Source organism: Nocardioides sp. NPDC058538 (assembly GCF_042719275.1).
Classification (GTDB): domain Bacteria; phylum Actinomycetota; class Actinomycetes; order Propionibacteriales; family Nocardioidaceae; genus Nocardioides.
Genome location: NZ_JBHXNY010000002.1, coordinates 224,898 through 265,440 on the forward strand (window position 1 = coordinate 224,898; position 40,543 = coordinate 265,440).

35 protein-coding genes and 1 pseudogene are annotated in these 40,543 nt (G+C 67.2%); 16 read left to right on the forward strand and 20 right to left on the reverse strand.

From position 1 onward, the window contains the following. The first annotated feature begins 100 nt into the window (after nt 1–100). Together ACFWQC_RS03065 and ACFWQC_RS03070 are read left to right on the forward strand one after the other, a co-directional pair. A complete protein-coding gene (locus tag ACFWQC_RS03065; RefSeq protein WP_378672895.1) occupies nt 101–229 on the forward strand; it encodes a hypothetical protein in 129 nt (42 codons plus the stop codon). Nucleotides 230–250: 21 nt separating this feature from the next. Beyond that, nucleotides 251–613: a hypothetical protein gene (locus ACFWQC_RS03070; RefSeq protein WP_378672897.1), complete on the forward strand. Its 363-nt coding sequence runs from the start codon at nt 251–253 to the stop codon at nt 611–613. Between the two features lie 29 nt (nt 614–642). On the opposite strand, the gene ACFWQC_RS03075 is transcribed toward ACFWQC_RS03070, so the two are convergent. The 11 genes from ACFWQC_RS03075 to ACFWQC_RS03125 form a co-directional block, all read right to left on the reverse strand. Next, nucleotides 643–1,050 (reverse strand): hypothetical protein, encoded by a 408-nt coding sequence (locus ACFWQC_RS03075; protein ID WP_378672899.1) that lies wholly within the window; start codon nt 1,048–1,050, stop codon nt 643–645. Between the two features lie 84 nt (nt 1,051–1,134). Further along, nucleotides 1,135–2,283, reverse strand: a complete 1,149-nt coding sequence (locus ACFWQC_RS03080; protein ID WP_378672901.1) for a hypothetical protein — start codon at nt 2,281–2,283, stop codon at nt 1,135–1,137. Between the two features lie 13 nt (nt 2,284–2,296). Next, on the reverse strand, nt 2,297–2,737 hold the full coding sequence (locus tag ACFWQC_RS03085; RefSeq protein WP_378672903.1) for a hypothetical protein: 441 nt from the start codon (nt 2,735–2,737) through the stop codon (nt 2,297–2,299). A gap of 541 nt (nt 2,738–3,278) precedes the next feature. Next, nucleotides 3,279–3,509 carry a hypothetical protein gene (locus ACFWQC_RS03090; protein ID WP_378672906.1) on the reverse strand — a complete coding sequence of 77 codons (231 nt, stop codon included), beginning with the start codon at nt 3,507–3,509 and terminating at the stop codon, nt 3,279–3,281. Nucleotides 3,510–3,656: 147 nt separating this feature from the next. Beyond that, nucleotides 3,657–4,661, reverse strand: a complete 1,005-nt coding sequence (locus ACFWQC_RS03095; RefSeq protein ID WP_378672909.1) for a ParB N-terminal domain-containing protein — start codon at nt 4,659–4,661, stop codon at nt 3,657–3,659. After that, nucleotides 4,651–5,508 carry a hypothetical protein gene (locus tag ACFWQC_RS03100; RefSeq protein WP_378672912.1) on the reverse strand — a complete coding sequence of 286 codons (858 nt, stop codon included), beginning with the start codon at nt 5,506–5,508 and terminating at the stop codon, nt 4,651–4,653. Before ACFWQC_RS03100 ends, ACFWQC_RS03095 begins: the two co-directional genes overlap by 11 nt. Next, on the reverse strand, nt 5,505–5,858 hold the full coding sequence (locus tag ACFWQC_RS03105) for a hypothetical protein (protein WP_378672915.1): 354 nt from the start codon (nt 5,856–5,858) through the stop codon (nt 5,505–5,507). The genes ACFWQC_RS03100 and ACFWQC_RS03105 overlap by 4 nt, the downstream gene beginning before the upstream one ends. Then, nucleotides 5,855–6,760 (reverse strand): bifunctional DNA primase/polymerase, encoded by a 906-nt coding sequence (locus ACFWQC_RS03110; RefSeq protein WP_378672918.1) that lies wholly within the window; start codon nt 6,758–6,760, stop codon nt 5,855–5,857. The genes ACFWQC_RS03105 and ACFWQC_RS03110 overlap by 4 nt, the downstream gene beginning before the upstream one ends. 501 nt (nt 6,761–7,261) lie before the next feature. After that, nucleotides 7,262–8,224: an alpha/beta hydrolase gene (locus ACFWQC_RS03115; protein ID WP_378672921.1), complete on the reverse strand. Its 963-nt coding sequence runs from the start codon at nt 8,222–8,224 to the stop codon at nt 7,262–7,264. Between the two features lie 39 nt (nt 8,225–8,263). After that, entirely contained in the window at nt 8,264–9,856 is a 1,593-nt protein-coding gene (locus tag ACFWQC_RS03120) for an LVIVD repeat-containing protein (protein WP_378672924.1), read from the reverse strand. Nucleotides 9,857–9,879: 23 nt separating this feature from the next. Continuing rightward, complete coding sequence (locus ACFWQC_RS03125) at nt 9,880–11,268, reverse strand: alpha/beta hydrolase (protein WP_378672927.1); 1,389 nt, start codon at nt 11,266–11,268, stop codon at nt 9,880–9,882. 163 nt (nt 11,269–11,431) lie between these two features. On the opposite strand from ACFWQC_RS03125, the gene ACFWQC_RS03130 reads away from it, so the two are divergent. Genes ACFWQC_RS03130 through ACFWQC_RS03160 form a run of 7 tightly spaced genes read left to right on the forward strand, consistent with a single transcriptional unit; the run spans nt 11,432 to nt 20,348 of the window. Further along, nucleotides 11,432–13,009: an ABC transporter substrate-binding protein gene (locus ACFWQC_RS03130; protein WP_378672929.1), complete on the forward strand. Its 1,578-nt coding sequence runs from the start codon at nt 11,432–11,434 to the stop codon at nt 13,007–13,009. Between the two features lie 9 nt (nt 13,010–13,018). Then, nucleotides 13,019–13,957 carry an ABC transporter permease gene (locus ACFWQC_RS03135; RefSeq protein WP_378672931.1) on the forward strand — a complete coding sequence of 313 codons (939 nt, stop codon included), beginning with the start codon at nt 13,019–13,021 and terminating at the stop codon, nt 13,955–13,957. Then, nucleotides 13,954–15,933, forward strand: a complete 1,980-nt coding sequence (locus tag ACFWQC_RS03140; protein WP_378672934.1) for a dipeptide/oligopeptide/nickel ABC transporter permease/ATP-binding protein — start codon at nt 13,954–13,956, stop codon at nt 15,931–15,933. Before ACFWQC_RS03135 ends, ACFWQC_RS03140 begins: the two co-directional genes overlap by 4 nt. Then, entirely contained in the window at nt 15,930–17,012 is a 1,083-nt protein-coding gene (locus ACFWQC_RS03145) for an oligopeptide/dipeptide ABC transporter ATP-binding protein (RefSeq protein WP_378672937.1), read from the forward strand. Before ACFWQC_RS03140 ends, ACFWQC_RS03145 begins: the two co-directional genes overlap by 4 nt. Continuing rightward, the gene (locus ACFWQC_RS03150) at nt 17,012–18,226 is read left to right on the forward strand and encodes a serine hydrolase domain-containing protein (RefSeq protein WP_378672940.1); all 1,215 of its coding nucleotides are present in this window, start codon (nt 17,012–17,014) and stop codon (nt 18,224–18,226) included. The genes ACFWQC_RS03145 and ACFWQC_RS03150 overlap by 1 nt, the downstream gene beginning before the upstream one ends. Next, on the forward strand, nt 18,219–19,199 hold the full coding sequence (locus tag ACFWQC_RS03155) for a family 43 glycosylhydrolase (protein ID WP_378672943.1): 981 nt from the start codon (nt 18,219–18,221) through the stop codon (nt 19,197–19,199). Before ACFWQC_RS03150 ends, ACFWQC_RS03155 begins: the two co-directional genes overlap by 8 nt. 54 nt (nt 19,200–19,253) lie before the next feature. Next, the gene (locus ACFWQC_RS03160) at nt 19,254–20,348 is read left to right on the forward strand and encodes a LacI family DNA-binding transcriptional regulator (RefSeq protein ID WP_378672946.1); all 1,095 of its coding nucleotides are present in this window, start codon (nt 19,254–19,256) and stop codon (nt 20,346–20,348) included. A gap of 211 nt (nt 20,349–20,559) precedes the next feature. Here ACFWQC_RS03160 and ACFWQC_RS03165 read toward each other — a convergent pair whose 3' ends face one another. Further along, on the reverse strand, nt 20,560–21,174 hold the full coding sequence (locus ACFWQC_RS03165; RefSeq protein ID WP_378672949.1) for a MarR family winged helix-turn-helix transcriptional regulator: 615 nt from the start codon (nt 21,172–21,174) through the stop codon (nt 20,560–20,562). Nucleotides 21,175–21,376: 202 nt separating this feature from the next. Here ACFWQC_RS03165 and ACFWQC_RS03170 point away from each other — a divergent pair, with 202 nt between their 5' ends. From ACFWQC_RS03170 to ACFWQC_RS03180, 3 genes are all read left to right on the forward strand, one after another. Beyond that, a complete protein-coding gene (locus ACFWQC_RS03170; protein ID WP_378672952.1) occupies nt 21,377–22,591 on the forward strand; it encodes an MFS transporter in 1,215 nt (404 codons plus the stop codon). Continuing rightward, on the forward strand, nt 22,588–25,092 hold the full coding sequence (locus ACFWQC_RS03175; RefSeq protein ID WP_378672955.1) for a glycoside hydrolase family 78 protein: 2,505 nt from the start codon (nt 22,588–22,590) through the stop codon (nt 25,090–25,092). Before ACFWQC_RS03170 ends, ACFWQC_RS03175 begins: the two co-directional genes overlap by 4 nt. Nucleotides 25,093–25,156: 64 nt before the next feature. After that, a complete protein-coding gene (locus ACFWQC_RS03180; protein WP_378672958.1) occupies nt 25,157–27,409 on the forward strand; it encodes a glycoside hydrolase family 3 C-terminal domain-containing protein in 2,253 nt (750 codons plus the stop codon). A 43-nt stretch (nt 27,410–27,452) separates the two neighbouring features. Here the strand turns inward: ACFWQC_RS03180 and ACFWQC_RS03185 are convergent, their stop codons facing one another. From ACFWQC_RS03185 to ACFWQC_RS03210, 6 genes are all read right to left on the reverse strand, one after another. After that, on the reverse strand, nt 27,453–27,644 hold the full coding sequence (locus tag ACFWQC_RS03185) for a 4-hydroxyphenylacetate 3-hydroxylase C-terminal domain-containing protein (RefSeq protein WP_378672961.1): 192 nt from the start codon (nt 27,642–27,644) through the stop codon (nt 27,453–27,455). Nucleotides 27,645–27,654: 10 nt separating this feature from the next. After that, on the reverse strand, nt 27,655–29,196 hold the full coding sequence (locus ACFWQC_RS03190) for an aldehyde dehydrogenase family protein (protein ID WP_378672964.1): 1,542 nt from the start codon (nt 29,194–29,196) through the stop codon (nt 27,655–27,657). Then, the gene (locus ACFWQC_RS03195; protein ID WP_378672967.1) at nt 29,193–30,737 is read right to left on the reverse strand and encodes a GMC family oxidoreductase; all 1,545 of its coding nucleotides are present in this window, start codon (nt 30,735–30,737) and stop codon (nt 29,193–29,195) included. Before ACFWQC_RS03195 ends, ACFWQC_RS03190 begins: the two co-directional genes overlap by 4 nt. Further along, a complete protein-coding gene (locus ACFWQC_RS03200) occupies nt 30,734–31,246 on the reverse strand; it encodes an SRPBCC family protein (RefSeq protein WP_378672970.1) in 513 nt (170 codons plus the stop codon). Before ACFWQC_RS03200 ends, ACFWQC_RS03195 begins: the two co-directional genes overlap by 4 nt. Nucleotides 31,247–31,284: 38 nt before the next feature. Next, a complete protein-coding gene (locus ACFWQC_RS03205; protein ID WP_378672973.1) occupies nt 31,285–32,808 on the reverse strand; it encodes an AMP-binding protein in 1,524 nt (507 codons plus the stop codon). A 64-nt stretch (nt 32,809–32,872) separates the two neighbouring features. Then, nucleotides 32,873–33,844 (reverse strand): NADPH:quinone oxidoreductase family protein, encoded by a 972-nt coding sequence (locus ACFWQC_RS03210; protein WP_378672976.1) that lies wholly within the window; start codon nt 33,842–33,844, stop codon nt 32,873–32,875. Between the two features lie 86 nt (nt 33,845–33,930). On the opposite strand from ACFWQC_RS03210, the gene ACFWQC_RS03215 reads away from it, so the two are divergent. Both ACFWQC_RS03215 and ACFWQC_RS03220 read left to right on the forward strand, forming a co-directional pair. Beyond that, complete coding sequence (locus ACFWQC_RS03215) at nt 33,931–34,539, forward strand: TetR family transcriptional regulator (RefSeq protein WP_378672979.1); 609 nt, start codon at nt 33,931–33,933, stop codon at nt 34,537–34,539. A gap of 351 nt (nt 34,540–34,890) precedes the next feature. Beyond that, on the forward strand, nt 34,891–38,556 hold the full coding sequence (locus tag ACFWQC_RS03220) for a glycosyl hydrolase (RefSeq protein WP_378672982.1): 3,666 nt from the start codon (nt 34,891–34,893) through the stop codon (nt 38,554–38,556). 316 nt (nt 38,557–38,872) lie between these two features. On the opposite strand, the gene ACFWQC_RS03225 is transcribed toward ACFWQC_RS03220, so the two are convergent. Both ACFWQC_RS03225 and ACFWQC_RS03230 read right to left on the reverse strand, forming a co-directional pair. Next, nucleotides 38,873–39,283 carry a hypothetical protein gene (locus ACFWQC_RS03225; protein ID WP_378673084.1) on the reverse strand — a complete coding sequence of 137 codons (411 nt, stop codon included), beginning with the start codon at nt 39,281–39,283 and terminating at the stop codon, nt 38,873–38,875. 12 nt (nt 39,284–39,295) lie between these two features. Beyond that, nucleotides 39,296–39,376, reverse strand: a pseudogene (locus ACFWQC_RS03230) (TetR family transcriptional regulator); the annotation flags it as partial. Nucleotides 39,377–39,393: 17 nt separating this feature from the next. On the opposite strand from ACFWQC_RS03230, the gene ACFWQC_RS03235 reads away from it, so the two are divergent. Together ACFWQC_RS03235 and ACFWQC_RS03240 are read left to right on the forward strand one after the other, a co-directional pair. Then, nucleotides 39,394–39,816, forward strand: coding sequence for a hypothetical protein (locus ACFWQC_RS03235; protein WP_378672985.1), 423 nt, complete (start codon nt 39,394–39,396; stop codon nt 39,814–39,816). Nucleotides 39,817–39,830: 14 nt separating this feature from the next. After that, nucleotides 39,831–40,406, forward strand: a complete 576-nt coding sequence (locus ACFWQC_RS03240) for an alpha-L-rhamnosidase C-terminal domain-containing protein (RefSeq protein WP_378672988.1) — start codon at nt 39,831–39,833, stop codon at nt 40,404–40,406. The last annotated feature ends 137 nt before the right edge of the window (nt 40,407–40,543 follow it).

Sequence of the window (40,543 nt, forward strand, 5' to 3'; positions counted from 1 at the left end):
CTCGCAGCGCAGTTCGATGTGTTTGAGCTGATGCACTATGTGCGCTTCCACTACGAGTTCGAGCAAGGCGAACACGAAGTCAATGAGGAGTGCTCAGCCGGTGGTTGTCCTTCCGCGACGCTGGCTGGAGGACGCCGACGGCTACTACCTGAACCGGAAGAAGGTCCCGCCGGGCAACGGTTGGGAGGTCGTGAACGGTGCCCTCCAAGCGGCCACAATCTACGAGTAGTGAAGGCGACCGGGTGATGACGTGGACCGGGTGATCGATCTCGACTTGGCGGCTGTCGTGTTGGTCGAGCGTCTCGCCGGGCGACCGGACCTTCAGCCGAGCCCGATCACCTGGAATGGCTTCGAGGCGGCGTTCGACGAACCCTTCAAGACGAGGCGCGATGAGGTTGTTGATCCGTACTCGGTCGGCGTTGCGATTCGTCGAGGCGAGGAGGAAGGGCTACGCGTCCTTTATGCCGGCAGCTGGACCGACATGGAGTATTGGAGCGGAGATGTGGCCGACGATGTCGACCTCCGCGTTCCTGGGTGGGACGACTGGCTAGATCTGCCGCGCTTCGATGCCGTCATGGCTGAGTTTCTCTCACTGTTCCGCGTCATTACGTGACGTTGGTGCTCGCTTCGATGGCGGCGGGGTCAGCCGTGATGCCCGGTTGGCTGATCTTCCTCGACGGCCTCACTGAACCGCCCTCTGGCAGTCATCAGGCTAAGGGCGCGTTGGGCTGCTGGCTGGATTCGCTCTGGCCAGCCAGAGGCGATGAAGTCGACGTCGGTGACATCCCGCGGCGTCTGTCGGCACGCTTCCTTGAGGAGTCCGTGCACCTCGTCCAGGCATGCAACTTCGTCGGGCATGAAGGTCGACCACTCGCGCCAGCGCCAAGGGATGTCATCGTCGATGAAGTCGAAGAACTGGTTGACGTACTCGCCGACGCCGACGATGCGGACGCCTTCGTCGCCTTCGCTGAGAGTCTCGAGCGACTCCATCGCACGGTTGCGCATCCGCTGCTCGACCAGCCGCTCGCTGGGTTCATCGGGTTCCCGCACACTGAAACCGTATCCGGCCTGGCACTCGGAGAGGGCGGTAACAGAGCGGCGAGGCCGGTTCCACGCTTGCATCTGATGCAACTTCTAATTCGAACGCGCGGTGAAGTGGCAGTGGTCGTAGTGGCCACCGGTGACCGAGGCGGGGTCGTGCATGCCGCCTCCTCCGTAGGGTCGCCAGCCCTCGTCGGCACGGGCGAGCGACCAGATCCGGCCTTGCCAGATGAGATATTCGACGCCCAGCTTCTGCGCGTTCGCCTGGAGCCAGTTGGTGACCTGCTGGCCGAGAGCGAGTGCGTTCCCAGTGGCGGGTACGCCGATGGGGTTGCCGAAGGTGCCGTCGCATGCTCGGCCGAGCGGGTGCTCTGACTGGGTGCCGGGGCGGGGTGACCAGCACGACCAAGAGGCCGCTGGGAAACGCTGTCGGACCAGGGCGAGCACGTACGCCGTCCGTGCCGTGATCTGCCCGCTGCTGGTGGGGTCGTCGACGAGCTGCCCACCGACCCCCGCCGGTGGCGCCGCTTCGGTGGCGGCGCATCCGAACGAGTTGACCGGATCCTCGGTGGCGAGACCTTCACGATCCGGGGCGGGGTGGTCGGCGGTGAGGGCGTCGATGACGGTGTTCGCGACGGGCTCGAACCGGGTGTATCGGTCGGGGTAGGCGGATACCTCGACGGCTTGTGCCGCTTCGCCGGGCGGGAGTTGTTGCCAGCTGGGGATGTCGAGCAGGCCTCGGGGTGAGCCGTGGTTGGGGCCGTTGGGCCCGCCGAAGAACGCACGTGCCTGGTAGTCGTGGTTCATGAGTTCAGCGACGGTGCCCCACCCGGTTGAGGGGCGCATCTGGAAGAGGCCGAGAGAGTCGTGGTCGCCGCCGTTGCCGTCGTTGGGGAGGTTTGCGGACTCGGGGTGAGCGCTGGGGTTGGCGAGCATTCGCAGGCTGGATTCGGTCAGCGCGGCCATGAGGGCGATGCGTACGCCTGCTCTTCCCACTCCCGGCGTGCGTGCGCCGATCTCGATGATCGCCGCGGCATGGGTGAGTTGGGTCCGGTCTAGCCTGATCGTGGTCCCGTCGCTCGCTCGGGCGTTGAGGCCTCCTGGCACGTCGCCGAGCGCGACGCTGTCGCCGCAAACACTGGGCGATGCCGCCACCAGGGTGACCATCGCGATCCCGGACAGACAGCCCGCGGGGGCGACGAGGACGAGCGCGATGAGGATCGCCACTGCTGCCTGCCGCATGGCTCGGTCCCGGTTAGTGCAGCGGGTTGTTGAGCTGAGACAAGCGTAGGAGGCGACAGATGTCGTACGACGGGCGGCAGGTCATGAAGATCGTGAACGAGACCCCGTCGACGGTCTGCGCGGCCTTGCCTTCCCAGATGCCGGCGCGCCGGCGGAGGCCGGTGATCGTGTACGCTGTGGTGCCAGCGGCGAGCTTCGCGGTCTCGCCGTTGAACTCGGCACTCTCCCACCCGTCGGGCACCTCGTAGGAGTTGATGTCGATCCATTGGCGGGTGCGGTAGGTCTTGAGGTCAGCCCAGGACTCGGCGGAGGGCAGGTAGGTGCTTAGGTCGGTGACCAGGCCTGGAGCCTCCTCGCCCGTCGGGTCCGCGACCTCGAGCAGACGATTGGTGTAGTCCTCCAGCGGGGTGGGGTCGGTGGTGTCCCATTCGAACAGCGTCTGAGCAACCGACACGACGAACGCCTCGGGGTTGCTTGTCCTGGCGACCGATCTCGGCGACTTCGTCGCCGACAGACTCCCTGAGGTTTCCGGAGTCGCGGCCCTACTCGCCGGCGTGGGTGGAGTTGCGGTCTTCGTCGAGCCGCCGGTGAGCGCCACAGCGGCGCCAACTGCGGTCAACGCTGCAATGAGGCAACTGGCGATGATCACGGTCTTGGTCCGGGTGAACTTGGGGTCGCTGCGGACGAGCATTGATCTCTCCTGGCTGGTCGGATCGTCGATCAGCAGGTGCGCGCATCTGACCGCGCAGGCGTTGGTTGCTCGATAGCTTCATCGGCGGTGCGAACCGTGGGGATCGATCTGTCCGCCCAGCCGAAGAAGACGGGTGTCGCTGTCGTCGAGTGGACCGTCCGCTGATGGTGTCGGCAGAGAGGATCGGCATCGGCGCAATGCGATGCGCGTTGTTTCTCGCCGAACTCACTGCTCGCGGCGACTGTGGACAGGACTGGTCGAACCAGGGCCCTGGTCGAGGTCTTGCCGACGGACTTGCTGGAGCTCAGGTTCCCTCGTGTATGAAGGCGAGCACTCGAGGCAGGACGTAGCAGAATTCGCCGCCTCCCCAGGTGTCCACCAGTCCGCCGGCTCGCTCCATTGCGGTCCAGAATGGCTCAGACGATCGGATGAGGTCTTTGGCGGTCGCCCGATCGATCTCAAGCATTGAGGTCAGCGCGCCCACAAGGTCCTCTACGGAATCCGCGGGCATCTCGTTCAACACGTCGCCGGTCATGCGGCCGACGATAGCGGTGCGTGCGGTGGACGCGCGGTGCAACAACGGCTGAAAGTTGAGCCGGTTGCAGGAGACCACGGCTCAGGTTTCACGTGTCGTGGAGACGCGGCGCGAGGTCGCGTATGGAGAGGCGAACCGCAGCACGGCTCAAGCGGGGGCGTTGGCTCGCTCTTGGCGAGTCGCCTCGATCCGATCGCGGAACGCGACCGACTCATCGATGACCCGGTTGAAGCGGGCGTACTCCTCGTCGGTGAGGTCGCGGGCGAGTCGGTCGAGGTCGTAGTGCTCCGTCCAGCCTTCAAGCTCGGTCCAGGTAAGGAGGAAGGAGCGGAGAGTGCGGTAGCGCGGAGGAGCGGACTCGTGGCCGGGAGGCTTGGCTGGCTTCGGTGCGTGGAGGCCGCGGCGGGCTTTGGACTGTTTGACGCGCTGCATAGCCTCGGTGGCCAGGCGGGCGAGGTCGTCGGTCTCGGGGGTGGTCTGGGCGGCGAGCTCGATCGCGGCCTGGACCTTGCGGTAGGCGGGCTCGACCGGACCGCCCTCTTCCACGGCGGCGAGCTCATTGGTGGCCAGTTCGCGGACCGTGGGCGGTTGGAAGGGGTCGTTGGCGACGGCTTGGAGGAACCGAATGTGGTCGAGACGTTGGAACGACCCGCTGCCGGTCACCGTCTGGGCAGCCTGGTAGCGAGTCTCGCGGGAGTATCGCGGTGCCGATGAGTCATCGGCACCGTTCTCTCCCGCCGAAGTCGCCTCCCCAGGCACGCCGACACCGTCATCGGCCCCGAAGCGGCTGGCCTCTTGGCGGCGGCGGTTCTCCTCGGCGTACAAGTCCTTCAACTCGGCGTAGAGGTTGGCCTGCTCAATCTGGGTCAGTGGCTTGTGAAGTTTGTTCTCGTCTTGCTGGGCGAGGAGCTCGGTGAGGCGGTCGGAGATGCCGGAGCGGATCCAGACCTTGATGGTGCGGTGGCCGAGGTGTCGTACGGCCTCGAGGCGGCGGCGTCCGCAGACGAGTACGCCGTCCGGGGTGATGGTGATCGGCTGCAGCAACCCGATCTGCTCGATCGAGTCGGCGAGCTCGGCGATGTCGCCGAGATCCGTGCGGTGTTGGATGCCGACAGTGATTTCGTCCAGGGCGCGTTCGGTCTCAGGCGACATGGGCGAGCACCCTCTCGACCCGGTCGTAGGAGTCGACGCTGGGAGTAGTGGCGGTGATGGCGCGTACGAGGTCGTCCTCGGCGAGCAGATTGGTCAGGGTCTCGCCGAGCAGGAGACGCCACCAGATCCCGTGGCCATAACTCGTGTGCTCGTAGTCGGGGTGCGGATTGCCGAGGACCGTGGTCAGCAGGGTCGACCAGGTCGGCTGCGGCAGGTCGAGGATCTGCAACGCAGGCAGGTCCTTTCGGAGCGTCTCGTGGGCGGTGACTCGATTGCCCGAGTCCATGAGCCGCGAGGAGACGTAGCTGATCGCATGCTGGGTTACGTGCATAGGCCAGCCGAGCGCCGTGAAGAGCTGTGTGGTCATCTCGAACGCCTCGTCGGTGGTGATGATCGGCTCTCGAGTGTCCATGGCCGGCTCGTCGCGCTGGTCGACTTCGGCAGGCACCTGGAAGGCGGGGTGGTAGTCGAGCACGGAGATCTCATGATCGCCGAAGCGTTCGGCGTCGTGGTGGGTGGAGACCTCGCGGCGACGGGCGGATTGGTTGGAGCAGAGCAGACCGTTGGCCCGCTCTTCATAGATGAGGGAGATCTGAACGGCACGGGTGGTGGCTGCCCAGGGATCGTAGGCGGCACGGACGGCGTCGGTGCGGAGAACCGTGAAGGCAGCGTACGCGGCGTCTTGAGGGGTCAGACCGTGCTTGTGCGCCAAACTGGCGTACTTGTCCGCGGCATACTCCAACAGGGCCGCCGCATCAGGGTCCTGGCGCCAGGCGCCTTCGCCGGCGTAGTGGAGCTCGGTCAGCAGCATCCGTAGACCGGACGAGGTGGTGAAGTCGAGGCTCATAGCGAGAGTCCACTCGGACGGATGTGGGTGATCGAGGGCGGCTCGGGGTCCGCGATCGCAGTCCTCGTCACCGGCGCCTTGAGTGCCTTCGGGCTGGTGGCGCGGCTGGCGCGGCGTACGAGGTCGGCCTTGAGGTCGAGGCCGCGGCCGAGGACATGCCCGCCGAGCATCGTCGGCAGGTCGCTAGGGCGAACCCAGGCGATGCCGTTCCTGGCGGGCGATGTCGTCACCTGATTCGTGGAGGGGTCGCGGTGGGTGGCGAGCGGATCCAGCGTCGCTGGCTCTGGCGGTGTTGTCGCATCGGGCATGCGGCGGTCGGTGTCTCGGGAGTAACCGTCGTCGGTGTTCATATCACTAACCCCTGGTTCCGGTCGGTCGAGTTGGTGCCCGGGGACGGGCCGAGCCGCGTGGCGGTCCGGTAGGCCGACCTGATCGTCTTGAACGCCTCGACGTCGGGCAGACCCGCAGACGAGGCGGCATCACCCAGGATGCGGCTGGTCTGAGCGAAGTCGTGCCCGGCTTCGGCCATCCGGCAGGCGGCCCAGAACAGGCCACCATTGCGAGCGCCCTCCGGGCGCCTGGCTACCCAGGCGGCCAAGCGCTCGGGTGAGGATCCGGCGGCAGGCAGAGTCGCGGGAAGGTGACGCGGGGGAGCCGGTGGCGCGAGATGCTGGTTGAGTGCGACCGAGTCGACGGTCCCGGGCCGGCGGCCGAACCCGATCAACGAGTACGGCCGCCTGGTCCCCGCGCTGGTCTCGACGATGGAGGGCGGGGCGACGACGTAGCCGCCGTCACCACGGAAGTCGACGTGCCTGCTCGGCAGCGACCAGTTGCGCTGCTCGACCCCTGGCGTGGCGGCGAAGTAGGCATGCATCCCGCCCGACGGCGTACGCACCATCCAGGCCCAACGCTGGGTCAGCCCGGTCTCCATCTCGGTCGAGAATGCACGGAACCCGTCGCCGGTGCGGTGCACGTCCACGTCGACGACCACCAGTCCGGAGGCTGAGCCGGTGGGGATCCCGATGTTGGCCTCGGGCATCTTCTTCCACCAGCGGCGTACCTGCTGGAGGTCAGTGGTGGCGTTGTGGAACCCGTGAGCCGTTAGCGGCTGCTTGCCGCGGCGTACGCACGGGAAGACCGGGATGCCGGCCCGTGCCAGGGTCGCTGCAGCGGTCGGCAGGTGGCCGGCCTTGGCGGCATTCTTGATCGCGCTCGTCGCCCAGCGCGAGGGGCGTTGCGTCGAGAGATCCATGCCTTGATGGTGCCCGCTGGAGATTGCCCACTTGGTTGCCTCCTCGTGATGCTCCTCCCGGCCGAAATGGGGAGAGCACCCCATGTTTTTCCAGGTCAGCGTCATGCTCCCCAACACTCTAGGGAAAAGACTGCTGGCGCGCCCCTACTCGGTGTTATGCCTTGTGGAAGGTCACTCGTTTCCCCGAGCTGATCAGGAGCCACACACGTTGGGTAGCCAGATCAGCACGTTCGCCGTTCGTGCGCCAGGTCTCATCAGCGATTGCGCTACTCGGTCGAACCTCGATGGGCGCCAGGACGTGTGGAGAAACTCGCCGACGCCGACCACTTTGTATCCCTACCTGTTCCTAGCTGACGACCGGCGGCCGGCTGTCATCGCGCTTCGATTGTTTGAGCGTGACACCTAGTGGTCGCGACCTACGCGTGAGGAAGCCCGGGCAATTGGCCCGGGCTTCTTTGCGTGTTCCGTGTTTACTCCTATCCGTGCTGTGCGTCTGTGCCCTCAAGAATTCCGCTGGTGCGCGTTATGTAGGACGCTGAGCATCTCGGATCGCCAGGCTTGGGCGGACTCCATCACTTTGGTGAAGGCGGCGGAGCCATGGATATGACCGGCCTGGAGAGAGAAGGTCGCCTCGACTCCGGCACCGCGCAGACGCTCGACGTAGCGTTCGCCGTCGTCGCACAGCGGGTCGCATTCGGCCGAAAGGACATAGGCCGGTGGCAGGCCGGTGAGGTCGTGCCCGCGGAGGGGGGAGGCGTACGGGTGGTGGACGTCGGTGGCGGGGTCGGGGAGGTAGAGGGGGACGAGCTTCTCGATCTCTGTACGCTCGAGGCCGTAGCCGGTGGCGTAGGTCGCCATCGACGTCGACGGCTGGCTGAGGTCGAGGTCGAGGGCGGGGACCTCGAGTAGTTGCAGGACGGGAGCCGGACCACCCTCGTCGCGTAGCTTGAGGCAGAGGGCCGCGGCGAGATTGGCGCCGGCCGACTGTCCGCCGATGGTGATCAGGTCCGCCCTTCCGCCGAGCTCGCCTGCGTGCTCGACGACCCAGAGCATGGCCGCCTGGCAGTCGAGCAGGGGAGTCGGGAACTGGTGTTCCGGTGCCTTGCGGTAGTTCACCGCGACGACGACGCAAGCCGCGCCGGCGCTGCGCTCTCGGCACGCGGCGTCGATGAAGTCGAGGTGGATGTCGCCGGCCACCCAGCCACCACCATGCAGGAAGAGATGGATGGGGAGGTCGCCCTCCTCGGTCGGCCGGTAGACGTGCAACTCGATGGTGCCACCGTCGACGGGGATCTTGACCGACCGCTTCTCGCTCACCTCGGGGCCCGGTTCGCCGAGCTGGCCCATCAAAGCGTTGCTGGCGGCGTTCCCCTGATCGCGCCAGGCTGCGAAACCGTCCGCAGCGGGGAGCTCGGCGGAGGGGAGCTGCGCGAGCAGCGGTTCCAGGAATGGGTCGATTGGCACTGGGTCTCCTTGATGAGTTGGTGGGTGATTCAGTGTGATTCAGGATGTGGGAGCCCGGTATCGGGGAGCGGCGGGCGCCGGTTCTCCGATACCGTCGAAGTTCGCCGTCGGACACGACGACATCGGGTTGTAGTGAGAGAAGTAATAGTCGTCGTACTCGGGGCACGGGTCGCTGCCATCAAATGGCCAGACGTCGTTCTCGAAGCGGAGCGCGTAGAAGCCGGAGATGTCGTGGGCGAACCAGATCTCTCCCCGCTCGGCGCGCACGACCGGTCGGGCGGCGGTGCCGAGGGCGCCGTTCACGCCGGGGTTGAAGTAGGCGAGCTCCACGGGGTGCTTCGGGTCGCGGATGTCGAGGACGCGCAGTCCGGCGCCGAACCAGGAGCAGACCAGGATGGTCGGGTCGTAGAGCCGGTCGGGTGCGCAGTGGTGGACGCTGTAGCCGAGCCCGTTGGCGGCACCCTCTCCGGTGACCTCGGCACAGTGCTGCGGGAGTGCCGACTCGAGCAGTGCCGAGGAGACCAGCCGGGGGTGGCTCTCGTCGGCTAGGTCGAAGATCCGTGGATAGCCGAAGGTGGCCCAGTTGTCCCCGGCTCGGCTGCAGTCGGCGGACCCCGAGCGCTCGCCGTACTGGATCAGGTAGGGATGCCCGTCGTACGTGACCCGGTAGGCGCCTTGGCACCACTGGTTGTCACCGAGGGTGACCTCGGCCAGGACACGGGGCTGCGGGCTGGACGCACGCTCCGCGATCGCGGTGGTGTCGAGGACCGTGAGTGCGTCCTTCGGTGGCGCGTCCTGCTGACAGGCGTAGGACCGGGTGCCGTCCTCGGTCGTGGCGCCGCCGTGGGTCTGGGTGTTGAACGTCCACGACGACAGCGTCCTGGGGTTCGCTGGATCGCTGACATCGACGGGAAAGAGAGTCGGGGTCATCCCGGCGCCCTCGTGGGTGCGCGTGGTGCTGACGTAGTAGGTGTTCCCGTCCGGGGAGAACCATCCCTCGTGTCCTTTCCCGGGCAGGATCGGCGCAGTGGACAGCAGCCGCGGACGACGGCAGTCCCCGGAGATGTCGTAGATGTCGACGTACGGCTTGTACTCGCCGGCCGCCGCCAGCAGACCGCGCTTGGCGTTCACCCGCAGGGACTCCCAGGGGTCGAGCATCGCCGGTGTCGCCAGGGTGTCGGTGGGCCGGGGGTTCGCTGGGTCGGAGACGTCGAGCACCTGTACGCCTCCGGCGCCGAGCTGCCGGGCCACGTAGGCGCAGTCCTGGTAGACGTCGAAGCTCGCCGCAGACGTGGTCGGGAACCGTCCGACCGACCGGAGGTTGCAGGTGTAGCCCTGTGCGGCGCGGCCGGAGAGAAGATCCTCTTTCGGCACGCGACCCTGCATACCTGTCTCCGGGCGGTCGCCGGGCTGGCAGGGACGCTGGGGGACAGCGGTCCGCTCGGGGAAGACGGTCGGCTGCGAGGTGACCAGGGCCGTGTCGTCAGACATCACCGGGGCGCACAGGGCGACGGCCACGGGGGTGACGCCGAGGGCGACGGTGAGGAGCAGGTGCAGCCGCCTGCGCCACCGACTGGCTGGGACGGTCGCTCGATGCGTACGGGACTGTGGTGTGGAGTCTGATGTCAGCATGGTCTCTCCTGGGAGATCGGTGGTCACGGGTGGAAGACGACCCGTTTCGTGACCATCGGCTGGTCGGCGCCCGGGGTGAACTGCTGGGCGTGGTGCGGGGTGCCCAGCCGGACGGTGAACTGCAGTCGGCCTTGCGGATCCGCGGTGACGGCGCGGCGGGTGTCGCCGACCTCGACGATCACGGTGCTGCCAGGAAGGAAGTACGCCGGCGTGCGGACCGTGGTGGACCCGGACCCGGTCAGCGCCAGGCCGCTGCGGCCGACGCCGTGGAGGTCGAGGAACTCCAGCGCTCGCAGCGGGTCGGCGCCGAACCGCCAGCCGCCGATCTCGAACCGGGGCTGGATCGACCGGTAGTCGAAGGACGAGCGGGGTGTCGGATTCTCGAAGGCACGCAGGATGCCCGGCAGGGAGTCACTGATCTGCTGCTGGGCCGCCGCCGGAGAATGGCAACCCCAGTCGTACGCCCGCCAGGTGTGCTCGATGCCGAGCTGGGTCATGCGGCGGTGCATGTTCGTGGACTCGGGCTGGATGATGCCCGCTTCCACCGCGCAGAATGCCGGGGTCACCGGGTCCTGCTCGCGGGCCGGATCAAGCACGCCGTTGCCGGTTCGGATCTGTACGGCGACACCCCTCAGGTTCGGGGCCAGGTCCAGCGGGTTGTGGCCGCGCCAGCGGACCTCCTGGGTCGCTCGGGGGCCGTAGACCGAGTCGGGCGGGGCAAGGTCGATCAGCGGGCTGATGGAGTGGGCGAGCGCCCCGGTGGGGAAGTTGGTGTCGACGGCGCCCATGATGCTCACTGCGGCGGCGAACCGGTCGGGGTGGCGGGCGCCGATCATGAGGGCGCCGTAGCCGCCCATCGACTCGCCCATCACGGCGCGCTGCGAGCGTCTCGGGAGCGTCCGGAACGTCTGATCGATCAGGGGGATGAGTTCGCGGGTCACGAAGGTCTCGTAGCGCGGCGGGCCGAAGGAGCCTTGGTTGAACCAGTCGCTCCAGTAGCCGGCGTTGCCCTCAGGCGAGACGACGATGGCCGGGAAGTCCTCGGTGAGCTCTTCGCCCCGGTAGGCGGTCCGGAACCAGGTCTCGTCACCGTTGGTGCCGGCGAGGTAGTAGGTCACCGGCCAGCGCCGGTCCGGGTGCTCTGCGTAGCCTCGCGGCAGGGTCACCTCGACGGGGGCGGTGCCTGTGCCGAACGACGAGGTCGCCACGGTGAGCCGCATCGTCCGCTCAGTGAGCCACTCGCGGGACACGATGTGCGGCTCGCTCTGATGGGCGACGGTCCGCAAGGAGGGCGCGGTCAGACCGGCCGGGTCCGCCGACATGACGGACGAGATCGGCCCGCTCGCCGCGACACCGGCGAGCAGTGTCAGCGTCGCGAGCAGCCCGGGTAGGCGGGGGAGACGGAAGGGCATAGCATCCTCCTTGCTAGAACGATCTAGCACTGGAGTATGGCTCCCGTCACATCCGGTGTCAACGAGGTCGGTGATTTTGCCTGACGGTTCCGAAGGGCCCCTTGACAGTCGGTTGTGACGGCGCGCACACTCCTGCTATATCGTTCTAGCAAGGGAAGGTGTCATGACTCCAAGACTTCGAAGTGGCCGGACGAGCCGGGTCCGCGCGGTGCTCGCCGGTGCTGTGGTGCTCGCGCTGAGCACCCCGCTGGTCGCCTGCAGCACCGCGAACACCGCTGGTGGCGGATCGGGCGAGGGAGGCACGCTCACGTTCGGTGCGCTCGCGGCCCCGCCGACACTGAACCCGGCGACCGGCGATCCCGCCTATAACCCGCTCTATCAGTGGGCCTACGAGCCCCTCGTGGTGCTGGAGCCTGACGGGTCCTTCTCTCCGGGCCTGGCCACGGAGTTCGGCTATACGGACGACGAGAACAAGATCTACGAGCTGACCTTGCGAGAAGGGGTGAAGTTCAGCGACGGCGCCCCGCTCGACGCCGAGGCTGTCAAGACCTACCTGGAGTACCTGAAGAAGCAGTCGAGCAGTCCTGGACTGCTCGTCCAGTCGATCGACTCGATCGAGGTGCTCACCGAGAACTCACTGCGGATCAGCCTGAACCGCAGCGACCCGGGGCTGAGCTTCTACTTCGCACAGGCGTTCGGCGCCGGCGACATCGCCAGCCCGAAGGCCGTGGCCAAGCCGGCGTCGTTGAACACCGGCACTGCCGGGGCAGGGCCCTACATGATCGATCCCGAGCAGACCGTGGCGAACGAGCGCTACACCTACGTGCCGAACCCGCACTACTACGACCCGGAAGCCGTTCACTACGACAAGGTCGTGGTGCAGATCGTCGCGAACGCTTCGTCGATGGTCCAGGCGATGCGGGCCGGCGAGATCCAGGCGGCCCAGGGGGACGCGACCACGCTCGAGGCCGCCGCCGGGGCTGGCCTGGAGGTGGTATCCGCGCCGCAGGCGCTGACCGGCCTCAACCTCATGGACCGGGATGGGAAGGCGAGCAAGGCGCTCGCCGATTCGCAGGTTCGACGTGCACTGAACCTTGCGGTCGACCGGGAGGCCATCGCGAAGGGTCTTTACGGTGATGCCGATCTGGCGCTGTCGCAGTACGCGCTGCCCGGCACGCCGGGCTACGACGCCGCGCTCGACGACGAGGTGGCGTACGACCCGGCCGAGGCGAAGCGCCTCCTGGCTGCCGCTGGCTACCCGGACGGGTTCACGATCTCGGCTGTGACGGCGCCCCTGGCCGGACTCGACAAGATGACGCAGGCGATCGCCGGCGATCTCGCCGAGGTCGGGGTCACCCTCGAGGTCACGAGCAAGCCGACGGCGAACGACTACTTCACCGCCATGACCTCCGGCGACCACCCGACCGCGGCACTCGGGTATGGCCTCTACAACGCGAACTCACTCTATGGAGGCTTCGTCGCCGAGCAGGGACCGTTCAACCCGTTCCACCACAAGGACGGCCAGCTCGACAAGCTCTACGCCGAGTACTTCGCCACGCCCACGGACCAGGCCGACGCGCTGGAGAAGAAGATCAATGCGCGGCTCGTCGATCAGGGCTGGTCGATTCCGGTCGTCGGTGCTCCGCTCGCCTGGTACGTCGCCGACGGGTACGCCGGGCTGGAGGCCACCACCCAGAACGCTGCCGTCCCGCGCCTGACCGAACTCCACCCCGAAGGCTGAGGCGGACTCATGGGAAAGCTGGTTCTGCGTCGACTGGCGATGTCGGTGCCGCTCATGCTCGTCGTCTCCGCGGTGACTTTCGTGCTCATCACGTTCCTTCCCGGCGATGCCGCCCGCGTGGTCGCCGGCAGGAACGCCACCGAGGTGCAGGTCGAGCAGCTCCGTGGCGAGCTGGGACTGGACCGCCCCGTCTGGGAGCAGTACGCCGACTGGCTCGGTGGGGCGCTTCATGGCGACCTGGGCACCTCGCTGGTGAACCAGCAACCAGTCGCGGCCCAGCTCACCGGCCGTCTCGAGCCGACCCTGGCTCTCATCATCGGCTCGGTCGTCATCGCGACACTGCTGGGCCTCGTCTTCGGCATCCTCGGCGCGCGGGGTGGGGTGATCGGCCGGATCGTCGACGGCATCTCGGTCCTGGGCATCGCAATCCCGGCCTTCTGGCTGGGGTTGGTGCTCGTGGTCATCTTCGCCGTCCGGCTCAGCTGGCTCCCGCCTTTGGGGTACGTTCCCTTCCTGGAGTCTCCGTCCCAGTGGTTCCAGCACCTCATCCTGCCGATGGTGACCCTTGGTGTTCCGGCCACCGCGGCGGTCGCGAAGCAGACCCGCGACGCCATCTCGGACGCGCTGGCGCGCCCTTTCGTACGCACGCTGCGTGCTGCCGGGGTCTCCGAGCGGGCGATCCTGCTGCGCCATGCACTGAAGAACGCGGCGGTCCCGGTCCTGACGGTCGTCGGGCTCGCGATGATCGGTGCGCTCTCGGGGGCGATCGCCATCGAGACGATCTTCGCGTTCCCTGGCTTGGGTGGCACTGCCGTCCAGGCCACGGCCTCGAGCGACCTGCCCCTGATCCAGGGTGTCGTCGTCTACCTGACGGCCATCGTCATCGTCGTGAACCTCGCCGTGGACGTCGCCTACGGCTACTTCAACCCGAAGGTCAAAGTCGGATGAGCACCCTCGAACCCAACTCCACCCAACCCCCGCCCGCACACCGTCTCACGCGAGTTCGAAGGGGCATCGCGGTCCTCGCCCGACGGCCGCTGGCCGCCCTGTCGGTGGCCTACCTCGTGGTGCTTGCCGTGTGCGCCTTGCTGGCGCCCTGGTTCGCCCCGTACGATCCGCATGCCCAAGATGTGGTCAACGCCCTGCAGGGTCCCTCCGGCGAGCACTGGCTCGGGACGGACACGCTCGGCCGGGACGTCTTGAGCCGGATGCTGTACGGCATCGCGCCGACCTTCGGCGGCGCCGTCGAGGCGCTTCTGGTGTTCCTCGTCCTGGGAGTGCCGCTCGGTGTCCTCGCCGGCTACCTCGCCGGGCGGACCGATGCGGTGGTCAATCGGATCGCCGAGTTCGTACTCTCCATTCCTCCGATCATCGTGGTCCTGGTCGTTCTCGTCGTCTTCGAGGGCAGTACGACGGCGGCGATGCTGTGCCTGGGCCTGCTGAGCGCCCCCGGACTGGTCAGAGTCGTACGGGCAGCGGCCGCGGCGGTCCGCGAGGAGCTGTTCGTCACCGCGGCCCGGGTATCAGGCGTCCCGGCCTTCACCATCATGGCGAGTCACATCCTGCGCCGGGTCCGGGGCCCGATCCTGGTCCAAGGCTCCCTTTTTCTCGGCATCGCGCTGGCGTTCCAGGCGGCCCTCGCGTTCCTCGGACTGACCTCGAGCGGCGGCACGCCCACCTGGGGTTCCATCGTGGGCGAGGCAGCCGGGGTCATCGCGCAGAGCTCCTGGCTGTTGATCCCTCCTGGCCTGGCGATCACGCTCGCGGTCCTGGCGTTCGGCTTCCTCGGCGACCTGGCCCGGGATCTGTCGGCCGACGGCGACGAGGTCTTGGTCCGCCCAAGGCGAGACGCCCGCCGGTCCCGGCCGGCCTCGGCGCGTGACCTTGTCCGCGCGGAGGTCGCGGGCGACGCGCTGCTGCAGGTGGACGGGCTCACCGTCGAGACCACCGACGGCACCTCGCTGATCACCGACGTCGGCTTCGGCGTTCAGCCTGGCGAGACGGTCGGCCTGGTGGGGGAGTCGGGGTGTGGCAAGAGCGTGACCGCTCTGTCTGTGCTGGGTCTCCTGCCGACCACCCTTCACCTTGCCGCCGGCTCGGTCGTCTTCGACGACGTCGACCTCGTCGAGGGAGGAAAGCGGGCGTACGCCGCTGTGCGCGGCTCCGGGATCGCCTACATCTCCCAGGACCCGATGGCGGCCCTCGACCCTACGCACACCGTGGGCAGCCACCTGGACGAGGTCATCGCGCTGCACGAGCGGCTCGATCGGGCCGCGCGCCGGGCGCGCGCCATCGAGCTCCTCGAGCAGGTCCGGATCGCCGATCCGGAGCGTGTCCTCGGGACGTACCCCCACCAGATCTCCGGCGGCATGGCCCAGCGGATCAGCATCGCGATCGCACTCGCCGGCAGGCCCCGGCTGCTCGTGGCCGACGAACCCACGACGGCCCTCGACGTCACCGTGCAGTCGGAGATCCTCGCGCTGCTGCGGGAGCTCCGCCGTGAGGTGGGGCTGGCGATCCTGCTGATCACCCACGACTGGGGCGTGGTGGCCGACACCTGCGACCGCGTGGTGGTCATGTATGCCGGCGAGATCGTGGAGACCGCGGACGCCGGACGGCTGTTCGCCCGCCCATCCCACCCGTACACGTCCGCACTGCTTGCCGCGGACGTGTCGCGCGACCTCGACAGCCCGCGGCTCCCGACCCTGCCCGGTCGAGTCCCGTCTCCTGCCGCCCGACCTGTCGGCTGCCGCTTCGCGGACCGCTGTGAGCTGGCCGTCGAGGCCTGCCGAGCCGAGCCCGTTCCACTGATCGCCACGGCCGAAGACGCGCGAAGCCGGTGCCTCCGGACCGACCAGCTGATGGGCCGTCAACCGGCAGCGGCCGGAGCGGGACGGCAACTGACACACAAGGAGCTGACATGACCAGCGAATCCTCGGTCCTCACCGACGACGTCCTGAGCGCGGAGCACATCAGCATCGGCTTCCGCCGACGCCGCCGCGCGCCCGTGTTCCAAGCCCTCGACGACGTCAGCCTCACCGTCGCACGCGGACGGACGGTCGGACTCGTGGGGGAGTCCGGATCAGGGAAGTCGACGTTCGCCAAGGCCGTGCTGGGCCTCCTCCCCGTCGACCGGGGCCGGATCACGGTGGCCGGACACGACGTCGACGGAAAGCATCCCGACCACCGCCGGCTGGCCCGACACGTACAGGCCGTGTTCCAGGATCCCGGCGGCTCCTTGAACCCGTCCTACACGGTCGGTCGGAGCATCGCAGAGCCGCTGCTTGCCCAGGCCGGGATGAGTCGCTCCGAGGTGCTGCCCGCGGTCACCCAGGCGCTGGAACGCGTGGGTCTCGAGCCGGATGCGGCGCAGCGGCTGCCCCGCCACTTCTCCGGCGGACAACGACAGCGGATCTGTATCGCACGCGCTCTCGTGGTGGCGCCGGAGCTGGTTGTCTGCGACGAGGCGGTGAGTGCACTGGACCTGTCTGTGCAGGCCCAGGTGCTCAACCTGCTGATGGACCTGCAGGACGAGACAGGACTCTCCTATCTGTTCATCTCCCACGACATGAACGTCGTCCGCCGTCTCTGCGACGACGTGACCGTTCTCTACCGGGGGCAGGTCATGGAGCAGGGTCCGACGCGGAGCGTCACCTCGGCTCCGGCTCATCCCTACACCCGCTCCCTCCTGCTGGCCTCCCCGGTCGCAGATCCGACCGCGCAGGCCGAGCGTCGGGCAGCCGCTGGACGCGTGCCCGCGGTGGCGGCCGAGACGGCTACCGAGGCTGGGACCCGCTGCCCGTTCGCCGCCCGCTGTCCCGTGGCGACCGAGGTCTGCCGCGTCGAGCGGCCACCGCTGCGGGAGGTGCCGGGCGGCGTCTCGGTGGCATGCCACCGCTATCCCGAATGGCAGCACGAGATCCCGCCGGTCCCGTCCGGCGACGCTCATCCGACCGGTGTCCGGGACGCCGGCGTCCACCTCAACAACAAGGAGATCAACTGATGCCACAGCTCGTGTCCGGCCGCTACGAGCCTGACTTCCTACCGGTCGTCGAGGCCTTCGACGACCACCTCCGATCGACCCCGTACGGCGGCGCATCGCTCAGCGTCTACCACGGCGGCAAGCCCGTGATCGACGTCTGGGGTGGCCTCGCCGACGCAGGCGCCGGTGGCGCATGGGAGGAGGAGACCAGCGCGGTCCTGTTCTCCTGCAGCAAGAGCGTGTCGGCCATCGTGGTGCTGTGGCTGGCTGAGCATGGCCTGATCGACATCGACGCACCTGTCGCCGTCTACTGGCCGGAGTTCGCTGCTCACGGCAAGGTGGACGTGACGGTTCGTGAGCTGATGGCGCACCGGGCCGGCGTACCTCTGGTCGACGCGCCACTGACGCGTACGGACGTTCTGGCCGACACCGCCTTCGCCGACGCGATGGCAGCCCAGAAACCGCTCTGGAGGCCTGGCACGGCACACGCCTATCATGCGGTCTCGGTCGGTGCGGGCCTTGGTGAGATCGTCCGACGGGTGACTGGCCGTTCACTCGGGACGGTCCTCGCGGAGGAGCTCGCCGACCCGCTCGGCCTCGATCTGTGGATCGGCGTCCCCGAGCGGGAGCTATCTCGGATCGCCACCGTGCTGCCGCCGGACCCGACCCGTGTCTCTGCCGAGATGGCAGCGATGATCCGCGCGATGCTCGCCGAGGACGACCGGGCCTGGCGGACACTGACCGTCAACGGCACCCTGTCGATCCCGTTGGCCGGCGTGTCCTTGGAGAACGCCTACAACGACCCCGACGTCCGCGCGGCGGAGCTACCGGCCGCGAACGGTGTCGGCACCGCCCGTAGCCTGGCCAAACTGCACGCTGCCCTGGTGGGACCGGTCGATGATCGCGGGGTCGGCGCCTCGCGGCTGCTCAGCGAGGAGACGCTGACCGCGGCGACGAAGCCGATGAGCCAAGGCGCCCCGGCCTTCGGGCCGCCCGCGGACTCCTACCCGGCATGGGGGTCGGGATTCATGGTCCCGTGGGAACAGCGCCCGATGCTGACCGAGGCCAGCTTCGGCCACGACGGTGCCGCCGGCGGACTCTGCTTCGCCGATCCGCGGCACCAGGTCGGGTTCACTTTTCTGCCCAGTGTGATGGGCAGCGCCGCGCCCGACACCCGGGTGAACACCGTCGTCCACGAGCTGCGCCGGTGCCTCGGCGTACAGGACGGTGATTGACATCCTCGCGCTCGACACCCACTGGGTCTGGGACAGCTGGTACGCCAGGCACCAAGGACGCCATCACGCCTTCTTCCTGCACGCTCCTCGCTCGCTCGGGGACCCCCACGCACGCCATCACCATGCCGCCGTCGGTCACGCCACCTCCGACGACCTCACCTCATGGACATTGCACGAGCCCGCCCTCGGTCCTCGTAACACACCGGCCTGGGACGACCTGGCCACCTGGACCGGATGCGTCATCCAGGCCCCGGACGGACGCTGGCTGATGTTCTACACGGGTATCAGCCGGGCGGAGAACGGCAGCGTGCAACGGATCGGCATCGCCGTCTCCGACGACCTCCACACCTGGGAACGGGTCGGCGACGGCCCGGTCCTCGCCGCCGATCCACGCTGGTACGAAGCCGACCCCGAGAAAACCTTCGACGGCGTCGCCTGGCGGGACCCCTGGGTCTTCCCGGGCGAAGACGGGCGCTGGCACATGCTCGTGACCGCCTCGGCCCGAGGCTGGCCGGCCACCACCGGCGGCGTGATCGGCCACGCGGTCAGCGACGACCTGGTCACCTGGGAGGCCCAGCCACCCTTGACCACGCCGGGCACCCAACGATGTCTGGAGGTCCCCCAGATCGTGCGTGTGGACGGGCAGCACCTGCTGCTGTTCTCCGCGCCGCGGGTCGAGACCGAGGGTAGCGAGAAGCTGCTGGGCGACATCTGGTGCGCCCGGGCTGACAGCCCACTCGGCCCCTTCCGCCTCGACACCGCCTGGAAGGCGGAGGACTCCGGTCTGTACGCCGGTAGGTTGGTCGAGAGGGGCCCCGACGACCTGGTCCTGATGGGGTTCGTCAACGTCCGGGACGGCGGGTTCGCCGGGGTGATCGACGACCCTCGGCCCTTCGATCCGGCGACATTGGTGGCAGTCTCGTCTGTCCCGACCGCATTGGCGAGCAACGAGAGTCGGGATATAGCGTTCTAGCACTGGCGTCGGGCGACGCCCCGACTCGGTCACGGAGACGTCGAGAGGATCCTGATGACGAACGGTGGAGAGATGCCCCCTTCCGAGGCGGGCCCGCGGGCGCGGAAACCCAGGCGCGCGGCGGATCGACCGAAGCGGCGCGCTCGGGTCACGCTGGCCGACGTCGCAGCCGAGGCGGGCGTGTCCGTCGGGGCGGCGGGCTTCGTCATCAGCGGACGCGACGACATGCGGATCTCGGCCACAACCCAAGAGCGCGTCCGGGAAGCGGCCAGGAAACTGAACTACCGTCCCAACCGGGCCGCCCAGGCGCTGCGTACGGGCAAGACCGGCACGGTCGGGTTCGTCTCCGACACCATCGGGTCGACCCCGTTCGGTGGCGCTGCGATACGGGGGGCCCTCGACGTCGCCCGCGAGCGGCACAAGACCCTGTTCGCCGCGGAGACCCTCGGTGACGAGTCGATCGAACGTGAGGTGATCGAGAACCTCCGCACCCGCGATGTCGACGGCCTCGTCTACGCCTCGATGGTGACCCGCGAGGCCACCCTGCCCGCAACTGTCCAGGACACCCCCACCGTGCTGATGAACACCATCGTGCCTGGGAGCCGGACGACGACCTTCGTCCCCGACGACCACCAGGGCGGCCACGACGCGGCACGGACCCTGATCGAGCTCGGACATCGCGACATCCTGGTCCTCGGAGAGTACGCCGACTCTCTCGACCGGCCCTACGCCCTCGACGTCCGGCTGGGAGGTATATGGGAGGCATTCGAAGAGGCGGCGTTGACGCATCGCCCCATGGTTCAGGAGGTGAACGGACCGGATCCAGAGGACGGACGCCGAGCCATGGCCGACTATCTGGCCGACAATGGGAACCCGGAGGCCGTGATCGCACTCAACGATCGGCTTGCCTTCGGCGCGTTGCAGACACTCGGCGACCGGGTACGGCCCGGCGTGGACTTCTCGGTCATCTCCTTCGACAACAGCGACCTGGCCCACTGGCTCGTGCCTGCACTCGCATCGCTTCAGCTGCCCTACTACGAGATGGGACGCCGAGCGATGACCAGCCTGCTGGACGGCGACCTCGAGAGTGGACTCACGATGCTCCCCATGACACTCGCCCGCCACGACTCATTGCGCCCCATGGGCTGAGCTGTCGAATTGATGCCAGTGGGTCCGGACCCGAGATCGTCGATTTCTGCTCGGGTAGCACGGACGTCCGCGCTGCACACAGGGCTGGGGTCGGAGGCTTGGCCGTGGCGAGGGTCGCTCGGGACACCGTTGCAACACTGGTTCAGTGGTGTGCGGAACGGGTATTGGCGCTCAACGCGCTGCGATGGCAATCTGCGGCGTCTTTGTCGAGCTAAACGGCAGAAGCGTGTGGAGGCTCCGGCACCTCTTTGAGTTCGTCAGCCAAGCGCTTCGGTCGCGGTAGCCGAACGCCGGACGTTTTCTCGATCGTGTGGTCCAGGCGGTCGTCCAGGTCTGCCACCAGCCGCACCACCAGTGCTTCGAGTTGTTCGAAGTCGCGATCAATCCAGTCGTCGAAGATGATCTCGTAGACTCCGCTGGAGACGGCGACGATGCGCTGCGCGACTTCCCTTCCTGCGGGGGTGAGGCCGATCCTGCTCTGTCGGCCGTCGTCGGGGTCGGGCATGCGACCCACCAGACCGGCGACCTCGAGTCGACGAACGATCTTGCTCACGTTGGACCGGCCGGTGCCGATCGCGTCAGCCATGTCGGTTGGTCGTGCGGTGGTGCGGTAGATCAGCTGGTTCACCAGCAAGAAGGCAGGCATGTCCCCGGGGAGGGGGAAATCGCTCTGCGCGAGTATCGCTTCCCGTACTGCGGTGGAGTTCATCGACGTGACGAGTGCTTGCAGAGCAATGGAGAAGTCGGCGCCGCGGCCGTTGAGGAGGGGCGCCGAGCTTGCTTCCACTTCTCGTAGATCGACGCTTTCTCGGGGTCTCCTGGCCATAGGAACAGTATGCCGGAGGGAATCCACAGAGGTCATTGTCGTGACGACAATCACGATGTACAGTGCCGGAGGCGCGATTGATTCGTTTCAATTGCGTGGACCCCGGTGGCTGAAGCCCACCATCTTCAAAAGGAGAAGGCTTGTGTCTCAGCTCCAGTCGGCTCGCAGAACTCGCCCTTGGTGGACTGCCGCCGTATCAGGGATGGCGTCCTACATCGACGCAGCCGCCATCGTCAGCTTCGGAACCGCCATGGTCCTCTACCAGGAGGCCATCGGACTCACCTCGGGCCAAATCGGCCTCGCCTCTGGCGGGCTCACGCTCGGCATCGCTTGCGGTGCCATCGTCGGTGGACGCCTGGGCGACCGATTCGGTCGTCGACCGATCTTCACCATCACGATGGTGCTCATCGTCGGCGCGGCAGCAGCACTGGCCCTTGCCGGCTCATTCCCGGTGATCGTCGTCGCGGCGCTCGTGCTGGGCTTCGCCACAGGCGCGGACCTGCCCGTGTCATTGTCCACGATCTCGGAGGCTGCATCCGATGAGAACCGGGGTCGGTTGATCGGATTCACCCAACTCCTGTGGGCCGTCGGCATCATCGTCTGCGCGTTCTTGAGCGCCGGCGTCGCGAGCCTGGGCCGCTTCGGCGCGCAGATCCTGTTCCTGCACATCGCCGTTGTTGCCCTCGTCGTCCTGATCGGTCGGCTGACCATCCCCGAGTCGGCCACATGGCTCATCGCGCGAGACGAGCGCCGCCAAGGGATCCAGACCGTCCGGGCGGGCAGGGCATCGGTCATGGACCTGATGCGTGGCTCGTACCGGGCCCCGTTTCTCGGCCTTCTCGGTTTCTACGCGCTCACGAACCTGGTTGCCAACACCGGAGGTCAGTTCGGCTCCTACCTACTGGTGAACGTCGGCGGCGTCGACCTCCAGACCGCGACCTTGATCGGCCTGCCCTTCATTCCGCTGGGCGTGGTGGGTGCCCTGTGGTTCATGAAGATCGCCGATTCTCCGAAGCGGCTCACCTACTTCGCGGTGGGCTCCATCTGCTGGGTGGTCGCCCAACTGGTGTACGTGGTCTTTGGAATCAGCCTCGTCACAGCGATCATCGCTGGGCTCATCGGGCTCGTGGGCACCACGTTCGCGTCCGAGGGGATCATGAAGATCTGGACGCAGGAGCAGTTCCCTACTCTGCTGCGCACCACCGCTCAGGGCGCGATCATCACGGTAGCTCGCCTGTCTGCCGCGCTGTTGGCGACCGTGACGCCGCTTCTCGTGGCGTTCAGCCCACGCCTCTTCTACCTGTTCCTTGCCGTGGTTCTCGCGATCGGCTGTGGAGTCGGCTGGAAGGTGTTCCGCACCCGCGACCAACATGACGAGTTCAACACCGAGGCCCAGAAAGAGGCGGTGGCAGCATGAGCACCGACACATCGACACGTATGCCAGACGGGTCCGCAGGTGGGTTCATTGCCGCTCCGGATGGCCAGGACAATCCGGCTCCCTACTTTCGGCGCGAGTTCACCGCCGATGCGGGGCTCATCGGCGCCACGCTCTATGTGACCGCGCTCGGGATCGTCGAGCCATATCTGAACGGCACTCGTGTCGGTGACGAGATGCTTTCGCCCGGCTGGACCTCTTACCGCCACCGGGTGACGGTGACGACCCTTGACGTGACAGCGACCGTCCACCCAGGGGCGAACGCCATCGGCGCGATCGTCGGCGAGGGCTGGGCGGTCGGACGGCTCGGTTGGGAGTGGCAGCGTCACGTCTATGCTGATCGGCCCGCGTTGTTCCTTCAGATCGAGCTGGACTACGGCGACCGGGTCGTGATCATCGGTACGGACGAGAGCTTCCGAGTCGGCACCGGTGCGGTGCTGGCCAACAGCATCTACGACGGCGAGACGTACGACGCACGTCTTGAACCGCACGGATGGAGCGAGGCTGGTTTCGATGATGGCAGGTGGTCTGCCGCCCAGCCGATCGACTGGGACCTGAACACCCTGCAGGCCCCGATCGCTCCTCCGATCCGCCGCATCGAGGAACTCGTCCCGGTAGCGACATTCACCAGCCTGTCCGGGAAGACCATCGTGGACTTCGGCCAGAACATCTCGGGTTGGGTGCGTCTCAACGTCAGCGGTGAGTCGGGTCGAGAGATCACCATCCGCCACGCGGAGATCCTCACTCCCGACAGAGAGCTGGAGACAGAGACGAACCGCACGGCGGAGGCCACCGACCGGTATATCTTGCGGGGCGGCGGACCCGAGACGTGGGAACCACGGTTCACCTTCCACGGATTCCGCTACGCACAGATCGACGGGTGGCTCGGCGACCTCACATCCGACGCGATCACTGCCATCGTCGTCCACAGCGACATGGAGCGTACGGGATGGTTCGAGACATCCAACGAGCTCGTCACGAAGCTCCACTCGAACGTGGTTTGGTCGATGCGGGACAACTTCGTCGGCGTGCCCACCGACTGCCCGCAGCGTGACGAGCGATTGGGCTGGACCGGCGACATCAACGCGTTCGCACCGACAGCCGCCTACCTCTACGACGTTCGCGGCGTACTCGGCTCGTGGCTGAAGGACCTCCGGGTCGAACAGTCGGAGAAGGGGCACGTGCCTTGGGTGGTGCCGGACGCACTGTCTCAACCGTCTTCGCCGACCGCACTATGGAGCGACGTCGCCGTCAGCCTTCCATGGACGCTTTACCAGGAGTACGGCGACCTCGACATTCTCCGGGCGAGCTACGACTCGATGACCACCCACATTCGCCAGGTGGCCGCGCTGCTCGATGACGCAGATCTGTGGAGCTCCGGCTTCCAGTTCGGCGACTGGCTCGATCCCGACGCTCCCGCGGCCAATCCTGCCGCAGCGAAGACCGACCGTCACCTGGTCGCCTCCGCATTCCTGTGCAAGACGACTCGGGAGATGACCGCTACCGCGCGGCTGCTGGGCCACCATCTCGATGCCGCTGAGTTCAGCGCTCTCGCGACCCGGGTGCACAGTGCCTTCCGCCGCGAGTACGTCACCGCCTCCGGCCGCCTCGTCACCGAGTCGGCCACGGCGTACGCCCTCGCGATCACCTTCGACATCCTGGACACCGACCAGCTGCAGAAGGCGGGTGATCGACTCTCGGAGATCGTCTCGCAGCGCGGGTACCGCATCTCGACCGGGTTCGCCGGAACTCCTCTCGTCACCGACGCATTGAGCATCACCGGACACATCGACACCGCCTACCGTCTTCTCCTGGAGGAGGAGTGTCCCTCGTTCCTCTACCCGGTGAAGATGGGCGCCACCACCATCTGGGAGCGATGGGACTCGGTGCTTCCCGACGGCACCGTCAACGCCACCGGGATGACCTCCCTGAACCACTACGCCTTGGGCGCCGTTGCGGACTGGTTGCATCGGGTCGTCGGCGGTCTGGCGCGGATCGAGCCCGGATACGAGCGCGTCCGCATCGCGCCGAAGCCAGGAGGCGGACTCACCTGGGCTCGCGCCGCGCACGACACCGTTCGAGGACGAATCGAGGTGTCCTGGAAGATCGAGGGAGGAGAGGTGTCGCTCGAAGTCACCGTTCCCAGCGGCGTCGAAGCCGAGATCGTGCTTCCGCTGAAGTCGGACAACGCAGAGCACACCGCCGGCGAGGGATCGCACTCGTGGCGATATCCGGCGCCCGCCGGTTACGGGGCCACCGCCCAAGTGACGATGGACTCGCCCATCAGGGACCTTACAAAGGACTGGAGAGTCTGGGGAGCGGTCTCCGAGGTGCTGCAGCGCTACTTCCCAGGTCTTCCGCTCGACCCGTCGGCGCCCGAGGCCGCGGCCATGTCACTGAATGCCGTGCTCCAGTACGTCCCGGGGGTCTCGCCCGAGCTGGAGAACGACCTCGCCGACGCACTGGCCTCGACGGCCACCTGACAGAACCGAACGCTTGATCCCGTCACACGAATACGCTGACGTCACGTCGGCAAGAGGAGTTCCCATGCACGCGCTGGTCGCAGAGATGACACTCGAGGAGAAGGCAGGACTCGTTTCCGGAGCCGCGTTCTGGACCACACGTCCGGTCGAGCGGCTCGGCATCCCTACGGTCACCATGACGGATGGCCCGCACGGGGTCCGGATGCAACGCGAGGCCGCCGACCACGTTGGCCTGAACGCCAGCGAGCCGGCCACGTGCTTTCCCACAGCGAGCTCAACCGGATCGACTTGGAACCCCGAGCTGATCGCCGAGATGGGGGTGGCCCTGGCACGCGAGAGTCGGTCTCTCGGTGTCGACCTGCTGCTCGGGCCGGGTGTGAACATCAAACGATCTCCACTGTGCGGTCGCAACTTCGAGTACTTCTCCGAGGACCCGTTCCACGCAGGCGTGATGGGCGCAGCGTTCGTGCGCGGTGTGCAGTCGCAGGGTGTGGGCACATCGGTGAAGCACTTCGCCGCGAACAACCAGGAGACCGACCGGATGCGGGTCGATGCACAGGTCGACGAGCGCACGCTCCGTGAGATCTACTTCCCGGCCTTCGAACGCACCGTCCGTGAATCCGCTCCCGCCACGGTGATGTGCTCCTACAACAGGGTGAACGGCACTCACGCGTCGCAGAACTCCTGGCTGCTCACCGACGTCCTGCGCAACGACTGGGAGTTCGGCGGGTATGTCGTCTCCGACTGGGGTGCCGTTGTGGATCCCGTCGCCGCTGTCGCTGCCGGCCTCGATCTGGAGATGCCGAGCACGAGTGATCGCAGCCCCGGCGCGATCATCGCGGCAGTCGCCTCGGGCACGCTGCCCGAGTCTGCGCTGGACGACGCGGTGTCGCGCATCCTCACCGTGCACGATCGACTTCTCGTCGATCGCGAGCCTGCGCAGCCCGTCGACCCCGACGCCCACCACGCACTTGCGCGTCGGCTCGCCGCGGAAGGCGCGGTGCTACTGGCCAACGAGCAGGACATCCTTCCTCTATCCGCCGCGGACGGAGGGTCGATCGCGGTCATCGGGGAGTTCGCGCAGACCCCTCGCTATCAGGGAGCCGGGAGCTCACACGTCAGTCCCACACGCCTCGATGACGCGCTGACGGCGATCCGTGAAGCGACCAGCAGGACGGTCGACTTCGCAGCCGGATTCACGTTCGACGGCGCCGGTGACGACGCCCTCCACGAAGAAGCCGTCGCGCTCGCGGGACGGTCGAGTGTGGTCGTGATGTTCCTCGGCCTCCCGGCGAAGGATGAATCGGAAGGCTTTGACCGTACGCACCTCCTGATTCCGCAGACACAGCGAACGCTGCTCGCCGCCATTGCACGCGTCAACCCCAACATCGTCGTCGTCCTGAGCAACGGCGGGATCGTGAGTCTTGACGGGATCATCGGCACCGCGCCCGCCGTTCTCGAGATGTGGCTGGCCGGTCAGGCGTCGGGAGCCGCGGCCGCCGACCTCGTCTTCGGTGCCGCCCAGCCTGGAGGTCGTCTCGCAGAGACGATTCCGCTGGCTCTGACCCACACGCCCGCGTACGTGAACTGGCCGGGCGAGAACGGAGTCGTTCGATACGGCGAGGGGCTCTACGTCGGGTATCGCTGGTACGACAAGACCGGGCAAGGGGTCGCAGTCCCGTTCGGCTACGGCCTCAGCTACACCACGTTCGAGCACGCCGACATGACGGTGGCGGTGCCCGACGCCACCACGCCGTATGCAGTTGTCGACGTCACGGTGCGGAACACCGGCAACCGCGGAGGCGCCGAAGTCGTCCAGGTCTACGTCACAGATGAAGAGGCATCCGTCGGTCGTCCGGAGCGAGAGCTGAAGGGCTTCGTCAAGGTGTGGTTGGCCCCGGGGGAGCAACAGGTCGTTCGCATCGAGCTCGACGAAAGAGCGTTCGCTTTCTGGTCTCCCTCCGGCTGGAGGGTGGAACCTGGAGCATTCACCATCCATGCGGGCCAGCACTCCCGGCGGCTTCCGCTCACCGAAACCGTCACGCTCGACGTTCCCGCGCCACCTGCCACGCTTGACCTGGACTCGACCCTCGCGGAATGGGTGACGCACCCGGTCGGCATGCATGTGCTGCAGGAGGCGATGACGGAGATCGGCCAGCAAGCCGACGCACTCACCAACGAGGAGTTTCTGCCTCTCTTCGGCTCCATGCCTCTCCGCACGATCCTCGGGTTCGCGCAACAGTCGAACGCCGCGGTGTTCGACGTCGACGAAGCACTCACAGGTCTTCTCGCGGCCGTCAGATCCGCGACTGACTAGATCTCGCGCGTGAGCGAGGGGCCAGACCAGCGAGGTATCGCTCCTACGCCACCGCGCACGAGGCATCGAAGGACCTCAGAATCTGCAGCTTCTCCGCCTCGAACGAGCCTTCGGCATGGGTAGCGAGCACGCGCTGGTAGCCGCCGTAGTCGCGTGCAGTCAGATCGGCGACGAAGTTCGCCAGACGAAGGCGTTCCTCGCCGCCGATAGCAGCGGCGTAGTACTTCTCGAGCACGACGCGTACGTCAGGGGCGGGTCATTCCTCTGCCCCCGTACGAGACGCTGCGCAAGCGTCCGAGTGATCGGCGCAGCTGGCGTAGCTGCGCGCTGTTGATGCGCTTCTTGCTGCTCGTATAGGGCGGGTTGAGCAACCCGCCCAAGCTGAAGGGAAGTCTCGAGAAGGCGATGGCGCGGAGGTGGGAGAAGGTGTCGAACCCGTAGCGGCCGTGGTAGTAGCCGGTTCCGCTGCGGCCGACGCCACCGAAGGGGAGGTCGGGGCTGAGCAGGTTTGCGGCGAAGTCGTTGGCGTTCACCGAGCCGCTGCGGGTGCGCGCGACCAGACTGGCGAACGTCTTGTTGCGCCTGCCGAACCAGTAGAGGGTCAGCGGACTGTCTTCGGTGTTGATGTGGTCGATGGGCTCGTCGAGCTCGTCGTAGGCGTAGACTGTGAGGACGGGTCCAAAGACTTCTTCCTGCGCCACGCGCATCGACGGTGTGACACCGGTGAGGAGTGTTGGCGGGACCTTCCGACTTGCGCGGTCCGGCAGCCCCTCGGTCTCAGGGACATGGGATCGCCCGATGGCACCCTGGGCAACCGCGTCCTCGATGAGCGCGACGACGCGGTTGTAGTTGCGGTCGTCGATGAGCGAGGTGAACTCGTCATTGTGGGTGATGCTCGGATAGCGGGAGCGCCACTCGTCGAGAACCGTCTCGGTGAACCGTTCAGCCTGGTGCCGTGGGACGTAGACGTAGTCGGGGCACAGGCAGACCTGCCCGCCGTTGACCATGCGCGCGGCCGCCACGCGACGGGCTGCGGTCTCGATGTCGGCGGAGCGGTCGACGACGACGGGGTTCTTGCCGCCGAGCTCGAGCGTGGTCGGGACCAGATTGCGCCCGGCCGCTTCGGCTACCAGCGCGCCCACCTGTGGTGAGCCGGTGAAGAAGAGATGGTCGAAGCGCAGACCGGCGAAGTCCGCGCCGTCACCGTGGACCTCGGTGATCACCGCCAGCTCCTCGACGTCGAAGTAGTCGCCGGCGAGGCGCGCGAACGCGGCGGTGGTTCGACCCGTGATCTCAGAGGGGCGGATCATCACCCGGTTCCCGGCGGCGAAGGCGGCGCCGGCGGGCAGGACCACGAGGTTCAACGGGAAGTTCCAGGGGCCGAGCACTCCGACTACACCCTTCGGGACAGGGTGGACCTCTCCGCGGAAGACGGGTCGGGTGAGCGGGTTTCCGGTGCGTCGGGGACGCATCCACTCGGCGACGTGAGATCGATCGTGCGAGAGCGACTTGGCGGTGACGACGAGGTCGGTGGACAGGGAGAGGTCGAAGGCCCGACTCCCGAAGTCGGCGCGAAGCGCTTCGGCCAGTTCATCGACGTTGTCCACGAGCAGCTGTTGAAGGCGTGCGATCCGATCCTGACGTACGGCAGCGCTCGGAATGCCGTCACGAAGGACGGCGGCTCGTTGCAGGTCGAGGATCTCCTGCAGACCCAGGTCCTGGGCGTCGCGGTGCAGCGGTCGAGGCGGGGCGACTCGTCTGGAGGAGGAGGCTTCCGTGGTGGTCATGGGCGGGAATCTCCTTGGTGGTTCGTCGAGGAGGGAAGCCCGTGGAGAATCAGATCGGCCGCTCTGTGCGCGATCATCATCGTGGGGGCGTTCGGATTGCCGGAGGTGAGTGTCGGCATCACGGAGGCGTCCACGACCCGGAGACCTTCGAGACCGCGGAGACGCAGCTCCGGGTCCACCACGGCCAGGTCGTCCTCGCCCATCCGACAGGTGCCAACCGCGTGGTAGATGCTCGTCTCGACCGTGCGCAGCCAGTCTCGGTCTCGGGGGCCATCGCCGTTCAGGCTCGCGCCGGTGAGGGCGCTCAGATCCTTGGACCGAACGAGGTCGCCGACTGTCTGTGCCCCCCCGAGGAGCTTGCGGACGTCGCTCTCGTTGCCCAGTCGCGAATGTTGTACCTCTGGTCGTCCGTCCCGGAGCCGCACACGGCCGCGCGCTTCGGGATGGAGCAATGCGCAGAAGATGGTGTACGCATCTTCGCGTTCCAGGGTTGCGCGGCCTCTGACCGCGTCGAGGGTGTAATGGCTCGGTGTGATCGCGATCTGGAAGTCGTCGGTGAAGAGCTGGGCCTCGAAGGGTGCCGACGTCAGCGCGCCGGTTCCGGTGGCCAGATATTGACCGACCGCTTTTGCGGCCCGGACCGGCCCCAGGGTGTTCAGGGTGGGAACACGCGACTCCCACTGCTGTGACACCAGCAGGTGATCCTGGAAGTTCTCGCCCACGCCTGGCATGTCCAACGTCGAACCGCCGGGCCCGATCCCAGAGCGCATCAGGAGCGCCGGGCTGCCGATAGCGCCGGCGCTGAGGATCACCTCCTCGCGGGCACGCAGGATCTGACCACCCGCCTCGACGCCGACAACTCGTCGTCCTTCGATGATGAGTCGCGTAGCGACGGTCCCGGTCAGGATGCGGACGCGTCGATCGCGGGGGAGGCCGCGCAGGAAGCCGCGAGCTGAGGAGAGTCGCCGTCCCCGCTGCTGGTTCATCTGGGCGTGAGCCGCCCCGAGCTGGGTCTCGCCGTTCTGGTCAGGGTTGAGCCGGTGGCCTGCCTGCACAGCGGACTCGATGAAGGCGTCATCGAGCTCATGATCGTGCCCACACCATTCGACGGAGATCGGACCCGTCGCACCGCGGTACTCATCCGCGCCGCCGACCCAGGTCTCGAGCGACTTGAAGTGCGGGAGGACGTCCTTGTAGGACCAGCCGGTGGCGCCGCCAGCCGCCCACCCGTCGTAGTCGGAGGCGCGCCCGCGGACGTAGACCATGGCGTTGATGGAGCCGCTGCCGCCGATGATCCGTCCACCCGCGAACGCGCTTGCGGCGCCGGTCTTGCTGTCGTCCGGCGCCGTCGGATAGCGCCAGTTGGCGGTGCGGAAGGTGCTGATGATTCCGACGGGCACCGACACGTCAGGACGACGGTCGCTGCCGCCGGCCTCGATGAGCACGACGGACGCATCAGCCGATGCCAACCGGCCGGCGACGATTGCACCTGCCGAACCGCCGCCGACGACGATGTAGTCGGCCTCCTGCGGGCGGTTCATTCGGTCTCCCGAGGAGCGGGCGAGTCTGTTCCGGAACCGGTGTCGTGCTCAGCCTCGATGATGGTTCGCAGCCTGCGCAACGACGAGTCCAAGTTGCCCTTCAGGTCAGTGCGACGGTCCTTGACCCGCAGGGCGACCCGCTCGAAGAGGAGCGCCAGGAACGGGAGATCCATGCACATCTCGATTTCCTCGATCACCTGGCAACCGTCCGGATGAGGCTCGAGTCGATAGGTCCACCGCGTGAAGTCACGGCCGACCAGGCCGACGACGAATCCGAACTCTCTGCCGGGATCGGCCGCGACGATGCGAGCCGTCGTGGTCCATCGTCCGGAGCGACGCCGGTTGTGACCACGGAAGCGTACGTCGTCCAACCGCTCGACGCGGATGCACTCCGGGCTCCACTCGGGGATGCGGCGTACGTCTGAGATCACGTCGTAGGCGCGCTGAGGATCTGCGCGTACGACAGCGGATGCCGCGACCGTCTCGCCTTGCTTCAATGCCTTGTTCATGTCGGGTCCTCTTCTGCCGCGGGCTCGGGTCGGGGTCGTCAGGCCAGTGCGCCGCGGAGCTGGCGCTTGAGCACCTTCCCGACGCCCGAGACGGGAAGTGCCTCGACCACCGACAGGCCGCGCGGGCACTTATACCCGGCGATCCGGTCCCGACAGTGGGCGTCGAGCTCGGCGAGGTCGAGGTGGGCGCCGTCGTGGAGCACCACGACCGCGTGGACACGTTCACCCCAGACCTCGTCCGGGGTGCCGATGATCGCGCACTGGGATACGGCCGGATGGCTTGCGACGACGTTCTCGACCTCGACCGAGTAGACGTTCTCGCCGCCGCTGACGATCATGTCCTTGACCCGGTCGACGACATACAGATACCCGGCGTCGTCGATCCAGCCCGCGTCTCCCGTGCGGAGCCAACCGCCGCGCATGACCTCGGCGGTCTCCGACGGCCGGCGCCAGTACTCGCTCATCAGTCCCTCACCGCGTACCAGGATCTCTCCGACCCTTGCGTCGTTGACGTCGTGGCCGGTGTTCGGGTCCACGATCTTGATCTCACAGTGCACCCCTGCTCGGCCGGCCGAGGTGGTGAGCTCGGGGTCGGCGTGGTCTTCGGGCTGGAGGGCGGTGACCGTGGCTGCCATCTCGGTCATTCCGTAGATCTGGAGGAACTTCACCTCGGGCAGCCGGGAGCGGGCCATCGCGAGGGTGACCTGCGAGATGCTGGACCCGCCGTACACGATGGTACGAAGCGAGTCGAGCTCGAAGTTGGCGGACTCCGGATGGGTGAGCAGCACGTGCAGCATCGTCGGGACCAGGACGGCACGTCGAACCTGATGCTTGTCGATCACCCGCATCACCTCGACGGGGTCGAAAGCCGCGGTGATCACCTGGGTCGCGCCGATCTGCGTGCCGGTGAACCAGGCTGAGAACTGCGCGAGATGGAACAGGGGCGCGGTGACCAGGCAGGCGTCTTCCTGCTCGAACGGCGCGGTTGCCAGTGCGCCGAGAGCTGCCCCGGTCAGCGCTCGGTTGGACAGGACCACACCGCGGGAACGGCCCGTGGTGCCGCCGGTATAGAAGATGCCCATCGGCTGCTCACCGCTGCGGTGGGCGTCTGCGATCGGCGCCTCGTTCACCGCGAGCTCGGACACGGAGGCGCTGGCGTCCGGGTTTGCGGTCTCACCGGCATGGATGAGGTGAGCGATGCTCGGCACATGTGCCTTGATCGCCGTCCCGGCTGACGCGAAGTGGTCATCGACGATCAGCACAGAGACCTCGGCCTCGACCAGCGAGTCCACGATCTCTGCCACGGTCCACCGTGTGTTGACCGGGACCACGATGCCGTCGGCCCAACCGATGGCGAGCACGACCTGCAGGTAGGTGTCGGAGTTCACCGCCAGGATCGCCACCCGGCCTTCGGGCTCGAGACCCAAGCCCTTGAGACCGCCTGCGATCCGGCTGACTCGGTCCTGCATCTCCCGGTAGGTGTGGGTGCGGTCTCGGAAGATGCTGTAGATGCGGTCGGGATGCTGTTGCACACCACGGTGCAGTGAACGGGTGAGAGACATGGCTTCCTCGCTGGTGACGGCGGATGGATACTTCAGTTCTGACGTGGCAGGGCGAGCTCGGCGCTCATCCCATCTCCATGACGGCGATGCCGTGCTTGGCTCGCCCGGCGACGTGTCTGAGTGCCTCGACGCCCTGTTCCAGATCGAACCGCGCCGTGATCGGAGGGCGGACGCGGCCGGATGCGATCAGCCGCTCCAATGCGTCCCGGTTCGCGTGTGCGGCGAGGCTCTCCTCGCGTTCGAAGGACGCGATCTCGTAGCCCAACACCTTCGAGCCCTTGAGCAGGGGTAGGTTCAGAGGGATACGCGCCGGGGCGCCACTGGCGAACCCGACGACCACGAACCGTCCGCCATAGCCGACGGCGCGCAACGCCGGCTCCGAGAGCTCGCCGCCGACCATGTCGAGGACGACGTCGACCCCGCCCGGACACAGTGTCTTGAGGCGGTCCTTGAAATCCGGTGTCGCGGTCAGGATGACCTCGTCCGCGCCGATCTCGGAGGTGAAGTCGAGCTTGTCCGTCGTGGAGGCGCAGGCGATGACGCGTGCCCCGAGCGCCTTGGCGATCATCACCGCAGCACTGCCCACTGCTCCGGAGGCACCAAGAACCACGACGCTCTCGCCTGCTTGGACACGAGCGGCGGAGACCAGGGCGTCGTAGGCGGTCCGATAGGGGGCACCGGTCAGGCACGCGAGATCCGCAGGTAGGTCGTCCGGCGTGGGTCGCAGCTGCGTCTCCAGGAGTGCGACCCGCTGGGCGAATCCCCCGACGAAGGCCATGCCGTGGACTCGATCACCAATCTGAAACCGGGAGACGCCCGCGCCGACCTCGACGACCTCGCCCGCGATGTTGTTGCCGGGCGTGAACGGGGTAGGGACCTGGATCTGATACTTCCCCGTCGCGATCAGCGTGTCGGCGAAGTCGACCGTGGCGGCTTGCACGCTGACGACGACCTGGCCCGGGCCGGCCCGCGGGGCCGGTGTATCGACCACCGCGAGATCATCGAAGCCGCGACCCTTGCACACGAGAGCTCGCATCTTCCGCCTTTCGATGTCGGAATGGCACTTGGTGCCACGTTAGCACTCGGTTTCGGATCTGTCGTCGATCTGGCTAGGGTCGTTCCATGACACCGAAGGCGGGCACGCTCCAACAGCGGATGAAGGAGCAAGCACGGCGTGAGGTCGCCACGACCGCGATGGCCCTCTTCGTCGACAACGGCTTCGACGCCACCACGGTCGACCAGATCTGCGCCGCCACAGGCATGTCTCGCCGCAGCTTCTTCCGTTACTTCAAGGGCAAGGAAGCCCTCGTCGTGTCCCTGCTGGACGGACTCGCGGAGGCCGGCTCCAAGGTCTTCATCGCACGGCCGGCCGACGAGGATGTCTGGACCGCTCTTCGGCACTGCATGGATCCCTTCGTCGACTGGAGCGAGGAGAACCGCGCTCGTGCCCTCGAGATCATCCGGCTCGTCGAGGAGACTCCGGGCCTGCGCGCGGCGTATCTGGCAACGGTCGATCAGTGGCGCGCAAGCCTCGCCATCCTGATCTCGCGTCGCCTCGGTCTCTCCGACGAGCACCGGCTGTACGCGTCGGTTGTCTCGGCCGCCAGCATGGGCGCGTTCGTCGCGGGCGGCCGTGAATGGCAGTCGGACGGGGGAGAGGCGGCCTTGGCCGACGTCTTCGATCGGGCGTTCGCCGCGATGTCCCCGAACAGCCTCGACATCCCTGGCTGACACGCTTGGTGTAGACGCTCGTGACTCGACCGGCATCCGTTCTGCAAAGGACGTGGCCGGATCTGGACATGACCACGGTTGCCCTATTGCCTGCGATGTGACGGTCGTCATAGCGTAGGAGCCTCGGCATACTGAATCGTTTCACTTGCCTGATCGATGAAAGAGGCTCGGATGAGCGTTCGACGACCGTTTCGCTTCGTGACCCCGCTGGTCGCGGCTGGCGCGCTGTTGGGAGCCGGTTTGACCGCTCCGTTTGCCTCCTCTGCGCTGCCCCCGGAAGCGCCTTCGGTGCAGTCGGTGAAGTCGACGCAGACGCCTGGTCTCACGGCTCGGACCTTTGCGGACCCGCCGATGGCCGTGCGGCCCAAGTACCGATGGTGGATGCCACGTGCGGGAACAGATCCGCAGGAGCTCTCCGACGAGATCCGCGCTATGAAGGCGGCTGGTGCCGGTGGTGCCGAGATCTCACCCTTCCTCAACCCCGGCGGAGCCCAGGGGACCGGCCAGGGTCTTATCCAGAGCGGCTGGATGAGCGAGGCGTGGAAGGACAGGCTCGCGACGATGTACGCGACCGCTGCCGAGGAAGACTTCGTCCTCGATGACACCATGTCGGGGCTCGGCTCAGACGCAGTCAGTGTGCCGACGCCCGGTGGTCTCAACGCTGAGTCCGGCAGCAAACGGCTCGTCTCCGGCTACACGATCCTGGCTGACAGTGCGGCGTTCGACGGCGCGGTGCCGCCGACGATGGACGTCTCGATGACCACGGCGCTGTGCGCCCCAGCCTCCGCCGGGGACAAGCGCATTCAGCCGGTCATCACCCGTGCCCTCAGCGCCGGCGACACGATCACCATCGGGACCGGCCAGTCTGCCCAGACCACCACGGTCACCTCAGTCGGTGACGGCACCTGGGGTTGTGGCCGCACCGTCGCAGCCGCGAAGTCCGGTGAAAGCCGTATCTTCGTCAGCGCGCTCGCCGGCGGCGCGGGCCAGGACGGCCCGGGCGCCGTGTACTCCCCGTTCAACCCGGGCCAGGTCATCACCATCGGCTCCGGCGACGCGGCAGAGAAGGTCACCGTCCGCAGTATCGGCCGCGCCCCGGCTTCGGGAGCCAGCAGAGTCAGCCAGTCCGCCACCGAGGGCGCGACCACCGCCGTCCTCGCCAACGCCTCCAGCTTCGCCGCGGGCCGCTACGCACTCCTCGGTGCGCCAGACAAAGGCCAGATCGTGAAGGTCACCGCGAAGGGCGTCGACGGAGTCGCGAACCAGATCTCCTTCGAGCCCGCTCTCACCAGCGCGGTGACCGCAGGAACCAGCGCCCGCGACATCGGCGAGGGAGTCAACGTCACTCCGCTGACCAAGAACCACCGACCCACCGAAGACGTGGTGGTCGACGGGCCGCAAGGGGACGGGATCGGCATCGCCGACCCGCTCACGGCTGACCGGGGTCTGACGACTCCCGTCAGCGCCAAGGCTGACAAGACCCTCACGGCAGCCCTGGCCTACCGGTGCGTGGCAACGTGCGCCGAGGCCCCCAAGAAGATCCTTGCCTCCTCCGTCGTGGACCTCACCGCCGACGCTGCCGACGGTGCCATCGATGACACGTCATGGCGTACCAGCGGCACGTGGGTCGTCTACGTCCAGCAGATGGTCAACGACGGTCCGTTCATGAAGGGTTCCTTCTCGCCGTACGGCTTCGACTATGCGGTCGACCATCTCAGCTCTACCGGCGCCGATGCCCTCATCGAGCACTGGGACGAGGAGGTCCTGACGCCCCAGTTGCGCGCCTCGATCAGGAAGAACAAGGGCGGCCTGCAGACCCTCTTCGAGGACTCCCTCGAGATGCCCTTCACCCCGAAGTGGACCTCAGACTTCCTCGACGAGTGGCAGGCCCGCCGGGGCTATGACCTGACGCCCTATCTACCGGCACTGTCCGGCACAACCGTCGCAGCGCGACCCACCTCAGGCCCGTACGACGGCTACTTCACCGGATACCCCATCGAGCCGGGCAACCAGTTCGACATCGTCGGCGCAGACGTCGAACGGATCCGGGAGGACTACCGACAGACGTGGTCCGACCTGTTCGCCGACAGATTCGTCTCCAAGATCCAGCAATGGGCAGCCAAGAACGGGCTCGGCGGACGCTTCCAGGCCTACGGCAGCTTCCCCATCGACACATCCGAGCTCTCTGGCCTCGTGTCGATCCCTGAGGCCGAGGCACTGGGATTCAATGACGACGTCAACACCTACTCCATCGTGGCCAGCGGCGCCCACATGTCCGGCACCGACACCGTTTCCAACGAGTGCTGCGCATCCGGTGGCCAGACGTACCGGGCCCAGCTGACCGACCCGACCTCGCCCATGCGGCAGATTCTCCAGTCCTATGCCGGCGGTGTGAACCAAACCATCTGGCATGGATTCGACTACAAGACCTCGCCCGTCGCCGCCTGGCCGGGCTACCACGCGTGGAGCCCCGAGGGCGGCACCAGCTCCTTCTCGGAGGCATTCGGCCCCCGGATGCCGGTATGGGGTGCCGGCGGCGTCAAGGACATCAACGACGCTGTGGCTCGTCTCAGCCTCGTCCTCCGTCAGGGCAAACCGCGCTACGATCTGGCCGTCGTCAATCAGAGCTTCGGTGCCGGTATCTTCCAGGGCCCCGAAGCCCCCGGCATCAAGGCAGATGGTCCGCTGAACATAGCTGGTCTCACCACCGAGTTCCTCAGCCCCGCCTACCTGACCTCCGATTCGCTGCGACTCTGGGACGGACATCGACTTTTCCCGGATCGCTCGGCGTACCAGGCCTTGGTGCTAAACAACCAGGCGACCATCAGGCCGGACGCGATCCGCCGGATCGCGGACCTGGTCGAGGATGGGCTGCCGCTCCTGGTCATCGGGGACCTGCCCGCGCGGTCCCCGGGACACGACCCCGCCGGATCGCAGGATCGCACCGTCAAGCGTGCCTCTGCCCGGATCGCGGCCGCCATCTCTGAGGGTGACAACGCCGTCCAGGTGGTCGACGAGGCAGCTGCCCCGGCGGCCCTGGCCGAGATCGGCGTGACTCCGACCGCGGGCAAGGACACACCCAGCACCACGCTCAATGTCCGCCGCTCGGCGCCGGGGGTCGACTACTACTACCTCTATAACAACAGCGACGCCGAGGTGAGCGACACCTGGACCCTCCGGGGTGCCGGCCGCCCCTACGTGCTCGATCAGTGGAAGGGCACGATCGCCCCGCTGGGGGAGTACGAGGTCGGCGGGGGCGAGGATGCCGGCACAGTTGAGGTGCCAGTGACGATCGGTGCTCGTGATGCCACCGTCATCGCAATCAGCAAGAAGAACCTCAGCGGCGGACCTTCTCCAAAGAACCATGTGACCGACACTGACGCCGACAAAGTGGATGTGGCGGAGGACGGGACGGTGACGCTCCGCTCCGCGACGAATCGCGCCCTCACCGCGACACTGGCCGACGGGGGGAAGTCCGCGGCCGAGATCAGCAACGTCCCGCAGCCGCAGATGCTGAGCGACTGGACCCTGAGTCTGGAGTCCTGGGAGCCCGGCACCGACAAGTCAGCACCAGGGCACGCCAGCACCACCGTCAAGGTCGATAAGGGGACCTTCGACGTCAAAGCCCGCGATGACGGCAAGCTCCCAGGATGGCGCGACCTCGTCAGCAACGGCTCACTGGACCAGATCTCCGGAATCGGCGCCTACACCGCGACCGTCAAGCTCCCGGCGAACGGCTGGACCGGCGGATACGGCGCCTATCTCGATCTCGGCAACACCAACGACTCCGCCAGGCTGACCGTCAACGGCAAGCCGGTGCCGGTCAATCAGCAAGACCGCTCCCACATCGACCTGGGCCCCTACCTCAAGGGCGGAACCAACCAGATCCAGGTGATCGTTGCCTCGACGCTCAACAACGCGGCCAACGGCACAAACCTGCAGGACTACGGATTGCTGGGGCCAGTCGTGCTCCGCCCCTATGGAGAGGTACCCGCGATCGGCCGGCGGCGCCCTTGAACGTTTCAGTGCGTACGCCGTCGCCTTCCCGGCCCAGGATCGGACGTCGGCGGTCGCGATCATAGCCCGGCGGGACTACCTTTGCGGTTTGACCGTGGAGCACCGGACCGATCCGCCAGGCGTGGGCGAGGGGTCGGCCCCCGGGCCGGGCTAGCAGAGGAGACTTCGGCGCGCAGTCAGCGCCAGACTGCTTATCAAGTCCTGGTGGCCGCCGACCCAGGAGGCTCACGCCAGTGGTGAACTGGTGCCTTCGATGAGTTGGGCGCCGATCTCGCGGTGGCCTTCGACCTCCGGTGCGTCCCAGAGTCTGCTCGGTTCAGTCGGCACCCAGCATGCGCATCGCGAACCCTGCGTACTCCCTGGAGATCTGCGTGGGGGAGATGGTTCCATCGGCGTGGAACCACGTCACCAGCCCGGTGCACATCGTGGTGATCGCTTTGCCGGCGTCGCGTGCGTGGGTGACCTTGAGGCCGCCGACGGCGATGGCCGCCGCGATCTGCTCGTCCAGCAGTTCCTGGACGTGGTTGCGTAGGTTGGCGATCCGGCGGTAGTTGTCGGGCTCGAGGCTGCGCATCTCGCTTGCGCCGATGAAGGCGAGGTCGCTGCGGCAGGCGTGATACAGCGCGAGTGCTTCTACGATGAGCGCGACACGCATCAGCGGGTCGTCGCCTTCGTCCCGTGCCTGTTCGACGCGCCAGTTCAGGTCGGCCATCGTGATGTCGAGCATCCGGACGAGCAGGTGTTGCTTGCTGGCGTAGTGGTGATACACGCCGGGCACACTCATGTCGGCCAGTTCGGCGATCGATCGAAGCGTAGCCCCGTGGTAGCCGGTCGAAGATGGCCAGGGTCATCGGGGAGGATGCCTACGCCGAGTCGCTCGGGCAGCGCTTCGCGCAGGGCAAGGAGAGCTTCAACCGGCTCTACGTCGACCCGCAGACCGGCTACACCTTCAATGCCACTCCGGGCGACAACCTGGTCGCCGGCCGGACTTTGCAGGATTCGCAGGCCTCGTACGCGACGCCTCTCAACCTCGGACTGTTCAGCACGGAGATGAAGGTCCGAGCCGGCGAGAGCGCGGGGCTGAGCTACCAGGAGTTCGCTACGAAGCGCCTCGCGGAACTGGTGGCGGACCCGGCTCAGAGCAACGACGGGGCTGGACCCCGGCCGGGCACCGGGTTCTTCTCCGGCGGTCAGGCCAGCAACAAGCCCTACACGCTGACGACCGGTTTCAACGGGACCCGAACATCCTCCCGGCGCTGACCAAGAACGGTGAGGTGGAGGCGGCCTACAAGCTGTTCAGCAACGACCAGTTCGCCAGCTGGCTCTACCCAGTCACCCTGGGCGCGACGTCGATGTGGGAGCTGTGGAACTCCTATGAGCGGGCCCTTGGCCAGGGTGGCCAGAGCGCGATGAACTCGCAGAACCACTTCGCCCTCGGCGCCTCCCCGCAGTGGATGTACGAGTACCAGCTCGGCATCACCTCTGACGGCGCGAAGGGCTACAAGGAGTTCGTCCTCCAGCCCGTTCCCGGCGGGACGTTCACCGCTCTCGAGGGCAGCTACGAGTCCCACCACGGCACCATTGAGTCGGCGTGGAAGGCCGAGGACGGCGTCCTCACCTCATATGCGGCCACCGTGCCCGCCAACACCACCGCGAAGCTCTACCTCCCGGTCGAGGACGAGATCGGGGACTTCGAGGAGATGCCGGGCGTCACCTTCGAAGCGATGGGCGAGCGGAACGGGCTCGTGGTCGCGGAGTTCACGCTGGCGGCCGGAGGCTACGAGTTCACCGTCGACGGCGACGAGGTGACCGTCGCGGCCGACGGCAGGTGGGCGGCTCCGGCCAGCTAGCGCAGTGGAGGGGGGGGGGCCCACCCCGGAGGGGGGGGGGGGGGGGCCGCCGGACCCACACGGGGGGACCCCGCCCCGTGCCCCGGGGGGGGGGGGGGGGGCCCCGCCCCCCGGGGGGGGGGGGGGGGGCCGCGGGC

Bases quoted from the DNA above. Each gene is read 5' to 3' on its own strand.
- ACFWQC_RS03205 (WP_378672973.1), bottom strand. From the start codon at position 32,808: ATGTCTCTCACCCGTTCACTGCACCGTGGTGTGCAACAGCATCCCGAC.
- ACFWQC_RS03180 (WP_378672958.1), top strand. From the start codon at position 25,157: ATGCACGCGCTGGTCGCAGAGATGACACTCGAGGAGAAGGCAGGACTC.
- ACFWQC_RS03225 (WP_378673084.1), bottom strand. From the start codon at position 39,283: ATGCTCGACATCACGATGGCCGACCTGAACTGGCGCGTCGAACAGGCA.
- ACFWQC_RS03210 (WP_378672976.1), bottom strand. From the start codon at position 33,844: ATGCGAGCTCTCGTGTGCAAGGGTCGCGGCTTCGATGATCTCGCGGTG.
- ACFWQC_RS03150 (WP_378672940.1), top strand. From the start codon at position 17,012: ATGCCACAGCTCGTGTCCGGCCGCTACGAGCCTGACTTCCTACCGGTC.
- ACFWQC_RS03195 (WP_378672967.1), bottom strand. From the start codon at position 30,737: ATGAACCGCCCGCAGGAGGCCGACTACATCGTCGTCGGCGGCGGTTCG.
- ACFWQC_RS03120 (WP_378672924.1), bottom strand. From the start codon at position 9,856: ATGCTGACATCAGACTCCACACCACAGTCCCGTACGCATCGAGCGACC.
- ACFWQC_RS03200 (WP_378672970.1), bottom strand. From the start codon at position 31,246: ATGAACAAGGCATTGAAGCAAGGCGAGACGGTCGCGGCATCCGCTGTC.
- ACFWQC_RS03175 (WP_378672955.1), top strand. From the start codon at position 22,588: ATGAGCACCGACACATCGACACGTATGCCAGACGGGTCCGCAGGTGGG.
- ACFWQC_RS03165 (WP_378672949.1), bottom strand. From the start codon at position 21,174: ATGGCCAGGAGACCCCGAGAAAGCGTCGATCTACGAGAAGTGGAAGCA.
- ACFWQC_RS03170 (WP_378672952.1), top strand. From the start codon at position 21,377: ATGGCGTCCTACATCGACGCAGCCGCCATCGTCAGCTTCGGAACCGCC.
- ACFWQC_RS03215 (WP_378672979.1), top strand. From the start codon at position 33,931: ATGACACCGAAGGCGGGCACGCTCCAACAGCGGATGAAGGAGCAAGCA.
- ACFWQC_RS03135 (WP_378672931.1), top strand. From the start codon at position 13,019: ATGGGAAAGCTGGTTCTGCGTCGACTGGCGATGTCGGTGCCGCTCATG.
- ACFWQC_RS03110 (WP_378672918.1), bottom strand. From the start codon at position 6,760: ATGGATCTCTCGACGCAACGCCCCTCGCGCTGGGCGACGAGCGCGATC.
- ACFWQC_RS03125 (WP_378672927.1), bottom strand. From the start codon at position 11,268: ATGCCCTTCCGTCTCCCCCGCCTACCCGGGCTGCTCGCGACGCTGACA.
- ACFWQC_RS03100 (WP_378672912.1), bottom strand. From the start codon at position 5,508: ATGAGCCTCGACTTCACCACCTCGTCCGGTCTACGGATGCTGCTGACC.
- ACFWQC_RS03220 (WP_378672982.1), top strand. From the start codon at position 34,891: ATGGCCGTGCGGCCCAAGTACCGATGGTGGATGCCACGTGCGGGAACA.
- ACFWQC_RS03160 (WP_378672946.1), top strand. From the start codon at position 19,254: ATGACGAACGGTGGAGAGATGCCCCCTTCCGAGGCGGGCCCGCGGGCG.
- ACFWQC_RS03080 (WP_378672901.1), bottom strand. From the start codon at position 2,283: ATGCGGCAGGCAGCAGTGGCGATCCTCATCGCGCTCGTCCTCGTCGCC.
- ACFWQC_RS03235 (WP_378672985.1), top strand. From the start codon at position 39,394: ATGGCCAGGGTCATCGGGGAGGATGCCTACGCCGAGTCGCTCGGGCAG.
- ACFWQC_RS03145 (WP_378672937.1), top strand. From the start codon at position 15,930: ATGACCAGCGAATCCTCGGTCCTCACCGACGACGTCCTGAGCGCGGAG.
- ACFWQC_RS03130 (WP_378672929.1), top strand. From the start codon at position 11,432: ATGACTCCAAGACTTCGAAGTGGCCGGACGAGCCGGGTCCGCGCGGTG.
- ACFWQC_RS03090 (WP_378672906.1), bottom strand. From the start codon at position 3,509: ATGACCGGCGACGTGTTGAACGAGATGCCCGCGGATTCCGTAGAGGAC.
- ACFWQC_RS03140 (WP_378672934.1), top strand. From the start codon at position 13,954: ATGAGCACCCTCGAACCCAACTCCACCCAACCCCCGCCCGCACACCGT.
- ACFWQC_RS03105 (WP_378672915.1), bottom strand. From the start codon at position 5,858: ATGAACACCGACGACGGTTACTCCCGAGACACCGACCGCCGCATGCCC.
- ACFWQC_RS03190 (WP_378672964.1), bottom strand. From the start codon at position 29,196: ATGACCACCACGGAAGCCTCCTCCTCCAGACGAGTCGCCCCGCCTCGA.
- ACFWQC_RS03095 (WP_378672909.1), bottom strand. From the start codon at position 4,661: ATGTCGCCTGAGACCGAACGCGCCCTGGACGAAATCACTGTCGGCATC.